56 protein-coding genes (1 of these 56 cut by a window edge) are annotated in these 55,234 nt (G+C 68.1%); 25 read left to right on the top strand and 31 right to left on the bottom strand.

The features are described from left to right. From KB874_RS18330 to KB874_RS18310, 5 genes are all read left to right on the top strand, one after another. A protein-coding gene (locus tag KB874_RS18330) for a cell division ATP-binding protein FtsE (protein ID WP_212538017.1) crosses the window boundary here: on the top strand, positions 1–281 show its end. 397 nt of this gene lie to the left of the window's left edge; only the last 281 of its 678 coding nucleotides appear in the window; its start codon lies off the left edge, out of view; it ends in the stop codon at positions 279–281. Then, positions 278–1,183 (top strand): cell division protein FtsX, encoded by a 906-nt coding sequence (locus tag KB874_RS18325; RefSeq protein WP_346346571.1) that lies wholly within the window; start codon positions 278–280, stop codon positions 1,181–1,183. The genes KB874_RS18330 and KB874_RS18325 overlap by 4 nt, the downstream gene beginning before the upstream one ends. Beyond that, the gene (locus KB874_RS18320) at positions 1,180–1,905 is read left to right on the top strand and encodes a lysophospholipid acyltransferase family protein (RefSeq protein ID WP_212538016.1); all 726 of its coding nucleotides are present in this window, start codon (positions 1,180–1,182) and stop codon (positions 1,903–1,905) included. Before KB874_RS18325 ends, KB874_RS18320 begins: the two co-directional genes overlap by 4 nt. Next, positions 1,892–2,494, top strand: coding sequence for an MSMEG_1061 family FMN-dependent PPOX-type flavoprotein (locus tag KB874_RS18315; RefSeq protein ID WP_212538015.1), 603 nt, complete (start codon positions 1,892–1,894; stop codon positions 2,492–2,494). The genes KB874_RS18320 and KB874_RS18315 overlap by 14 nt, the downstream gene beginning before the upstream one ends. A 134-nt stretch (positions 2,495–2,628) precedes the next feature. Continuing rightward, positions 2,629–4,380 carry a sugar phosphorylase gene (locus KB874_RS18310; RefSeq protein WP_212538014.1) on the top strand — a complete coding sequence of 584 codons (1,752 nt, stop codon included), beginning with the start codon at positions 2,629–2,631 and terminating at the stop codon, positions 4,378–4,380. Here KB874_RS18310 and KB874_RS18305 read toward each other — a convergent pair. Genes KB874_RS18305 through KB874_RS18295 form a run of 3 tightly spaced genes read right to left on the bottom strand, consistent with a single transcriptional unit; the run spans position 4,358 to position 7,252 of the window. Continuing rightward, positions 4,358–5,593 (bottom strand): glycosyltransferase family protein, encoded by a 1,236-nt coding sequence (locus KB874_RS18305; protein WP_212538013.1) that lies wholly within the window; start codon positions 5,591–5,593, stop codon positions 4,358–4,360. The two genes, KB874_RS18310 and KB874_RS18305, sit on opposite strands and share 23 nt — an antisense overlap. A 19-nt stretch (positions 5,594–5,612) precedes the next feature. After that, positions 5,613–6,374, bottom strand: coding sequence for an HAD-IIB family hydrolase (locus KB874_RS18300; RefSeq protein WP_212538012.1), 762 nt, complete (start codon positions 6,372–6,374; stop codon positions 5,613–5,615). Then, entirely contained in the window at positions 6,371–7,252 is an 882-nt protein-coding gene (locus KB874_RS18295) for a polysaccharide deacetylase family protein (RefSeq protein WP_212538011.1), read from the bottom strand. The genes KB874_RS18300 and KB874_RS18295 overlap by 4 nt, the downstream gene beginning before the upstream one ends. 235 nt (positions 7,253–7,487) lie before the next feature. On the opposite strand from KB874_RS18295, the gene KB874_RS18290 reads away from it, so the two are divergent. The 3 genes from KB874_RS18290 to KB874_RS18280 all read left to right on the top strand — a co-directional run bounded on the left by KB874_RS18290 (position 7,488) and on the right by KB874_RS18280 (position 10,473). Next, the gene (locus KB874_RS18290; RefSeq protein WP_212538010.1) at positions 7,488–8,567 is read left to right on the top strand and encodes a TRAP transporter substrate-binding protein; all 1,080 of its coding nucleotides are present in this window, start codon (positions 7,488–7,490) and stop codon (positions 8,565–8,567) included. Positions 8,568–8,644: 77 nt separating this feature from the next. Continuing rightward, positions 8,645–9,154, top strand: coding sequence for a TRAP transporter small permease subunit (locus KB874_RS18285; protein WP_212538009.1), 510 nt, complete (start codon positions 8,645–8,647; stop codon positions 9,152–9,154). Positions 9,155–9,156: 2 nt separating this feature from the next. Further along, entirely contained in the window at positions 9,157–10,473 is a 1,317-nt protein-coding gene (locus KB874_RS18280; RefSeq protein ID WP_212538008.1) for a TRAP transporter large permease, read from the top strand. A gap of 69 nt (positions 10,474–10,542) precedes the next feature. Here KB874_RS18280 and KB874_RS18275 read toward each other — a convergent pair whose 3' ends face one another. From KB874_RS18275 to KB874_RS18260, 4 genes are all read right to left on the bottom strand, one after another. After that, on the bottom strand, positions 10,543–11,196 hold the full coding sequence (locus KB874_RS18275) for a hypothetical protein (RefSeq protein ID WP_212538007.1): 654 nt from the start codon (positions 11,194–11,196) through the stop codon (positions 10,543–10,545). After that, positions 11,193–11,672, bottom strand: coding sequence for a hypothetical protein (locus KB874_RS18270; RefSeq protein WP_212538006.1), 480 nt, complete (start codon positions 11,670–11,672; stop codon positions 11,193–11,195). The genes KB874_RS18275 and KB874_RS18270 overlap by 4 nt, the downstream gene beginning before the upstream one ends. A 165-nt stretch (positions 11,673–11,837) precedes the next feature. Then, entirely contained in the window at positions 11,838–12,785 is a 948-nt protein-coding gene (gene speB / locus KB874_RS18265) for an agmatinase (RefSeq protein ID WP_212538005.1), read from the bottom strand. Further along, positions 12,782–13,408 (bottom strand): TetR/AcrR family transcriptional regulator, encoded by a 627-nt coding sequence (locus KB874_RS18260; RefSeq protein ID WP_212538004.1) that lies wholly within the window; start codon positions 13,406–13,408, stop codon positions 12,782–12,784. The genes speB and KB874_RS18260 overlap by 4 nt, the downstream gene beginning before the upstream one ends. Positions 13,409–13,535: 127 nt before the next feature. On the opposite strand from KB874_RS18260, the gene KB874_RS18255 reads away from it, so the two are divergent. From KB874_RS18255 to KB874_RS18230, 6 genes are read left to right on the top strand one after another with little or no spacing between them, the layout of a single operon-like run. Continuing rightward, complete coding sequence (locus KB874_RS18255) at positions 13,536–14,579, top strand: extracellular solute-binding protein (RefSeq protein WP_212538003.1); 1,044 nt, start codon at positions 13,536–13,538, stop codon at positions 14,577–14,579. Next, positions 14,576–15,421, top strand: coding sequence for an ABC transporter permease (locus KB874_RS18250; protein ID WP_212538002.1), 846 nt, complete (start codon positions 14,576–14,578; stop codon positions 15,419–15,421). Before KB874_RS18255 ends, KB874_RS18250 begins: the two co-directional genes overlap by 4 nt. Continuing rightward, entirely contained in the window at positions 15,418–16,185 is a 768-nt protein-coding gene (locus KB874_RS18245; RefSeq protein WP_212538001.1) for an ABC transporter permease, read from the top strand. Before KB874_RS18250 ends, KB874_RS18245 begins: the two co-directional genes overlap by 4 nt. Further along, complete coding sequence (locus tag KB874_RS18240; RefSeq protein WP_212538000.1) at positions 16,182–17,216, top strand: ABC transporter ATP-binding protein; 1,035 nt, start codon at positions 16,182–16,184, stop codon at positions 17,214–17,216. The genes KB874_RS18245 and KB874_RS18240 overlap by 4 nt, the downstream gene beginning before the upstream one ends. A 2-nt stretch (positions 17,217–17,218) precedes the next feature. Next, positions 17,219–17,947: an MBL fold metallo-hydrolase gene (locus KB874_RS18235; RefSeq protein WP_212537999.1), complete on the top strand. Its 729-nt coding sequence runs from the start codon at positions 17,219–17,221 to the stop codon at positions 17,945–17,947. Between the two features lie 60 nt (positions 17,948–18,007). Next, a complete protein-coding gene (locus KB874_RS18230) occupies positions 18,008–19,456 on the top strand; it encodes an amidase (protein ID WP_212537998.1) in 1,449 nt (482 codons plus the stop codon). Here KB874_RS18230 and KB874_RS18225 read toward each other — a convergent pair. From KB874_RS18225 to KB874_RS23230, 4 genes are all read right to left on the bottom strand, one after another. Then, a complete protein-coding gene (locus tag KB874_RS18225) occupies positions 19,453–21,897 on the bottom strand; it encodes a tetratricopeptide repeat protein (RefSeq protein WP_212537997.1) in 2,445 nt (814 codons plus the stop codon). The two genes, KB874_RS18230 and KB874_RS18225, sit on opposite strands and share 4 nt — an antisense overlap. Beyond that, complete coding sequence (locus KB874_RS18220; RefSeq protein WP_212537996.1) at positions 21,894–23,762, bottom strand: hypothetical protein; 1,869 nt, start codon at positions 23,760–23,762, stop codon at positions 21,894–21,896. The genes KB874_RS18225 and KB874_RS18220 overlap by 4 nt, the downstream gene beginning before the upstream one ends. Positions 23,763–23,996: 234 nt before the next feature. Continuing rightward, entirely contained in the window at positions 23,997–24,398 is a 402-nt protein-coding gene (locus KB874_RS18215; protein ID WP_212537995.1) for a hypothetical protein, read from the bottom strand. Between the two features lie 847 nt (positions 24,399–25,245). Further along, entirely contained in the window at positions 25,246–25,371 is a 126-nt protein-coding gene (locus KB874_RS23230; RefSeq protein ID WP_283055090.1) for a hypothetical protein, read from the bottom strand. Positions 25,372–25,995: 624 nt separating this feature from the next. Between KB874_RS23230 and KB874_RS18210 the strand changes: the two genes are divergently transcribed. After that, complete coding sequence (locus KB874_RS18210; protein ID WP_212537994.1) at positions 25,996–26,337, top strand: SH3 domain-containing protein; 342 nt, start codon at positions 25,996–25,998, stop codon at positions 26,335–26,337. On the opposite strand, the gene KB874_RS18205 is transcribed toward KB874_RS18210, so the two are convergent. From KB874_RS18205 to KB874_RS18145, 13 genes are all read right to left on the bottom strand, one after another. Beyond that, the gene (locus tag KB874_RS18205; protein ID WP_212537993.1) at positions 26,334–27,164 is read right to left on the bottom strand and encodes a F0F1 ATP synthase subunit gamma; all 831 of its coding nucleotides are present in this window, start codon (positions 27,162–27,164) and stop codon (positions 26,334–26,336) included. The genes KB874_RS18210 and KB874_RS18205 overlap by 4 nt on opposite strands. Beyond that, positions 27,161–28,663, bottom strand: coding sequence for a F0F1 ATP synthase subunit alpha (locus KB874_RS18200; protein ID WP_212537992.1), 1,503 nt, complete (start codon positions 28,661–28,663; stop codon positions 27,161–27,163). The genes KB874_RS18205 and KB874_RS18200 overlap by 4 nt, the downstream gene beginning before the upstream one ends. Continuing rightward, complete coding sequence (locus tag KB874_RS18195) at positions 28,644–29,372, bottom strand: F0F1 ATP synthase subunit B family protein (protein ID WP_212537991.1); 729 nt, start codon at positions 29,370–29,372, stop codon at positions 28,644–28,646. The genes KB874_RS18200 and KB874_RS18195 overlap by 20 nt, the downstream gene beginning before the upstream one ends. Continuing rightward, positions 29,369–29,617 carry a F0F1 ATP synthase subunit C gene (locus tag KB874_RS18190; protein ID WP_212537990.1) on the bottom strand — a complete coding sequence of 83 codons (249 nt, stop codon included), beginning with the start codon at positions 29,615–29,617 and terminating at the stop codon, positions 29,369–29,371. The genes KB874_RS18195 and KB874_RS18190 overlap by 4 nt, the downstream gene beginning before the upstream one ends. After that, a complete protein-coding gene (locus tag KB874_RS18185) occupies positions 29,614–30,333 on the bottom strand; it encodes a F0F1 ATP synthase subunit A (protein WP_212538223.1) in 720 nt (239 codons plus the stop codon). The genes KB874_RS18190 and KB874_RS18185 overlap by 4 nt, the downstream gene beginning before the upstream one ends. Further along, the gene (locus tag KB874_RS18180; RefSeq protein ID WP_249200605.1) at positions 30,330–30,596 is read right to left on the bottom strand and encodes an N-ATPase subunit AtpR; all 267 of its coding nucleotides are present in this window, start codon (positions 30,594–30,596) and stop codon (positions 30,330–30,332) included. Before KB874_RS18180 ends, KB874_RS18185 begins: the two co-directional genes overlap by 4 nt. Further along, positions 30,593–30,862 (bottom strand): AtpZ/AtpI family protein, encoded by a 270-nt coding sequence (locus KB874_RS18175; protein ID WP_212537989.1) that lies wholly within the window; start codon positions 30,860–30,862, stop codon positions 30,593–30,595. The genes KB874_RS18180 and KB874_RS18175 overlap by 4 nt, the downstream gene beginning before the upstream one ends. Then, the gene (locus KB874_RS18170; RefSeq protein ID WP_212537988.1) at positions 30,859–31,302 is read right to left on the bottom strand and encodes a F0F1 ATP synthase subunit epsilon; all 444 of its coding nucleotides are present in this window, start codon (positions 31,300–31,302) and stop codon (positions 30,859–30,861) included. Before KB874_RS18170 ends, KB874_RS18175 begins: the two co-directional genes overlap by 4 nt. Beyond that, the gene (gene atpD / locus KB874_RS18165; RefSeq protein WP_346346570.1) at positions 31,299–32,708 is read right to left on the bottom strand and encodes a F0F1 ATP synthase subunit beta; all 1,410 of its coding nucleotides are present in this window, start codon (positions 32,706–32,708) and stop codon (positions 31,299–31,301) included. The genes KB874_RS18170 and atpD overlap by 4 nt, the downstream gene beginning before the upstream one ends. After that, entirely contained in the window at positions 32,705–33,898 is a 1,194-nt protein-coding gene (locus KB874_RS18160) for an acetate/propionate family kinase (RefSeq protein WP_212537987.1), read from the bottom strand. Before KB874_RS18160 ends, atpD begins: the two co-directional genes overlap by 4 nt. Further along, the gene (locus tag KB874_RS18155) at positions 33,891–34,877 is read right to left on the bottom strand and encodes a bifunctional enoyl-CoA hydratase/phosphate acetyltransferase (RefSeq protein ID WP_283055084.1); all 987 of its coding nucleotides are present in this window, start codon (positions 34,875–34,877) and stop codon (positions 33,891–33,893) included. Before KB874_RS18155 ends, KB874_RS18160 begins: the two co-directional genes overlap by 8 nt. A 101-nt stretch (positions 34,878–34,978) precedes the next feature. Beyond that, a complete protein-coding gene (locus tag KB874_RS18150; protein ID WP_212537985.1) occupies positions 34,979–36,346 on the bottom strand; it encodes an MBL fold metallo-hydrolase in 1,368 nt (455 codons plus the stop codon). Positions 36,347–36,362: 16 nt separating this feature from the next. Next, positions 36,363–37,331, bottom strand: a complete 969-nt coding sequence (locus KB874_RS18145; protein ID WP_212537984.1) for an LOG family protein — start codon at positions 37,329–37,331, stop codon at positions 36,363–36,365. A 230-nt stretch (positions 37,332–37,561) separates the two neighbouring features. Between KB874_RS18145 and KB874_RS18140 the strand changes: the two genes are divergently transcribed. The 10 genes from KB874_RS18140 to KB874_RS23225 all read left to right on the top strand — a co-directional run bounded on the left by KB874_RS18140 (position 37,562) and on the right by KB874_RS23225 (position 47,728). Next, positions 37,562–39,121, top strand: a complete 1,560-nt coding sequence (locus tag KB874_RS18140) for a benzoate-CoA ligase family protein (RefSeq protein WP_212537983.1) — start codon at positions 37,562–37,564, stop codon at positions 39,119–39,121. After that, a complete protein-coding gene (locus KB874_RS18135) occupies positions 39,121–39,936 on the top strand; it encodes an alpha/beta fold hydrolase (RefSeq protein WP_212537982.1) in 816 nt (271 codons plus the stop codon). The genes KB874_RS18140 and KB874_RS18135 overlap by 1 nt, the downstream gene beginning before the upstream one ends. After that, positions 39,936–40,352, top strand: a complete 417-nt coding sequence (locus tag KB874_RS18130) for a DUF309 domain-containing protein (protein ID WP_212537981.1) — start codon at positions 39,936–39,938, stop codon at positions 40,350–40,352. Before KB874_RS18135 ends, KB874_RS18130 begins: the two co-directional genes overlap by 1 nt. A gap of 139 nt (positions 40,353–40,491) precedes the next feature. Further along, positions 40,492–42,153: a 2,3-epoxybenzoyl-CoA dihydrolase gene (gene boxC, locus KB874_RS18125; protein ID WP_212537980.1), complete on the top strand. Its 1,662-nt coding sequence runs from the start codon at positions 40,492–40,494 to the stop codon at positions 42,151–42,153. A gap of 51 nt (positions 42,154–42,204) precedes the next feature. After that, a complete protein-coding gene (gene boxB, locus KB874_RS18120; protein ID WP_212537979.1) occupies positions 42,205–43,656 on the top strand; it encodes a benzoyl-CoA 2,3-epoxidase subunit BoxB in 1,452 nt (483 codons plus the stop codon). A 130-nt stretch (positions 43,657–43,786) separates the two neighbouring features. Continuing rightward, positions 43,787–43,954, top strand: a complete 168-nt coding sequence (locus KB874_RS18115; RefSeq protein ID WP_212538249.1) for a hypothetical protein — start codon at positions 43,787–43,789, stop codon at positions 43,952–43,954. A 70-nt stretch (positions 43,955–44,024) separates the two neighbouring features. Further along, on the top strand, positions 44,025–45,206 hold the full coding sequence (gene boxA / locus KB874_RS18110; protein WP_212537978.1) for a benzoyl-CoA 2,3-epoxidase subunit BoxA: 1,182 nt from the start codon (positions 44,025–44,027) through the stop codon (positions 45,204–45,206). 88 nt (positions 45,207–45,294) lie between these two features. Continuing rightward, positions 45,295–45,711 carry an acyl-CoA thioesterase gene (locus KB874_RS18105; RefSeq protein ID WP_212537977.1) on the top strand — a complete coding sequence of 139 codons (417 nt, stop codon included), beginning with the start codon at positions 45,295–45,297 and terminating at the stop codon, positions 45,709–45,711. An 83-nt stretch (positions 45,712–45,794) separates the two neighbouring features. Further along, positions 45,795–46,715 carry a helix-turn-helix transcriptional regulator gene (locus KB874_RS18100; protein WP_212537976.1) on the top strand — a complete coding sequence of 307 codons (921 nt, stop codon included), beginning with the start codon at positions 45,795–45,797 and terminating at the stop codon, positions 46,713–46,715. Beyond that, positions 46,712–47,728: a 3-hydroxyacyl-CoA dehydrogenase family protein gene (locus tag KB874_RS23225; protein ID WP_212537975.1), complete on the top strand. Its 1,017-nt coding sequence runs from the start codon at positions 46,712–46,714 to the stop codon at positions 47,726–47,728. Before KB874_RS18100 ends, KB874_RS23225 begins: the two co-directional genes overlap by 4 nt. On the opposite strand, the gene KB874_RS18090 is transcribed toward KB874_RS23225, so the two are convergent. The 7 genes from KB874_RS18090 to KB874_RS18060 all read right to left on the bottom strand — a co-directional run bounded on the left by KB874_RS18090 (position 47,725) and on the right by KB874_RS18060 (position 55,098). Further along, complete coding sequence (locus KB874_RS18090; RefSeq protein WP_212537974.1) at positions 47,725–49,131, bottom strand: 3'-5' exonuclease; 1,407 nt, start codon at positions 49,129–49,131, stop codon at positions 47,725–47,727. The genes KB874_RS23225 and KB874_RS18090 overlap by 4 nt on opposite strands. Further along, positions 49,128–49,634: a hypothetical protein gene (locus tag KB874_RS18085; RefSeq protein WP_212537973.1), complete on the bottom strand. Its 507-nt coding sequence runs from the start codon at positions 49,632–49,634 to the stop codon at positions 49,128–49,130. The genes KB874_RS18090 and KB874_RS18085 overlap by 4 nt, the downstream gene beginning before the upstream one ends. A gap of 27 nt (positions 49,635–49,661) precedes the next feature. Further along, the gene (locus tag KB874_RS18080; RefSeq protein ID WP_212537972.1) at positions 49,662–51,485 is read right to left on the bottom strand and encodes a DUF294 nucleotidyltransferase-like domain-containing protein; all 1,824 of its coding nucleotides are present in this window, start codon (positions 51,483–51,485) and stop codon (positions 49,662–49,664) included. Positions 51,486–51,494: 9 nt separating this feature from the next. Continuing rightward, positions 51,495–52,046 carry a dihydrofolate reductase family protein gene (locus KB874_RS18075; protein ID WP_212537971.1) on the bottom strand — a complete coding sequence of 184 codons (552 nt, stop codon included), beginning with the start codon at positions 52,044–52,046 and terminating at the stop codon, positions 51,495–51,497. 174 nt (positions 52,047–52,220) lie between these two features. Continuing rightward, positions 52,221–54,005, bottom strand: a complete 1,785-nt coding sequence (locus KB874_RS18070; protein ID WP_212537970.1) for a sodium:solute symporter family protein — start codon at positions 54,003–54,005, stop codon at positions 52,221–52,223. 5 nt (positions 54,006–54,010) lie between these two features. Next, positions 54,011–54,304 (bottom strand): DUF4212 domain-containing protein, encoded by a 294-nt coding sequence (locus KB874_RS18065; protein WP_212537969.1) that lies wholly within the window; start codon positions 54,302–54,304, stop codon positions 54,011–54,013. 110 nt (positions 54,305–54,414) lie between these two features. Continuing rightward, entirely contained in the window at positions 54,415–55,098 is a 684-nt protein-coding gene (locus tag KB874_RS18060) for an adenylate kinase (protein WP_212537968.1), read from the bottom strand. Positions 55,099–55,234 lie beyond the last annotated feature (136 nt).

Raw genomic sequence — 55,234 nt, 5'->3', positions numbered from 1 at the left:
TGCCGCCGGAACTGTCCGGGGGCGAACGCCAGCGCGCGGCGCTGGCCCGCGCGCTGATCCTGTCGCCCGAGGTGATCCTCGCCGACGAGCCCACCGGCAATGTCGACTGGGAGATGTCGCAGCGCCTGCTGCGCCTGCTGATCGAGCTCAACCGCATGGGCAAGACGGTGCTGATCGCGACCCATGACATGGCCCTGATCCGGGCCGCCAAGGCGCAGGTCTCGGCCCGGGTGCTGCGCATCGCCGGCGGCACGCTGCAAACCGCGGGGGCGGAACTGTGAGCGCGCTTCTGATCCGGTTCGGTGGCCTGTTCACCCGCGATGCGGCGGCCGACCGCGTTGTCCCGCCCGAGGGCTTCACTGTGCGGCTGACGGTGTTCACCGCCGCCGCGATGGCCTTTCTGACCGTCTTCGCGCTGGCCCTGTCGCTGGCGGCCGGGCGGCTGGCGACGACCTGGGGGCAGGAACTGGCGCTGGCCTCGACCCTGCGGATCTCGGCCCCCGCCGGCCAGCAGGAGGCCCAGACGGAGGCCGCGCTGCGTGTGCTGTCGCAGACGCCGGGCGTCGCCTCGGCCCGGGCGCTGACGGACGAGGAACAGAAGGCCCTGCTGGAGCCGTGGTTCGGCCCCGGCCTGCCGATCGAGAGCCTGCCGGTGCCCCGCCTGATCGAGATCGTCGAGACCGAGGACGGCTTTGACGGCGAGGGGCTGCGCCTGCGTCTTCAGGCCGAGGTGCCGGGTGCGGTGCTGGACGAGCATACGCGCTGGCGCCGCCCGCTGGTGGCTGCGGCCTCGCGGCTGCGGCTGCTTGGCTGGGTGTCGATCGCGCTGATCGGGGCGGCGACCGGCGCGATGGTGACGCTGGCGGCGAATGCCGCGCTGGCCGCCAACCGGAAGGTGATCGAGGTGCTGCGGCTGGTTGGCGCCACCGACGGCTATATCGCGGGCGCCTTCGTTCGCCGCTTTACCCTGCGCACGTTTACCGGCGCGGCGGCGGGGATGCTGGCGGGGATGCTGGCGATCCTGTTCATGCCCGGCGGCGGCGAGGCCGGCGGTTTCCTGACCGGGCTGCGCTTTCAATCCTGGCACTGGCTGTTGCCGCTGCTGGTCCCGCCGCTGGCGGCGCTGGTGGCCTATGCCGCCACCCGCATCGCCGCCCGCCGCGTCCTGGAGAGCCTGACATGATCCGCTACCTGCGTTCCCTTGTCTTCGTCGTGCAGATGTATCTGGCGCTGGCGGTTCTGGGCATCCTGTTCTTTCCCGCCGCGCTGCTCTCGCCAAAGGCCGCGCGGCTGGCCTGCAAGACCTTCTGCCGCTGGGTGAAATGGACGGCGGGATGGATGGTCGGCCTGCGCAGCGAGGTGCGCGGCCCCATCCCCACCGGCGAGGTCCTGCTGGCGGCCAAGCACCAGTCCTTCCTCGACATCATCCTGATCTTCGAGGCGCTGCCCGCCGGCAAGTTCATCATGAAGCGAGAGTTGCTCTGGACGCCCTTCGTCGGTCTCTATGGCCTGCGCATCGGCTGCGTCCCTGTCGATCGCGGCAAGCGCGGCGCGGCCATCGCCAAGATGCTGAGCGACGTCAAGAAGGGCGCCGCGACGCCGGGCCAGCTGGTGATCTACCCGCAGGGCACGCGCATCGCACCGGGCGTCAAGGCACCCTACAAGGTGGGCACCGCCGCGCTCTATGACCAGATGGGCCAGCCCTGCGTCCCGGCGGCGACGAACGTGGGCGTCTTCTGGCCCCGCAAGGGCATCCTGCGCAAGCCGGGCCTCGCCGTCGTCGAGTTCCTCGAACCGATCGAGCCGGGCCTGTCCAAGACCGCCTTCATGATGAAACTGGAAACCCGGGTCGAGACCGCCTCGAACCGGCTGATGCGCGAGGCGGGCTTCGATGCGCAGGATTGAGACGCTGGACGACCTGCACGCGCATTACGGCGAACCGGTGCCGCTGGCGCTGACCAAGGTGGCGCGGCATCTGACCCCCGCCTATCGCCGCTGGATCGAGCAGGCGCGCTTCTGCATCCTCTCCACCGCCGGCCCCGAGGGCGTGCATGGCAGCCCGCGTGGCGATGTCGAACCGGTGGTGCGCGTGGTTTCCGACACGCGGCTTCTGATGCCGGACTGGCAGGGCAACAACCGGCTCGACTGCCTGCGCGACATCGTGACGGACGGGCGTGCGGCGCTGCTGTTCCTCGTGCCGGGGACCAAGACCACCGTGCGCGTGAACGGCCGCGCCTGGCTGACCGATGACGCGGCCCTGCGCGAGAGTTTCCAGCGCAAGGGGCGGCATCCGGCGACCGTGATCGTCTTTGAACTGGCCGCGGTCTATACCCAATGCGCCAAGGCGCTGATGCGGCCTGCGCTCTGGGAGGGCGACCAGTCCGCCGGTCTGCCCACCATCGGCGAAATCCTGGCCGAGATGACGGACGGGGCCGAGGGCGGCGCCGATTACGACATCGGCTACGAGGACCGTGCGATCCCGCGACTGTGGTAGTGTCGCGGGTGGTTCCGCCCGATTTTCGGGCAAGGCAAACGGAATCGCTGACAATCGTGCCTTGCGGGCTTGGGCTTTGACGATCCCCCGGGGATCATCAGGTCATCCGCAGACAGGAAGGACACCGCATCACCTTGACCCCGGCCAGTTCCAGCTTTGCCCGCCGCCTGACCGACCTTCTGGGGCAGGTCTATCCCGATCATGACGCCAGGATCCTGTTGGAGCGGATCACTGCGGCCTTCTGGCCCGAACACACGCATCGCCGTCGCGTCGGGCGCAAGCCTGGCAACAACATGTGGTCCGAAAAGGACAGCCTGCTGATCACCTACGGCAACTCGATCGAGGATGGCAGTCACAAGCCGCTGGACCTGTTGCACGACTTCCTGATCCGGCACCTGCAGGGCGTGGTGAACGGGGTGCATATCCTGCCCTTCTTCCCCTTCACGTCGGACGACGGGTTCGCGGTGTCGGATTACTATTCCGTCAGCCCGCAACTGGGCGACTGGCCCGACATCCGCCGCATCGCGGGGGATTTCGTTCTGATGTCCGACCTGGTGCTGAACCATGTCTCGAGCCAGGGCGAATGGTTCACCAATTACCTGCAGGGCAAGGCGCCGCATGACGGCTTCTTCTTCGAGGCCGCGCCGGACGACGACCTGGCCCGCGTCGTCCGCCCCCGCACCACGCCGCTCTTGCGCGAGGTGCAGACCAGCCGGGGCACGCGGCATGTCTGGTGCACCTTCAGCCATGACCAGGTCGATCTCGATTTCCGCAACCCCGAGGTCCTGATCGAGATGCTGCGGATCATCCGCCTGCATATCGACAACGGCGTGCGCATCCTGCGGCTGGATGCGGTGGCCTTCGTCTGGAAGGAGATCGGCACCACCTGCATCCACCTGCCGCAGACCCATGCCATCGTGCAGCTTTTGCGTCTGCTCTGCGACTACACGCAGGAACCCGTCGTGCTGCTCACTGAGACCAACGTGCCGCGCACGGAAAACCTCAGCTATTTCGGCAACCGGAACGAGGCGCACGCGGTCTACAACTTTCCGCTGCCGCCGCTGATCCTGCACGCCATGCAGTCGGGCAGCGCGCGGTATCTGAACCGCTGGCAGGCCGCGATGCCGCCGGCACAGCTGGGCTGCGCCTATCTCAACTTCACCGCCAGCCATGACGGCATCGGGATGCGCCCGGCGGAGGGCGTGCTGCCCCCCGAAGAAAAGGCCCGCATGATCGAGACCGTGCGCAGCATCGGCGGGCTGGTTTCCATGCGGGCGCTGCCGGACGGAGGCGAGGAACCATACGAGCTCAACTGCGCCTTCTTCGAAGCGGTGCGCACCACCTTCGATGGCGAGACCGCCTATCACATCGCGCGCTTCATCTGTTCGCAGACCATCGTCATGTCGATGGAGGGCATTCCCGCCTTCTACATCCATTCGCTGCTGGCCACGCCCAACGACCACGAGGCGGTGGCGCGGCGCGGCATGAACCGGGCGATCAACCGCCATCGCTGGCATTATCCCGACCTGCTGGAACGGCTGGCCGATCCGGGTTCGGACCAGTCGCGCGTCCTGTCCGAGATGCGGCGGCGGTTGCGGCTGCGGGCGCGTCAGCCCGCGTTCCACCCCAACGCCACGCAATTCACCCTTCGGCTGGACGAGCGTATCTTCGGCCTCTGGCGGCAGAGCCTGGATCGCAGTCAGTCGATCTTTGCGCTGCACAATGTCTCTGCCGACCGGCTGACGGTCAGCCCGGCCGAGATCAACCTGATCGACGAGGAAACTTGGATCGACGCGCTGACCGGCGAGGTCATCAACACGACCGGCGACGAGATCACGCTGGCGCCCTACCAGTGCCGCTGGATCACGAACGCGCCTCAGGGGTGAATTCGGCGAGGTCCTGTTCGACCGCCGTGCGCAGTTTCGTCAGGAATTCCATGTCCGCCGCGTGCACCCGGTTCCACGTCGGGATGAAAGGCGTCTCGTGCGGGTTTTCCAGGAACAGTTGCCCGGCGCGCAGGATGTTTTCCGAGAACAGCTCGATCGACTGTTCCTCGGCATGGCGGTCGAGGTCGAGGCCGTTCATCTTGGCGTCGTTGTAATACCCTTCCAGCAGGTCGAGGGCTGAGCGGTAGTAGGTCGCCTTCAGCGTGCGGAAGGTGTTCGAGGTGAACACCGTCCCGTCGGCGGCCAGCTTGCGGAAGATTGCCTTGCAGATGTCGGTGGACATGCGGCTGAGCCCGGCGCTGGCATCCTCGGCGGACAGGTCCTGGTGCTTGTGGTCGTAATTGTCGGCGATTTCCACCTGGCAGACCGATTTCGGCGCCATGTTGCGCCAGGCCTCGGACAGAACCCCGATCTCCAGCCCCCAGTCGGACGGAATGCGCAGGTCGGGCAGGGTGGCGGTGCGGATCGCGAATTCGCCCGACAGCGGGTAGCGGAAGCTGCGCAGGTAGTCGATGTAATCGCGGTCGCCGATCACCCGCTTCAGCGCGATCAGCAGGGGCGAGACCAGCAGTCGCGATACGCGCCCGTTCAGCTTGCCGCTGCCGATGCGCGGGTAGAAACCCTTGGCCATCTGGTAGGGAAAGGCGGGGTTCACGACCGGATACACCAGCCGGTCCAGCATCCGCCGGTCATAGGTGACGATGTCGCAATCGTGGATCGCCATCACCGAGCTGTCGGCGCAGGACAGAAGATAGCCGATGCAGGACCAGACGTTCTTGCCCTTGCCCGGTTCCTGCGGGGCGAGGCCGAGGTCTGCCAGCCGCTCCTGCAGGGCCAGCATGCGCGGGCTGTCGTTCCAGATCACCGCCGTCTGTTGCGGCAGGCGGGAAAAGAAGCTGCGGGCGTGGCGGTATTGCGCCTCGTCCGCGCGGTCGAGCCCGACGATGATGCGGTGCAGGTAGGAGACCTTGGAAAGCTCGTCGACGATATGATCCAGCGCCGGGCCTTCCAGTTCGGAATAGAGGCTGGGCAGGATCAACGTGACCTTGCGGCTTTCGGCGTAGACCGAGATTTCGTGTTCCAGGCTTCCGGCGCTGCGGCAGCGCAGGTCGTGCAGCGTGGTGATGTTTCCGTTCTGGTGAAAATCCGCCACGCCGCTGCCCTTCTGCGCCTTATCCGGGGGCTGTGGTCAGCGACAGGATCGCCTCTGCCCAGCCCTCCGGTCCCGGTTTGGTCGTTCTCACGATCCGGCCCCCGGTCTCGTAAGGCAAGGGGGGGATGGGGGGCGCATGGGGATTGGCGATGACGACGCCGAAATCGGCGGCGTCCAGCATCTCGACATCGTTGGGCGCATCGCCAAGCGCGATGGTCCTGCGCGGTTTGAGTGCCGCCACGACCTCGGCCATGGCGTCTGCCTTGGTCCGGCCGAAGGAGAGCGTCAGGAACCGCCCGCCGCGCCTTGCGTGGAGGCCCGCGGCCTCGGCGGCGCGCAGGAAGGCTGGCAGGGCGTCCGCGTCGCCCTGCCAGAGGCCCGGCTCGCTGTGCTGGCGCAGGCGCGCGAGGTGCGCCGCTTCGGGCGCAAGACCGGTCAGCCGCGCCACGCCCGCGTCGTCAAGGTCGCCAAAGCCGATGAACCCCGGCGGCAGGTCGCGCAGGACGGCGCGGATGCGGCGGTAATCGCCGTCCTCTGCGCCCGCATCCTGTTCAGGCCACAGGATACCCGCGCCGTTTTCGACGATGGCGGGCCAGCCGGTGCAGCCGATGTCGGCCTGCAGCGCCCGCAGTTCCGCGCCGGTCTTGCTGCTGGCCAGAACCAGACCCGCGCCGATGTCGCGCAGCCGGTCCAGACCGGGCCGCGCCTCCTGCCAGGAATAATCGTGGTGATCCAGCAGCGTGCCGTCGAGGTCGGAAAAGACCAGCAGCGGCAGGCTCACAGGCCAAGGCTCCGGTAATGGTCGTTGATCGCGCCGGCGGTCGTCCACCAGACCGCCTCGCCGCCGCGCGCCCGCATGTGGCGCAGCGCGCGGTCGAGATGACGCAGCCGGTGCGGATGGCCCATCAGGTAGCCATGCAGCGCGATGCCCATGACCAGAGGGCGGCGCGCGCTTTCCTCAAGCATCAGGTCGAAGGCGTCGATCAGCATGTCACCGAATTCCGCCGCCTCGCGCTTGCGCCCGACGATTTGCGGGATGTCGTTCAGTTCCTGCGGATAGGGGATCGACAGGATGCGGCCGCCGCGCGTCTTCATCCAGACGGGTTGGTCGTCGTGACACCAGTCGAGATGGTATTCGTAACCGGCCTCCTGCAGCAGGTCGGGCGTGACGCGGCTCTGGCTGATCCAGGGGCCCAGCCAGCCCTTGGGCGCGCGCCCCTCGCGTTCGGTCAGGATGCGCGTCGCCTCATCGATCAGCGCCTTTTCCTCGGGCTCGGTCAGCACGCCCTGCCGTTCGGCATTGGTGCAGCCGTGGCCCGCGATTTCGTCGCCTCGCGCGCGCCAGGCCTCGATCAGGCCGGGCGCCTCGTCATAGAGATAGGCATTGGCCAGCACCGTCGCGGGCACACCGACCGAATTGAACAGCTCCAGCATGCGCCAGGCACCGACCCGGTTGCCATAATCGCGCCAGGCATAGTTCAGCACGTCGGGTTGCGGCCCGCCCGGCGCCAATTCCGCGCCCAGCCCCTCGCCAAACGCGAAACATTCGAGGTTCATCCCCAGGTAGACCGCCAGCCGCTTGCCCTCGGGCCAGTCGAAGGACGGGCGCTCGGTGATGGCGGAATAGGTGTAGCGGCCGTGATGCGGCAGTTTGGGCATGGTCCCCTCCGGTATCTTCCCTGCCCAATATGTTGCGTCTTGCGCCGCAGAAGTCCTGCGCAAATTCCGCGCAACTGATAAATCTTTACGCCGAATTTTCGGGCCAAGCCAAAATCCGCCCCCTGTTAGCGCCCAAAATCTGCGGTTCCTTCTCGCCTCCGGTCGCGCAGGTCCTACCCATGCCGCAGTCGCGAAATGATCGCGCGATCACTTGAGCACAACAGAGGGGATGACCATGGACCGCCGCAAATTCATGACCACCGCCGGCGTCGGCGCCGGGGCCGTGCTGGCCGCGCCGCATGTCGCGCGGGCGCAGACGATCAGCTGGAAGATGACCACCGCCTTTCCGCCGGGCCAGCCGTTCTATTCGACCGGGCCGGGCTCGCTGACCGATTTCACCGACCGCGTGCGCGCCATGTCGAGCGGGGCGCTGGATATCCAGGTCTATCATGCGGGCGAGCTTGTGCCGGCCTTCGAGGGATTCGACGCGGTGCGCCAGGGCATTGTCGAGATGAACGGCTGGGTCAGCTATTTCGGCTCGGGCAAGGTGCCGGCCGCGCAGTTCTTCGGCGCCGTGCCCTTCGGCATGTCGACCCAGGGCCAGAATGCGTGGTTCTATGTCGGAGACGGCATGGACCTGTGGAACGAGACGTATGAGCCGTTGGGCGTCGTCGCCATGCCCGTCGGCGCCACCGGCGTGCAGATGACCGGCTGGTTCAACAAGGAGATCAACTCGATCGAGGACATGCAGGGCCTGCGGATGCGCATCCCCGGCCTCGCCGCGCGCGCCTATGCCCGCGTCGGCGTCGACGTGAAACTGCTGCCCGGCGGAGAGATATTCCCGGCGCTCGAGCGCGGCGTGATCGACGCGGCCGAGTGGGTCGGCCCGGCGCAGGACAAGATCCTGGGCCTGAACACCGCCGCGAAATACTACTACACCACCGGTTGGCACGAGCCGACAACCGTCACAGAGCTGGCGATCAACAAGGCCAGGTGGGACAGCCTGGGGTCGGAACTGCAGGCCATCGTGTCGAACGCCGCCGCCGCCTGCAACGTCATATCGCACAGCTGGGCCGAGGCGAACAACGCCGCCGCGCTGAAGGAATTCGCCGAGACCGGAACCGAGCTGCGGGTGCTGCCGACCGACGTGGTCGAGGCGCTGCGCCGCGAGATGGTGCCGGTCTACGACGAACTCGCCAGCCAGGACGCGCAATTCAAGAAGGTGATGGACAACTACTTCGCCTTCAAGGAGCAGCACGACATCTGGGCCGCCGCATCCGAGCAGGTCTGGCATTCGCAGCTGCGCGACGCCTGACGCCACCGCAAGACAAGATGGAACGGGCGGCATCCATGCATGCCGCCCGTTTTCTGCAATTCAGGACGGACAAGAGAATGAAGCAGGCCCTCGCCTTTGCCGACCTCATCGACCGCGTCACGGCCCTTGCCGGCAAGCTCGCCTCGGCGCTCCTGCTGGTTCTGGTCGCGCTGGTCTTCTTCAACGTGTTCGGGCGCTACGTCGTGGGCGCCAGCCCGGTCTGGGCGCAGGAACTGGAATGGCATGTCATGGCACCCATCGCGCTGCTGGGTATCACCGTGCTGATGCTGGAACGCGGCCACGTGCGCGTCGACATGCTGTATGACCGCTTGCCCAAACGCTGGCAGCACGGGCTCGACCTGTTCTCGATGCTGGTGGGCGCGATCATCGCGGTGCTGTTCATCAAGTATTCCTTCGGTTTCGTCGACAGCGCCTGGTCGATCCGCGAAGGCTCTCCCGACCCGGGCGGCCTGCCGGCGCGCTATGTCGTCAAGGCGATGATCCCCGTGGCCTTTGGCCTGTTCGCGCTGCAATGCATCGCCAATGCGATCCGAGAGGCCGCAGCTTTGATGCGGGTGGAGGCCTGATCATGGAGTTTCTCGCGCTTTACATGATCCTCGGCTTCATGTTCGCCCTGCTGATCGGGATGCCGGTGGGCATCGGCATCGCTCTGGCGGGCTTTGCCTTTGGCTGGATGGGCTTCGGGGATTTCCTGTTCAACCTCGTGCCGTCGCGGGTCTATGGCATCGTCACGAAATACGAATTCCTCGCCATTCCGCTGTTCGTCTACATGGGTGTGATGCTGGAGAAATCGCGCGTCGCCGAGGACATGCTCGAGGTGATCGGGCGGCTGTCGGGGCGTCTGAACGGTGGCATGGCGGTGGCGCTGATCCTGGTGGGCGTGCTGATGGGCGCATCGACCGGCATCGTCGGCGCGACGGTGGTCACGCTGACCATGCTGACGCTGCCCGTGCTGCTGAAGCGCAACTATGATGGCGGGCTGGCCTCGGGGGCGATCTGCGCCAGCGGCACCCTGGGTCAGATCATCCCGCCGTCGCTGGTGCTGATCCTGCTGGCGGACATCATGGGCGAAAGCGTGGGCACGCTGTTCGCGGCGGCGATGGTGCCGGGGCTGATGCTGGCGGCGCTGTATATCGCCTTCATCCTGATCCTGGGCAGGCTGCGCCCCGATCTGATGCCGCCCATCCCCGACGACGAACGCGCCGAGATCCAGGGCTGGGCGCTGGCGAAGAAGGCCGTGCTGGCCATTGCGCCGCCGTTGCTGCTGGTGGTGGGGGTGCTGGGCACGATCATCGGCGGGCTGGCCGCACCGACCGAGGCAGCGGGTGTCGGCGCCGCGCTGTCGATCCTGATCGCGGCGCTCTATGGCCGCCTGACGCTGCGCATGATCTGGGATTCGGCACAGGGCGCGCTGCGCATCTCGGCGATGATCTTCTTCATCCTGATCGCGGCGCAGGTCTTCTCGGTGGCGTTTCGCGGCCTGCGCGGCGAAGACCTTGTGCAGGACACGCTGGCGCTGCTGCCGGGGGGCGAGACGGGGGCTCTGCTGTTCCTGATGGTGCTGCTGTTCGTTCTGGGTTTCTTCCTGGAATGGATCGAGATCAGCTATATCGCGCTGCCCTTGCTGCTGCCCTTCTTCGTGGCGCAGGGGACGGACATGGTCTGGCTGGCGGCGCTGATCGCGCTGAACCTTCAGACTTCGTTCCTGACGCCCCCTTTTGGCTGGGCGCTGTTCTTCCTCAAGGGGGCGGCGCCACCCGGCGTGACGACAAGCATGATCTATCGCGGGGTGCTGCCGTTCATCGGGATCCAGATCGTCGCGCTGGTGCTGCTATTCAACTTCCCCGGCATCGCCACATGGCTGCCCGGGGCCATCGGCTGGTAAGACGGGACAGGGCGGTCCTCGGGCCGCCCTTTTCGGATGGGGTATCGGCCGGGAAGCCGCCGCCCGCGATCAATAGCCCATCAGCATGACCGCCAGCGGCACCGGCGACACCGCAAGGACGATGGCCAGAAGCGTCGGGACAGGGGCGAAGATCCCGCTCAACCCGGCGATCAGCATGATGCCGCCGCCGCCGCCGATGACGACATTGCCGGGCAGGTTCACCGCCAGCGCCAGCGCCACGTAGCGGTGCCGCAGCGCCAGTTCCACAATCCGCACCGGCGCCCCTTCGAGCAGCAGGTCCAGCCGCGCGGCGGGTGGCAGGGGTGCTGCCCGCGCCACAAGGTCGGCGGCGCGACGCAGGCGCAGGAACCCCAGCAGCCGCCCCAGTATCGTCATCGGCAACAGCCGGCCCACCGCATAGGACAGCATCATCGCCGCCACTGTCGCCATGTAGACCAGCGGCGCGATCGCGGCGCCGAAGGCGGTCAGCATGGCAATCCCGATTTCGGCCCCCGGCACGAAGGGCAGCGCCAGCAGCCCGATATAGGCCAGCGTTCCCAGCATGATCATCCGGTGAACATGCTGCTCGTTCGACGGCATGACCTCAAGGTTCAGCGCCTCGCGCAGCAGGTGCGAAGCCCAGGTCGCCACGATCACGAAGGCCAGTAGCCCCAGGAACCGAAGGACAAGCGCGAAGGCACCCGGCGATGTCCGGGGCGTCACCCCGAGGCCGCCTGCGGGTGCGGGGTCAGCGAGCCTTCGCCGCTCACGTTGAGCTGCCTTGTCCAATACCAGCGGCGGGTGGTCCACGTGCCTTCGAACCGAACAGTGTCACCCGTCACCGTGCCATACCAGACCACCGTATGCGGCGCGTCCGGGCAACGTGTCGTGGCGGTGAAATGGAGGGTCTCGCCGTCGGTCCAGGTCTGATACCCGGACCAGCCGAAATCGCAGTAGTCCTGGCACATCGCGGACTGGAACCGCCCATCGACGAAATGCAACTCGTCGTTGAGAACGTCGTTCGTCTCGCGGACCTTGTCCGTCGTGTAGAAGACGCGGCCGTCCAGCGCGGACCCCGCCTCCCATGCCTTGTCGGGGATGGCGAGGTCGGGAAGATCCGGCTTCATCGTCGTGACCGTCGCGGCGCCGGCCCCGATCGTCACGGCGCCCACGGCAAAAGCCTGTAGAATGGATGTCATTGGCAATCCCCCTGAAAAGGAAATCCTAGACCGGAACGGCGGTCCTGGGGAGAGGATTTCGGCCGATCGCGCTATCGCGGCCGCTGCCGGGCCGAAGATAGCACGCTTTGGCATGACGCCCGCCGGCGGATTCGGCAATGGGCCCTCCGCCGGCAGGGCCGGAATTCACCCGCGCGTCACGCCGGGCAGGGCGCAGAGCATCTCATACAGAAGGTTCGCCGCGATCAGCGCGGTGTTCCCCGTGGGATCGTAGGGCGGCGAGACCTCGACCAGGTCGCAGCCCACCAGGTTCAGGCCCGCGCAACCGCGCACGATCTCGAGTGCCTGGATGGTGGTCAGGCCGCCCGGCTCCACCGTGCCGGTGCCGGGGGCGAAGCCGGGGTCGAGACTGTCGATGTCGTAGCTCAGGTAGACCGGCGCATCGCCGATCCGGTCGCGGATTTCGGCCATCAGCGGTGTCAGCGACTTGTGCCAGCACTCCTCGGCCTGCACCACGGTCCAGCCCCGCTCACGGCCCCAGTCGAAATCCGCAGGCGCATAGCCGGTGCCGCGCAACCCGATCTGGAATACCTTTTCGTTGATAAGGCAGCCATCCTCCCAGGCACGGCGGAAGGGGCAGCCATGCGCCACCGTCTCGCCGAACATGTGCTCGTTGATGTCGGCATGGGCATCGACATGGATCAGCGCGACCGGGCCGTGGCGCTCCTTGATCGCGCGCAGGATCGGCCAGGTCAGCGTGTGGTCGCCGCCCAGCGTTAGCGGGATCGCGCCGTGCGCCAGGATGCCCCGGTAATGCCCGGTGATGATGTCGACCGACTTCTTGAGGTCGAACGTGTTGATCGGCACGTCGCCGATATCGGCGATTTGCAGGCTGTCGAAGGGCGCGGCGCGGGTCGCCATGTTGTAGGGCCGCAGCATCCGGCTCTCGTCGCGGATCTGGCGCGGGCCAAGCCGCGTGCCGGGCCTGTTCGAGGTGCCGATATCCATCGGGATGCCGACGAAACAGGCGTCCAGCCCCTCGGCCGTTTCCTGCGCGGGCAGGCGCATGAATGTGGCGGGCCCACCGAAACGCGGCATGTCGTTGCCGCCCAAGGGTTGGTTGAAGCGGCTCATGCGGCGCCCTCCGTCGCGATCAGGCAGGCTAGGGGGCGCATTTGGGCGGCAACCCGGTCGCGCAGCGTGTCGAGTGTCATGGAATCGTCCCTCACGAAGTCGATGAACATCTGGTTGAGATTGTTGAAGATCACCTGGCCGATTGTGCCTGCGTCAAGCTCGGCGCGCACCTCGCCCCGTGCCTGCAAGGCTGCGATCAGGGCCGTCACCTGCGCCGCCAGCCGCGCGTCGAGTTCGACATAGCGCTGACCATTGGGCGTGTCGGGCGCCTCGATCGACAGGGCCATGGCGGTGCGCCACATCTCTTTCGACAGGTATTCCAGCGAGTGGTCGTAATAGCCGAAGATCAGCGCCAGCAGCGCCTCGTCGACCCCCTGTGGCGGGTTCGCGACGACGCTCGCACCAGACTCCAGCACCTCTTCGACCTCCATCGCGACGGTGGCGATCAGGATGTCGCCCTTGGTGCGGTAGTAGTTGTAGACCGTCCCGACCGAGACCTGCGCCATCTCGGCCAGGTCCTCGATTCGCACCGCGCGATAACCATCTGCCCGAAATCTGGTCACTGCCGCCCGCAAGATGCGCCTTTCGCGGTCAGCTTTCTGTCTTTCGCGCAATCCCGCCATATCTCACCGCATGCAGCGTTGAAGCCCTGTCGAAAAATAATGTTGACTGCAAACATGAACGGCTTCAACTTTTTTCTGAAGGCGCCGGCGTGACAGGATCGGCGCCCCGACCAAGGGGAGAGATGACATGACCCGACTGCCCGCACTCCTGCTGTGCAGCACCGCCCTGACCGCGACGGCCGCCGCCGCGCAGGAAGAACTCAACGCGCTGGTCTGGTGCGACCACACCGACCCCGCGCTGATCGAGCCCTTCGAGCAGGCGCACAACGTCAAGGTCAACCTGCGCGAATACGAAGGCACGGGCGCCGCACTGGCGCTTCTGGACCAGTCCCGCCCGGGCGACTGGGACGTGCTGGTGATCGACGGGATCGACGTGTTCCGCGCGGTCGAGGCGGGCATCCTCGCGCCGCTGGACGGTGTCTCGACCGAGGATTTCTTTCCCGAGGTCGTCATGGCCGAGAACAACAGCGTCGACGGCGTGATGTATGCCGTGACCGAGAAATTCGGCTACAACACGATCTCCTACAACGCCGACAAGGTCGACCCGGCCGACATGGAAAGCCTCGCCACCGCATGGTCGGACAAGTACCAGGGCCGCATCTCGATCTACGACTATTACCTGCCGGTGATGGGCCTTGCGGCCATCGCGGGCGGCATCCCCACCGCCGAGATCGGCGCGGATGACATGGAGGCCATCGGCGGCACCCTGTCGGCCATGCGCGGCAACGCGGCCTCGGTCGCGGGCGTGGTCGCGGCGCAGACGGCGCTGGCGACGGGCGAGGTGGATATCGTCGTGGGCGGGGGCGAGTGGCTGACCGCCGTCCTGGCGGGCGACCAGCCGAACCTGACCTGGACCATCCCCGCCGAGGGCGCGGTGCGCTGGGCGCAGTCCATCGGCGTCGTTGCCGGCACAGAAAAGCCCGACCTTGCCAAGGAATTCGTGAAATACATCGTCTCGCCCGAGGGGCAGGCACGGCTGGCGACCTCGTCGTGTTTCTGGGGGATGCCGGCCAACGCCAAGGCGGGCGAGTTCCTGACGGACGAGCAGAAGGCCGTCCTGCGCTGGGACAACCAGCCGGATTACCTCGCCCGCACCCAGCTGTATCCCGCGCCCGACGCCGATCTGGATGTCGAGATGCAAGACCTCTGGCTGGAAACGCTGCAACAGTGAGCCGCGACACGGCCCGCGGCTGGGGCTTCGTCGCCCCGGCGCTTCTCTGGACGCTGGCCTTCTTCGTGGTGCCCTTCGTCGTGATGGGCGCCATGAGCCTTGCGACGCTGGAGCGGCGCGAGGTCGTCTGGGGCCTGTCGCTGGCCAATTACGCGGAACTGGCGGAAAAGGCATATCTCTGGCGGGCGGTCCTCGTCTCGCTGGAGATCACGCTGACCGTCACGGTGGTTTCGGTTGTCCTCGCCTATCCTCTGGCCTGGATCATCGCGTTCCGCGTGCCGAAACGCTGGCAGCGGCTGGCGTTGCTGCTGGCCATCCTGCCGTTCTGGACCTCTTACGTGGTGCGCTCCTACGCGTGGCTGCTGGTGCTGGCGAGGGAAGGCGTGGTGAACCAGACCCTGATGAATATCGGCCTGATCGCGGAACCGATCACGCTGGCCAATACCCGGTTCGCCACGATCACCGGCTTCGTGCATTTCTTCGTCATGCTGCTGACGCTGACGATCTACGCCAACCTTGTGCAGCTTTCGCCGAACTACCGCCGCGCGGCGATGGATCTTGGCGCCAACGCCTTTCAGACTTTCCGGCATGTCATCCTGCCGCTGACCCTGCCGGGGATCGTGACGGGCGCCTTCCTGACCTTCGTCCTGTGCATCGGCGACTACGTCACGCCGCAGATCCTGGGCGGCAACACCGAACTGACCGTGCCGCAAGTGATCATGGTGCAGCTGGGTCGCCGTGCGGATTTCCCGCTGGCCGCCGCGCTGGCCATCGTGCTGATGGGGATCGTGACGATGGCCTACCTGGCCTGCGCCCGCTGGTTGAGGCTCGACCGGATATGAGGGCGCTTCCCTGGGCCTACCTGATCGCGGCTTTCGTCTTCATCTACCTGCCGGTGGGTGCGCTGGTGCTGTTCTCGTTTCAGGCGGGAGGCCTGCCCGTGCCGCCCTTCGAGGGGCCATCCCTGCGCTGGTATGCCGAGATCACCGGCGACCGCGACCTGATGGAGGCGCTGGGCAACTCGCTGCTGGTGGCGCTGGGATCGTCTTTCGTCGCCGTCGTGCTGGGCTTCCTTGCCGCCTACGGGCTGGCGCGGCATGTCCTGCCCGGTTCGGCGCTGATCCGTGGCCTGCTGATCGCACCGCTGACGGTCAGCTATCTGATCGTGGGTCTGGGCCTGCTGATCGTGCTGACGCGGACGGGCGTGGGCCTGTCGCTGGTCACGGCGGGGATCGGGCATGTCGTCATCAACCTGCCGCTCGCTTTCGCCATCATCTACGCCAGCATGGGCGCGCAGCAGCAGAACGCCGAACGCGCCGCGCGCGACCTCGGCGCGGGCGAGGCGCAAGTCATCTGGTTGGTGACCGTGCCGATGCTGGCCCCGGCCATCGCGGCGGCCTTCTTCCTGTCCGTCACGCTGAGCTGGGACGAGTTCATCATCGCCTTCCTGCTGACCCGCTTCGACGTGACCCTGCCGGTGGAAATCTGGTCGCTGCTGCGATCCGGCCTGTCGCCGCGCCTCAACGCCATCGGCAGCCTCGTCTTCCTCGTCTCGGTGACGGTCGTGCTCATCCTCGAAATCCTGATCTTCCGGAGAAAGTCATGACCGCGCCGGTGACGCTCAGGGGCCTCAATCACTGGTTCGGCCCGTTCCACGCCCTGCAGGACATCGAGCTGTCCATCGAGGCGGGGGAATACGTGACGCTGCTGGGGCCATCCGGCTGCGGCAAGACCACGCTTTTGTCCGTCCTCGGCGGCTTCATCGAGCCGACCGAAGGCCGAGTCGAGATCGGTGGCCGCGACATGACCCGCGTCGCGCCAGCGAAACGTCCGACCACGACGATGTTCCAGGATTACGCGCTGTTCCCGCACATGACGCTGCGCGACAACGTGGGCTTTGGCCTGCGCATGGCGGGGATGGGGCGGGGCGAGCGACACAGGCGCGCCGAGTCCTTCCTCGACCTCGTCGGGCTGGCGGATGCGGCGGGCAAGCGGCCGCATGAGCTTTCGGGTGGGCAGCGGCAGCGCGTGGCGCTGGCCCGCGCGCTGGCGGTGGAACCGGACGTGTTGCTGCTGGACGAACCGCTGGGCGCGCTGGACCTGAAACTGCGCCGCGCCATGCAGGACGAGTTGAAGGCGATCCAGCGCAAGGTCGGCACCACCTTTGTCCATGTCACCCACGACCAGGAAGAGGCCATGGCCATCGCCGACCGGATCGTGGTGATGAATGCCGGCCGGATCGAGGATCACGGCCCGCCCGCCCGTATCTACCGCGAACCCGCGACGCTGTTCGCCGCCGATTTCATGGGCGAGATGAACCACATTCCCGCCCGTGGCACCGGCACCGCCACCGAAACCCCCTTTGGCTTGCTGGCGCGCGCCGTGCAGGGCAGGGCAGTCGCCTGCATCCGTCCCGAGGCGTTGGGCACGACAGAGGCCGCGCTCTGCATCGGTGCCGCAATCGTGCGCGATGCGGCCTTTTTCGGCACCCATGTGCGCGCGCATCTCGTTCCCGAAAAGGCGCCCGACCTGACCTTGACCGCCCATCTGCCGCCTGCCAGCCTGCCGGCGCCCGGCGAGAGCCTGACGCTCTGGGCAGATCCCGACGCCTTTCGCGTCTATGCACTCGAGGACTGAGGATGGACCGCGCCCGCCCCGAGGACTGGTATCGCATCCGCCGCTTGGGCGACGAGATCACCCTGATCGACGAGCCTTTCATCCACGCATTCTACCGCTGCAACATCTGGCATGTGCGCGGGCGCGACCGCGACATGCTGGTGGACAGCGGAATGGGTGTCGTCAGCCTGCGGGAATGGGTGCCGCTGGTCACGGAACGCGCCCTGACCGCCGTCGCCAGCCACACGCATTTCGACCATATCGGCTGTCACCACGAATTCGAGGACCGCTGCGTGCACCGGCTCGAGGCCGATATCCTCGCCGATCCCACCCGCACCGCCACGCTGGCCGACCCCTATGTCACCGACCAGATATTCGACGCGCTGCCGCCCTTGCCCTATGCCTCGACCACCTACGCGGTGAAATCCGCGCCCGCGACCCGGCTGCTCGAGGATGGCGACGTGATCGACCTGGGCGACCGGCACTTCGAGGTGATCCACACGCCCGGCCATTCCCCCGGTGGCATCGCCCTGTGGGAGGCTGCCACCGGCATCCTGATCTCGGGCGACCTCGTCTATGACGGCGAACTGATCGAGGACACCTATCATTCGAACGCCGCAGATTACGTCGCGTCGATGAAGCGCCTGCTGGAACTGCCCGTGCGCATCGTCCATGCCGGCCATTTCCCCAGCTATGACGCGGAACGCCACCGCGCGATCATTCGCGGCTGGCTGGACGAAAAGGGCGCCTGAGGGCGGCTTGCCAGCCTCTGCATCCCCGGTCTAGGCTGCCGCACAAACCGGGGTGCGATGATGCTGGACGACTTCGATTGCGTGGATGCGACAGAGCTTGCGGCGCGCGTCGCCTCTGGCGCGGTGTCACCCTCCGAACTGCTGGATCACGCGCTGGCGCAGGTCGGGCGCCTGAACCCGCGCCTGAATGCCGTCGTCCTGCCGCAAGTCGATGTCGCCCGTGCCGCCATCGCGCGGGGCCTGCCGCGCGGGCCGTTCAAGGGCGTGCCCTTCCTGCTGAAGGATCTTGGCTGCGAGGCGGTGGACTTCCCGTCTCACAACGGCTCTCGCCTGCTGGCGAACACGCGCTACCCGCGCGACTCGGCGATCTATGACCGGATCCGGGCGACCGGCGTCGTGACCTTCGGGCGCACCACCAGCCCCGAGGGTGGCATCGGCGCCGCGACCGAGGCCGCCGTTTATGGTGGCCCGACGCGCAACCCGTGGAACCTGGACCACACGCCGGGCGGATCGTCGGGCGGGGCGGGGGCGGCGGTGGCGGTGGGGATCGTGCCGTTTGCCCATGGCTCGGACGGTGGCGGATCGGTGCGCATCCCGGCCTCGTGTTGCGGGCTGTTCGGGATGAAGCCCACCCGCGCCCGACTGCCCGATGGCCCCTATGTCGGCGAAGGCTGGGCCGGCATGGCGATCGACGGCTTCCTGACCCGGTCGGTGCGGGACACGGCGGCGATGCTGGATGCCTGCCACGGCGCCGACCCGGGCGCGCCCTATCACGCGCCGCCGCTGCGCGAGGGTCACATGCAGGCGATCAGCCGCCCGCCCCGCCGCCTGCGCGTGATGTTCTGCGATACCAGCTTTACCGGCGCGCCGATCCATCCCGATTGCGCCGCCGCCGTCCATGACGCGGCCCGCCTGCTGGAGGACCTGGGCCACCACGTCACCCCCGGCCTGCCGCGCGCCGACGTGCCCGGCATGATGCGCGCCTGGACCGACATCGTCGCATGCGGCACGGCGCTGGGCATCACCCGGGCGCTGGCCGCCCGCGGCCTGGTGCTGAGCCCCGACGTGGTCGAGGGCGTCGGGCGCAGCGCGCTGGCCCATGCCGGAACCGTCTCGGGGGCGGATTACCTGGCGGCGGTGGGCAAGATCCATGCCTTTGGCCGCGAGATGGCCGGCGTATTCGACCCCGAAGACGGGCAGGGGCCGGACATCATCCTGTCGGCCACGCTGGCCGAACCGCCCGCCCGGATCGGGCGCTTTTCCCACGCGACCGAGGACTACGTGGGATACCGCATGGGGCCGGGGATGATCTTCGACTACTCGCCCTTCTGCGCGGTGTTCAACGCCAGCGGCCAGCCCGCGGCCTCTGTGCCGCTGGGCATGTCGGCTGAGGGTCTGCCCATCGGCATCCACCTCGCTGCGAGGTTCGGCGCGGACGAGGAACTGATCGCGCTCTGCGCTGAGATGGAACGCGCCCGGCCCTGGGCCGGGCGCCGCCCGTCCCTCTAGCCGTTCGGGTTGAACAGCCGTTCCGGCAGGCCATAGGGCGCCAGCCAGTTGTACCAGTAGACATCGGTCGGCCCGATGATGTGGTCCACCGCCTGATAGCCCGATCCCTGCCGCCGCATCAACACCATGACGACATCGCTCATCACGTCTGCGGCCCAGTCGCGGGCATAGGGCGTGGTGCGCCAGTCCAGTTTCGTCCCGTCCGGGCGCAGCGGCTCTGCCTGAAGATAGCACCACGTCCCGTCGCAGTTCAGCACGCTGACAAGGAAGATCACCGGCTGGCCCAGTTCCGCCTGCACCGGAACGCGGGCGGCATCCATCACGGCCTGCCGTTCGGCAGTGCCGCGCGAGGGCGTGTAGTAGCGCGCTGCCGGTTGCGGCGGGGGCGGCGGCGCCATGGTGATGACACCGGGCGAGGGGTCCGGTGCGACGCCGCTGCCGCCCAGCCGCTGGATCTGCAACCGCGCCAGCGACGCGAAGGTGCCGTTGGGCCACTGGTCGAGATAGGCCTGGTACATGGCCGGTTCGTTCGCGCCCTGGATCGACTGCCAGAAGGCAAGCTCCATCTGGGTGTCGTTGACCTGTGGCGCGGGTGGCGGCGCCTCGAGTTCCGCGATGCGGCGGCGGGCCTCGTCGGCGTGCTGGCCCTGCGGCCAGTTTTGCAGGTAGGCGCGGAAATCCGCCGGGTAGGACGATCCCCGGACCGACTGCCAGAAGGCCTGTTCCATCGGGTCGGCCTGTGGCACTGGCGGAACTGGGGCAGGGGCCGTGTCCGTGGGCGCGGCCAGCGAGGTGACGATCGCCTCGGCCACCGGCCCGAAATCCGCCTCTTGTGTCTCGGGGTAGCGGATCAGCACGCTGTGCAGCACGTCCTGCCCGTCGAGGATCGCCTGCCGACGCGTGACGATGCCGCCGTCGCGATACTTGACCGAGAACCAGGTGTCGCCGGTCAGGAACACCTCCATCGCCGCCGTATCGCGCCATTCGGCCGCCTCCGAGGCCATTTCGGCGATGGTCTGGCCCAGCGCGTTGAACCCGCCCCAGACCAGCATCGAGGCCGTGCCGTCCGGGCTGGCAAAGGCACGCCCGTCGTCATTCTCGGGCGGCTGGCCGGTGATCGCGAAATGCGATTGCGGATAGCGCACCGAGGTGCCGAAGCGCGCGTTCTGGTAGACCGTCCAGCCCGAAGCCGCCTCGCCGCCCTGCGCGACCGGCGGGGGCGGTGGCGCGGGCTGAGCCACCACCGGCGCGGCTGGTTCTTCGCCCGGCTGCGGGCAGGGGATGGCATCCGGCGGCAGGGTCAGCGTGACCACGTCCAGCAGGGGCGCGTAATCCGACGTCTCGAGCCATTTCTCGGCGGCATAGGTCTGGATCACGACGGGATCGCCATTCGCGAGGCACAGGTCCAGTCGGTAGACCGTGCGCAGCGCGGGAACCATCGAATAGCCCACCTGCATGTAGGGTTGCCCGGTCAGGCCGGACTTGACGCTGGCCGGCTGGCCCAGGATCTCGCCGCGCGCGTTGTCGGGCGGGTTGGCGAACTCGTCGTCGCCGTCCCAACTGCCGCGCGCGCGATAGCCTGTCTCGAACACGATGCTGGCGCTGTAGACAGGCGAGGTGGCGAAGGCGAGCGCGTCCTGCATGTTGGTCCAGCGTTTCCAGCCGGTTGGCAGCGGCATCGGATAGCCGACGATCCCGTCCAGTCCCGTCTCGGCCTCGGGAGGTGGCGCGGCATCCAGCGTGACCGAGGCCTCGATGATCTCGAGGATCGGCAGGATTTCCTCGCGTGGAAAGTTGATCGCCATCATCATCAGCCCGTCGGCGCCGCCGCGCTCGTTGCGGGCCTCCTTCTGGTATTCCTGGGCGTAGAAATAGAGATCGGGGTGGATCAGTTCGGCCCGCTTGCCGATCAGCCGCGCCCCATCGGCGGCGACCACCGGTTCTGCCTCTGTAACTGTCGGCGTCGCGCCGCCAAGGTCGATGTCCAGTCCCTTGCTGGCATCCTGCGGCAAGTCGCCGATATCCTTCTCGAAGCTGTCGATCTGGCCGGGAACGATATAGTCGATGCCGACCATCGCGGCGCGCATCGCCTGCCGGTCGTAAAGGCCGACCGAAATGGAATCGTCGCTTTCCTCCATCACCTGCCAGTCAGGAGGGGTGGCAAAGGACATGCCCAGCCGGCTGTGGCGCGTCCAGTCTGCGGGAATCTCGACCGGCGGCGCGGCGGCGGGTTGAGGGGCGGCCGGTGGGGCCGTCGCGGTGGCCGGTGCAGGGGCCGCAGCCCAGTCCTCGACCGGGTCGGGGGCGATCTGCGCACCGTCGAGGAATGCCTCCGCCTCGGTTTCGGCATCGCCGGGAATGGCAAAATCGTCGGTCTGCTGCGCCAGTGCGGCGCCCAGCGGCAGCAGCAGCGCGGCGGCGAGTATCCAACGGTTCTTCATTTGTAACCCTCCACCACACCGCGCCGGATGCTTTCCTTCAGGATGTTGCGCAGGATTTCGCCCTGTTCGCCGTCGAGCGGGAAATACTGCATGCGCTCCCCCATCGAGAGCCAGCCGCCCTTGAGCGACAGCGTCGCCTGCGAGGTGCAGGCCGTCTGCCGCCGGGTGCCGTCCGACAGCGCCTCGTCGCGGCGGCGTTCGACGGTGCAGCGCATCTGCGCCAGCGCGTCGCCGGTCAGGAAGCCGCCCGAACAGGCGGTCATGCGGGCGATATCCTCGAAGCGGGGGGCCGAGTAGATCATCGTGGCGCCATCCGCGGCGATCGCCCCGGGCGAGGCGAGGCTCCAGCGCGCCGATCCGCTGTCGAACCGGCCCATCACCGCCGCGCCCATGCCGGACATGGCGAAATGCAGGTCGCCCGAGGCGGTGGGGCCCGCGGCCTGCTCGCTGCGGCTTTCGCCCTGCGGAGGCGTGGTGACGGTGGTGCACCTCTGCCCCGTTTCCTGCCGGTCATAGACCGTGACAAGCGGCGTCACCGGGTCGCCGAAGACAACCGTGGCGCGGTCGTTCGACAGCAGGAAGGGCCGGGTCTGCGCGCCGCCGGGCAGCATCAGCGTGATCTCTTGCGGCATTCCGGCCCGCTTCATCGCGATCTTGGTGATCTCGATCGGCCGTGCTGCGGCGGGATCCCAAGTGCCTTCCCAGCGCCCGCCACTGGGTTTGTCCATGATCATCTGCACCGGCTGTTGCAGTTCATAGGCGCCAATCTCGATGGTCACCCTCTGGTTCAGGATCGGGCGGACCCTGTCGTTGAAATGGCGCACGCGGGCTTCGAGATTGGCCAGCCAGATGCGGTGCGCCACCACAGGAAAGATCTTTTCCCGGAACTGCCTGTAAAGCGCCGTCTTGTGCTCGTCTTCCAGGGCATCGCGGATGCCTTGGGTCAGGCTGGTTCCGCGCCCGATGCCCCAGATGCCTTGACCCACATCCGAGGCGTATTCGTCGAAGCGCGCGCTGCTCCAGAAGCGTGCGACATAGGCATTGACCTCGGTTGTCAGGCGGGTCTCGAATTCCTCTGGCGTCTTAGCCTCGGTCTTGAACTTCGTGATGAGATAGACCCAGTCATGGGCGGTGCGCCCGCCCTCGGACTGGGCATCGATGCGGCGCTGCTGTTCCTCGGGGGATTCGCGCAGCGGGTCGCTGGCCTCGCGGTTCTTCCTGGCCTGCTCTTCGCCGGCGTTCATGTCGTTGTAATAGCTGACATAGGATTGCCGCCAGGCATCGGTGCGCGCCAGCCACGCCGCCTTGCCGAACTCCTGCAAGGCAACGTCGATGGCGAAGGCGGCGATATTACCAACCTGCATCGCCGATGTGCCGAAATAGCCGATTCCGAAACTCAGCATGCCCTTGTAGGCGTTCAGCGCGGCGTCCGTGCTCTTGCCGTCGGCGAGGTCCATGTTGACCTGCCAGATTGCCATGAACAGGCCGAGTCCCGTCATCGCCGTGTTGACGTTGGACAGCCCGCCCATCTCGAGCACGTTCTCGGCAAAGGTCGCCTTGGCGCCGGATATGCCGAAGCCGAGGTTGAACAGCGCCCAGCCTTCCTCCTGCGCGGCCTTCTCGACGGCGGCCTCGTCGCGGGCGACGCCCTGTTCGGCCATCAGGGCCAGCGTCTTGTCCTGCACCATCGTGCGCGAGCGCGCGCTGCGGTCGCGGGCCTCCGGGTTCACGGTGAACTCCACGACCTTCTCGTTGATCGCGCCGCTGTTTTCGGTGCGCATCAGCATGGGTCTGAGCGGTTCGGTCATGCCAGCGGCCGGGGCCAGCGCTGCGATCAGTGCAAGCGCGCGGGGCAGAGGGGACATGGGCTAGCCTTTCGGGTGAGGGGCGTGGCGGCGATCTGAGCACCGGCTTGGGCGCCGCGCCTTGACCCGCATCAAGTGCCGTCCGGCGGCGTCATGCCTGCGATCTCGCAGGACGCCATGATGGCGCGCAGCCGGGCCTCGAACGCGGCCCAGCTTTCGGCGTCGCACTGGATGGCGCGGACCGGCCACCAGCCGCGCGCAAACGGTGCGATTGGGTGGTGCCGTGCCGCCGGGTCAGTCGGCAGATCGTGCGGGACGCAGCCCCGGTTGCCGCCCGTGCAGGGTTGGGTGTCGTCGCAGTCGCAGCGCCCGGGATGATAGCAGATGCCTGTCCCGGAACTCCCGTAGCTTGCGCAGAGACAGTGCACCACGCCCTCTGGCATCTTCAGGCTCAGCGCCTGCATGGTCGCCACTGAGTTTGCTGTGGTTGAGATGCGACAGCCGGTCGATGATCTGGTTGCGCCGCGCGTCCTCGTCCAGCGGCCCCGGCGCCGCGGCGGAGATCCGCACGGTCGGGGGCGGGCCGATCTGGTCCTGCGGGTTCCAGCCCTGGCGCGCGTCCAGCCTGCCCATCTCATGGTCGAACTGTTCGTCTGTCGAGTCGTCTTCGAACCAGCGCTGCAGCAGCTTGTGCACCTCCCGCCGCATCTCTTCCCGGCCCAGGTCCTGCGGCCATTTCCCTTCATGGCGATCATCCGGCGATAGAGGTCGCCGGTCTTGCCGAGGCTAAGGCTTTTCGCCAGGTCCAGCAGGTCCTTCTTTTCCAGCATCCTCACCACCGCTTCGAACTGGCTGGTGATATGCGGCTGGCCTTGGGGCGCCTCGATCGCCAGCGCGCCGGGCACCTAGCGGGCGAAGGCATCGAAACCGCCCACGCGACGCGGACCGGCTCCCACGCGGGCGAGGGCTGGCCATCGAAGAGGCGACGCAAGCGGGACAAGCCCGCAGAAAGGGCCGCGCGATGAGGGCCGGATCGCTGGTATTGGGGCGGCTGGCCCAGGTGGGTCTGCTGCTGGCCCGCGGCATGACATGGGCCGGGAGTTCCGGCCTGGGCCCACTGCGCCTAGGCACCGCCGGGCTGGCGCATCGAAAGCGGCGCGCAAGGTGAGGTCACTTCGGACCATGCCATCGACCCCTGCGGCCAGCCCCTCGACCCGGACTCCGGCCTTGAGCATCGCGCGCAACACGCCGTCCATCTGCGGAAAGGCGTCGAGCTGCAGGCGGATCCCGTCTCCGCCATGCAGCGCGATCACCGCCGCATGGCTTTCCCGGTCGCCATGCGCAACACGATACCCGAGCTGCGCACACCGCCGAAGGCCGCCAGCGCCGCGGGGACCCCGCGGCAGCCCGCGTTCCTCGGGCCAGTCCGATGCGATGGCGTCAAAGGGCAGGTGTGTGGTTCCGTACAGGTCGACTGCATCGCGATGCAGCACGACCCAGCCGCATTGATACCGCTTGGCGACCCAGGCGATGACCAGTGCGATCAGGCCCGGCGGCCAGAGGAACAGCATAAGCCCCAGGATGCGCCCAGCCAGCTCTCGCACGCGGCGATGACGAAGGGACGGGCGAGGAAGGGCAGCGGCAGGATCAACGTGACGAGGTGGGGCATCCAGACCGAGGGCATCCTCTCGGCGCAAAAGGTGCCCTTCGGCAGGCGCGGTCGCGGCAGCAGGGCATAAGCGCAAGCCCCATCGCAGCGCAGACAGCGGCCCGTCCGGGCCGGCCATGACCCAGCCAGAGAATGGCCGCAGGATGCAGCAGCAATGTGGGCCCGGCGGAACAGCTCTCGCCAGGCGTCGGTTGCCAGCCCCGGCATGATCGTCTTTCCACGCTGTGGCCGACAACTCGGCACGCGGCCCGAACCCCCGGCCTTTACAAAGATTCAGTGCCGTCGCGTCCGTGTGTTCAGGCAGCGCGAAACGATGCCGTTCGGAGAGTCCCTGGCGGTCCCGCGCGCCCTGAACGCCGTCATGCCGCTGGCTTGCGCCGCGCTGCCCGCCAGTGCCGACCGGGTGACCAGCCTGAACCCACACGGCGACATTTGCCTGTCTCTGCGGAACGCGCACGGAATTTGCCGAGATCTTGCGCATGGGGCCGGAAACCGCTGTCGTCGTGCCGGCGGGGCAGGGCCAGTGGCGTAAGGTTCGCCTGGACAGTTGGTTGCGCTGATGCGACATACCACGCGCCCACTGGCACGCGCCCTGTCGTCACACCGTTGCAGGCGTTCGGCACCGTGTCGGGCCTGTCCGCAGCCGGGTCGACCCTGTCACAGCAGCCCGGCCCGGGAACGGATCACGCGGTGCGCTGCGGCCTGCCGAAGGGCCTGCGGCTGGAGATCACCGGCCAGAGCGGGGACTGGCTGGCCACGGTGACGGCGTTGGGACAGGCGGGGTTCGTGCACCGCGACCACGCCACGCCCGACCCGGTCCGCGCCGCGCCGAGGCCCGCGCCCTCCACGCTCGCCCCGGCGTCGCCGGTTGCGGTGTCGCCATCCGCCCCGGCCCCGAAGCTGGAGCGGAAAGTCGCGGTGTCGCTGCATCTTGCCGTCACACCTGACCTGAGCCTTCGGGTCTAGCCCGGCGGATCGGCCTGCCCGGTCATCGACAATTCGATCAATTCGGTCGTCATCGCCTCCTGCCGTGCCTGCTGGAAGCGCTGGCGCAGTTCGGCCCGCCGCGTGCGCAGGTTGCCGTCGGCGCGGGCCATCGCCTCAACCCTTGCCATATTCTCGGCCCGCAGCCCCTCCATCAGGGCGCGCGCCACGGCCGAGAACAGCGTCTCCTGCAACAGGCCCGCGACCAGCGCCTCATGCGGCAACGTGGTCAGCGGCGGGTCGGCGAGGGGCACCGGCGCGGCGGCGTCGTCGCGCGCGGGCGGCCAGATGCGCCGGACCTGGACCGGTTGTCCGGGCTGGTCGCCGCCGCACAGCGCGATGATCGGCCCGGGATGGGTCTGTGCCGCGTCGACGATCCGGTCGGTAATCCGGCTGGCAAGGCGCGGCACCCCGGCGGGCGTGGCCGGCAGGTCCTCGGCCAGGACGATGTCGAGCCCGGCCTCGGACAGCATGGCCTGCGTGCGCGCACCGATGACGATGAACCCCGCCCCCAGCGCCGCCTGGTCCATCCCCGCCTGCGCCAGGCGCTGCGGATAGGCGCCGCAGAATCCCTGCGCCGCGCCGATCAACAGGACGATACCGGCGCCGGGCGCGGCCGTTTGCGCAGGCGGCGCGGCGAGGCGCAGCATCGCCTGCCGGATCTGCGCTTCAAAGGCGGACATGGCGGCCAGCGCACCCTGCGCAGCGGTCACATGCCCCGAGGCGATGGCCCGCAGCGCGCCCACCACCTCGCCGATCTCGTCCACCGCCACAAGCTGGCGGGCGATATCCTCCAGCCGGTCGGTCATGGCTGGCCCAGGGCGCTGCGCACCAGGGCCACCGCCGCCGCGCGCAGGGCGTCGTCCAGCGGTCCGCTGACACTGGCCAGCGACGCCAGCGCCGGGTCGGCGGCGATCAGCCCGGGCAGCCGTGCCTTGAGGGCGGGCAGGGCGGCCGGGTCGGCCGCGTCCAGCAAGCCGGCCTCCAATGCGGCCAGCAGCGCAACCTGCGCGGCCAGCGGCAGCGGCGCGAAGCGATCCTGCGCCAGCAGCGCGGCGATCCGCTCTCCCCGCACCCGCCGTGCCGCCGTCGCGGCATCGCCGAAGCCGCCGAAGCGCGAGAACATCCGCATCTCGAGAAATTGCGCGTAGTCCAGCCGCAACCGACCGGCCACGGCCTTCAGCGTGGCGGGCTGTGCCTTGCCGCCGACGCGGCTGACCGACAGGCCGATATCGACCGCCGGGCGCTGGTTCGCGGCGAAAAGCGCAGCCGAGGTCACGATCTGTCCGTCCGCGATCGAGATCAGGTTGGTCGGGATATAGGCCGATAGGTTTCCGGCCTCGATCTCGGCGATGGGCAGGGCGGTGATCGCGCCGCCGCCCTGCTGCACCGACAGCTTGCCCGCCCGTTCCAGCAGCCGCGCATGCAGGAAGAAGATGTCGCCGGGATAGGCCTCGCGCCCCGGCGGCTGGCGCGCCAGCAGCGCCAGTTCGCGGTGGGTGGCCGCGTGACGGGTCAGGTCGTCATGCACGATCAGCACCTTTTGCCCGGCATCGCGGAAATGCTCGGCGATGCTGGTGGCCGAGAAGGGCGCCAGCCAGCGCAGGCCCGGCGCGCTGGCGGGTTCGGCCACGACAAAGATGCAGCGTGCCATGTCGCCATGCCTGCGCACCGCCTCGATCACCCGGCGCACCGCCGCCATGCGCTGACCGATGGCGACATAGACGCAGACCGTGCCGGCGCGCGACTGGTGGATCAGCGCATCCACTGCCAGGGCCGTCTTGCCGGTCTGCCGCTCGCCCACGATCAGTTCGCGCTGGCCGTGGCCGATGGCGAACATGGAATCGACCACGAGCACCCCGGTCTCCATCGGTTCCGAGACGAAATCGCGGTCGATGATCGCGGGCGCTGGGCGCTCGGCGGGCAGGTGCGCCTCGGCCTCGGGCGGGGGCAAATCGTCCAGCGGGCGCCCCAGCGGGTCGACGATCCGGCCCAGCAGGGCATCGCCCACCGGCACCGAGAGCACCGCGCCGCCGCGTTGCACACTTGCCCCGGCAGAGATGCCCGTGGCGGCGTCCAGAAAAGCCGCGTGCAGCGTATCCTCCTCGAGTGACAGGACAAAGCCGCGCAGGCCGCCGGGAAATCGCAGGGTTTCCATCAGCCCGGCGCCGGGCAGGCCAGCAACCTGCGCCAGCCCGTCGGCGATGGCGGTAACGGTGCCGCGCTCTTGCGCCTCGGGGCCAAGCCGGGCCGAGGCGATGCGCGCCCGGAGCGCATCGAGCGGCGCGTCAGCGGGTCTGTCGGCCATCGTCCAGCGCCTCTGCAATGGTCTGGATGTCGTGGCGGAGCGAGTTCAGCACCGCGCCGCTGTCGGATTGCAGCTCGATCCCCGCGACCAGCGACGGGTCGGCGACCAGGGGCGCGTCGATCCCGAGTGGCGCCAGCGCCGCCGAGACGGTGCCGCGCTCCGCGTCGGAGGGCTCGTGTGGCAGGACGATGCGCAGATTCGGCGCCGCCAGCAGCGCCGCGCGTTCGACGGGGTCCATCGCCGTGATCGCCTGCGCCAGTCTTGCCGCATAACCGTCCAGTCCGTCAGGTTGCGCCGACAGCGCCCGCGTGACGATGGCCAGCGCAAGGTCGCAGGCGGCGCGGGTCTGCGCCCGGGCCGAGGCCGCCGCCTCGCTAGCAAGCGCCGTGCGCCCCTCGGCGATGATCTGCGCGGCCTCGGCACGGGCCTGCTCCAGCAGGTCGACGCGCGCCTTGGCCGCCTCGGCCTGCGCCTTGTCCAGTAGCGCTTGCCGGGCGGTGGCGCTGGCCTCTGCCTCGGCCCGGGCGGCGGCCTGCGCGGCCTCCGCCTCGGCCCGGGCGCGGGTCGCCGCCTCGACCGCCGCCGCGCTTTCGGCCTGCCGCCGGGCGATGATCGCGGCCACCGGGCGGAACAGGAAATGCCGCAGCAGGGCCAGCAGGATCAGGACGTTGACCAGTTGCAGCGCGAAGGTGGCCCAGTCGAAACTCATTGCACGAAGGGATTTGCAAAGAGCAGCAGCAGCGCCACGACCAGGCAGTAGATCGCCATCGTCTCGATCATCGCGAGGCCTACGAAAAGCGTGCGAGAGATCGAGCCCGCCGCCTCTGGCTGGCGGGCGATGGCGTCGAGCGCGGCGGCGACGGCGCGCCCTTCGGCCAGCGCGGGGCCGATGGCGCCAAGGCCAACGGCGAAGGCGGCCGAGATGATGCTGATGATCTCGATGAGGTCGGTCATGCGGATTCCCTTGTATCGCTTGAACTGTCGGGGTTGTCCGGCGGCTCGCCGCTTTCGCCGGTGACGGCGGACCCGATGAAGACCAGCGCCAGCGTGGCAAAGATGTAGGCCTGCACCGCGCCGGTCAGCAGGTCCAGCGCCATCAGCGGGATCGGCACCAGCAGGCCCGCCAAGGACAGGACGATGCCGATCACGAAAACGCCGCTGAGCACGTTGCCGAACAGGCGCACCATCAGCGAGAAATGCCGCGTGACCTGCTCCACCAGGTTGAGCGGGATCATCACCCAGCTGGGCCGGGCGAAACTGGCCAGCCAGCCGCCCAGCCCCTGCGAGCGGATGCCCCAGTAGATCCCGGCGGCAAAGACCAGCGCGGCCAGTGCCGCGTCGGTTTCCAGATGCGCGGTCGGCGGCTCGACCCCCGGCACGAGCGACGACCAGTTCGCCGCCAGCACGAAGACCAGCAGCGTGCCGATCAGCGCGCGAAAGCGGGCGGGATCGCCGGGGATCGTGGCGCGGATCTCGGACTCCAGCGTGCCGACCAGCAGTTCCAGCACGGCCTGCGCCCGGCCCGGCGCGGCGCTGTCCATCCGGCGCGTGACGAGCCACGCGGCCAGCGTCAGCGCGGCCATCACGCCCCATGTCGTGACCACCGTCCAGCTGACGACAAGCGGGCCCAGTGCAAAGGCCGGAGCAGAGGCAAAGGGCGTCTCCATCAGCGGAGCCTCCGCAGCAACAGGGCGCGGCCCGCCAGGATGCCCGCCGCCCCCGCCAGCAGAACCGCTGCGCCAAACTGCGCGGCGATCCACAGGAAGGGCACCAGCAGCGCGAAACGCGCCAGTTGCAGCGGCACCGCGACCATGCGCCCCGCGACCAGCAGCGCGATCAGCCGCGCCAGCGTGGCAAAATGGAACAGGCCAAGCGCCAGCCCCGCCAGCAGCGCTGTCGCGGCCTGCGCCCCCAGGATCATCCCCGCGCTCATTGCTCGTGCATCCAGCGCAGCGCCAGCCATAGGCCCAGCGCCGCACCACCCAGCAGCAGCGCCGCCGAAAAGGTGATGCCGGTGCCCAGCCAGCGGTCCAGCCAGGACCCGGCATAGGTTCCCAGCAGGATCGGGATGACGATCATCCAGCCCAGGACGCCGATCTGCCCGAACCGCCGCGCCAGCGAGGGTTCGGGATCGGCGCGGCCCGCGCGCTCGCGGTCATGTGCCTTGCGCGCGGCATCCTCGGTGCGGCCGTCGTTCATCGTGCGGTCTCCTCGTCCAGCCAGTCGGGCGCTTCGCCCGGCGCAAGTTCCTGCATGAAGCGCCGGATCGCGCGGGCATGCAGGCGGGCGGACTGCGCGCGGTCGCGGCGGTGCTCGTCGGTCAGGGTGTGGCGCGCCTCGGCCACCTGCGCCTGAAGCGCGGGCAGGTCGTCGCCCGGCACCGCGTCGCGGCAGGCCACCTGAACGGTATCGCCACCGCTGACGGCCAGGACGCCGCCCCGCACCACGCAATACCGCCAGGGGCCTTGGGCGCAACGCCAGCGCAGCACGCCAGCCTCGATCACGGTGACGAAATCCGCATGTCCCGGCAAGATGCCGAACCCGCCCGTTGCATCCTCTCCGCGCAGCGAGGCGATGGACTCCTCTTGCAGGACGACGCGCAGCGGGGTGGCGATGGTGAGAGCCAAGATGCCGGTCATGCCGCCCCCTGTGTGCCCGCGCGCAGGCGGGCCTCTGCCTCGGCCAGCGTGCCGATCATGTAGAAACAGGACTCGCCCCAGTCGTCGCATTGCCCGTCGATGATCGCCCGGCAGCCCGCCACCGTGTCGGCGGTGGGCACGCTGCGCCCCTCCATCCCGGTAAAGGGTGCGGCGACGAAGAAGGGTTGCGTGAGGAACCGTTGCAGGCGGCGGGCGCGCCCCACCAGCCTTTGTTCCTCGCGGCCCAGTTCCTCGACCCCCAGAAGGGCGATCACGTCGCGCAACTCGGCGTAATGCTCCATCAATTGCCGGACGTCGCTGGCGGTGCGCACGTGCTCGGCGCCCACCACGCCCGCATCCAGCATGACCGAAGTCGTGGCCAGCGGGTCGATGGCGGGATAGATGCCCTGTGCGGCCAGTTCGCGCGACAGGACCACGGTGCTGTCCATGTGCAGGCCGATGGCCGAGACGGCGGGATCGGTGAAATCGTCGGCCGGCACATAGACAGCCTCGATCGCCGTGACCGAGGCGCGCGGGCCAGAGGCGATGCGCTCCTGCAATTCGGCCACCTCGGTGTCCAGCGTCGGCTGATACCCCACCCGCGAGGGCATTCGCCCCAGCAGGCCCGAGACCTCGGCCCCCGCCTGCACGAAGCGGAACACGTTGTCCATCAGCAGCAGCACGTTGCGCCCCTGTTCGTCGCGGATGTGCTCGGCCATGGTCAGGGCGGTCAGCGGCACCCGCCAGCGCGCTCCGGGCGGCTCGTTCATCTGGCCAAAGACCAGGACGGTGCGGTCGAGCACGCCGTAGTTGCGCATGTCATGCAGCATCTCGTGCCCCTCGCGGGACCGTTCGCCGATCCCGGCAAAGACCGAGACGCCGTCGTAGCCCGTGACCATGGCGTGGATCAGCTCCGTGACCAGCACGGTCTTGCCCACGCCCGCGCCGCCGAACATCGCCGCCTTGCCGCCCTGCACCAGCGGCGCCAGCAGGTCGAGACTCTTGATGCCGGTCGAGAACAGGCTGATCGCCGCGCGATGGCCGCTGAGCGGCGGCGCCGTGCGGTGGATCGGCCGTACGGGCGTCGCTTCGGGCAGCGGCGGGCCGCCATCTTTGGTGCGACCCAGTACGTCCAGCATCCGCCCCAGCACCGCGTCGCCCACCGGCACCGCCAGCGGCGCACCGGTCAGCGCGGCGCGCATCAGGCGCGACAGACCCTGCGTGGGTTCCAGCGCGATGGCGCGAAAGCGGTGGGCGTCGAGATGGGCCTGCACCTCGCAGGTGATGCCAAGGCCGCCGGGATCGGCGATCACAGCCTCGCGGATCGCGGGCAGCGGGCCGTCGCAGGCCAGGTCGATGACCGGTCCGCGCACCGCGACGATGCGGGCCTCGGCGGCGCGCGTCACGAGACCGCCCCCGACTGCGGACCCTTTGCCAGCCGCGCGGTCTGCCCGGCGATCACCTGTTCCTCGTCGGTGGGGATGACCAGCGCGGTCACGGTGCTTTCGGGGGTGTTGATCCGGGGCGCGTGCGCGGCGTTCGCCGACGCGTCCAGCGCAAGGCCAAGCCAGCCGCAGCGCGCCGCGATCCGCGCCCGGATCGGGGCCGAGCGTTCGCCGATCCCGGCGGTAAAGACCAGCGCGTCGAGACCGCCGAGCGCGGCGGTCAGGCGGCCGATCTCGGTCGCGGCAGTGTAGGTAAACAGGTCGATCGCCTCGGCGGCGCGCGGGTCGTCGCTGGCCAGCAGGTCCCGCATGTCGGCGCTGATCCCCGAGACGCCTTTCAGCCCGCTGTCGTGATACAGCATCCGTTCCAGCGCATCGACAGACAGGCCCTGCGTCCGCAGCAACCACAGCATCAGCCCGGCATCCACCTCGCCGGGGCGGGTCGCCATCATCAGTCCGGAGAGCGGGGTGAAGCCCATCGTCGTCGCGATGCTGACCCCGCCGCGCAATGCGCAAAGGCTGGCGCCGCTGCCCAGGTGGCAGACGATTGTGCGCCCCTCGGCGGCGCGCGCGTCGATCCGGGGCAGGCACCCGGCAATGTATTGGTAGCTGAGACCGTGAAAGCCATAGCGCCGCGCGCCGGCCTCTGTCAGGGCGCGGGGCAGGGCATAGGCGCGCGCCTCGGGCGGCATGGTCCGGTGAAAGGCCGTGTCATAGCAGACGACCTGCGGCACCTCGGGATGCGAGGCGGCCAGCGCCTCGATCGGGGCGAGGTTGCGCGGCAGGTGCAGCGGCGCCAGCGGCACCAGCGCGCGCAGCGAGTCCAGCAGCGCGGGCGTGACGAGGGCGGGGCCGTCGTGATCCTGGCCGCCCACCGCCACGCGATGCCCGATGGCCGCCAGCGGCCCGCCCGGCGCATGGGCGGCGAGCCAGTCGATCAGGCGGGCGACAGGGGGCGGACCCTGGGAGGTGTCGCCCCAGTCCGCGACGGTGGCCTCGGTCCCGCCCTCTGCCTTCGCGGTCAGCGTCGCCTCGCGGCCGATCCCCTCCAGCTCGGCCCGGAACAAGCGGCGCAGGTCGGGGCCGAACAGCGCCGCCTTGATGCTGGACGAGCCCGCGTTGAGGACAAGGATCGTGCCGCCCTCAGACATGATGCGCCCCCGCCGCAGGCAGGCCGCCGGGCCTGGCCCGACGGTCATGCGCCAGCAGCACCGCCACTGCGCAGGAGGCAAGCCGCGACTTGGCGCTGTCGGCGCGGCTGGTCAGCACGATGGGCACCCGCGCGCCCAGCACGATCCCCGCCGCCTCGGCATCGGCGAGGTATTCCAGCTGCTTGGCCAGCATGTTTCCGGATTCGAGGTCGGGCACCACCAGGATGTCGGCCCGGCCAGCGACCGGTGAGCTGATGCGCTTGATCCGCGCCGCCTTCAGGCTGACTGCATTGTCGAAGGCCAGGGGCCCGTCCAGCACGCCGCCGGTGATCTGCCCCCGGTCGGCCATCTTGCACAGCGCGGCGGCGTCGATGGTCGAGCGGATCTTGGGCGTGACCGTCTCGACCGCCGACAGGATCGCGACGCGCGGGTTCGGCAGGCCCAGCACATGCGCGAGGTCGATGGCGTTCTGCACGATGTCCGCCTTTTCCATCAGGTCGGGATAGATGTTGATCGCCGCGTCGGTGATCATCAGCACCCGGGGATAGGAGGGCACGTCCAGCACGAAGACATGGCTGATGCGTCGGTGCGTCTTGAGGCCGGTCGCGTCGTCGAGCACTGCGCGCATGAACTGGTCGGTATGCAGGCTGCCCTTCATCAGCATCTCGGCCCGGCCCGTCGCGCAGAGCGCTACGGCGGTCGCGGCGGCTTGAGCTTCGTCAGCGGCGTCGACGATCTCGGCGCCCTTGAGGTCCAGGTCGAGTCCCCGCGCCAGCGCGCAGATCTCGCGCCGGGGGCCGATCAGGATCGGGCGGATCAGCTGTTCCCCGAGCGCCTGCATCGCGCCTTGCAGGGCGACATCGCTCAGCGGCCAGACCACGGCGGTGTCGACCAGGTCCAGCGCCTTGGGCTTGGCGAGAATGTCGGAGAAGACCTTGTGATGGCGGGTCATGGCTTCCTTTCGGTGGCGCGGGGACATTGCCGCATGCGCGGCGCGGCGGGACAATGTGGCACCTTTTCGCATTCGGTTGCCCGCATCCTTCGACAGAATGGCCGGGGGATCAATCGCCGGCGGCCGGATCAGAGCGTGTAGGCATCGTGCAGGCCCGGCAACTCTATCTTTCCGGGCAGGGCGCGGGCCAGCGCGGTGCGGCTGTCGTCCTCGCCATGCACCAGGAAGGTGCGCTGCGGTTTGCCGCTGCGATTGTGCCAGTCGACCAGGTCGGACTGGCCGGCATGGGCGGAAAAGCCATTGATCGTGTGGATCTTCGCCCGCACCGGGATCTCGCGCCCGAACAGCTTTACCGTCCTGGCCCCGTCGATGATGATGCGCGCCAGCGTCCCTTCGGCGGCGAAGCCAACGAAGATCACGCTGTTGTCGGCATGTGGCAGGTTGTGGCGCAGGTGGTGGCGTACGCGCCCGCCAGTGCACATGCCCGACCCCGCCATGATGACCGCGCCGCCGCGCAGGCGGTTGATCTCCATCGACTCGGATGCGTCGCGGGTGAACTCCAGCTCCGGCAGGTCGAACGGGTCACGCCCGCCGCGCAGCATTGCCGCCAGTTCCGGTTTCAGGGCGTCGGGATGCTGCTTGAACAGTTTCGTGGCTGAGATCGCCATGGGCGAGTCGAGGAACACCCGCAACCCCTTGGGGAACTCTCCCTTCTGAAGCCCTTCGCGCAGGTAGAACAGCAGCTCCTGCGCCCGTTCCAGCGCGAAGGTCGGGATCACCACGTTGCCGCCGCGTCCCCAGGCCTCGGCCACCGCGTCGTGGAATTCCGTGACCGAGGCGCCGAGAGAGCGGTGGTCGCGGTCGCCATAGGTGCTTTCCATCACCACGAAGTCGGCGCCGCCGGGCGGGACGGGCGAGTTCAGCAGCGGCCTTTCCCGCGGGCCGATATCGCCCGAGAACAGGATGCGGCGGCTCTGGCCATCCTCTGTCACGTCCAGCGCGATGCTGGCCGAGCCCAGGATATGGCCCGCATCGTGGAAGGTGGCGGTGATGCCGCGGCCCAGGTCCAGCGGCTGTTCGTATTCGGCGACGCGGCCGAACAGGTCCATCGCGGTCAGCGCGTCGAGCGTGTCGTATAGCGGCGCCTTCTGCTTGCCGTGGCGGCGGGCGCGGCGGGCCTCTTCCTCGTGCAGGTGGGCGGAATCGAGCATCACGAGACGCGCGAGGTCGCGCGTCGCGGCGGTGCAGATGATCTCTCCGTCGAAACCGCGATCGACCAGCAACGGGATGCGCCCGCAATGGTCGAGATGCGCATGGGTCAGCAGCAGCACGTCCACCGTGGCGGGATCGAAGCCGAAAGGCGCGGAATTGTCCTCGTCCAGTTCGTGCCCGCCCTGGAACAGGCCGCAATCCACCAGGATCGTGCGCCCGTTGGCCTTCAGCATGTGGCAAGAGCCGGTGACGCCCCCGGCCGCGCCGTGAAAGGATAGCTTCATCGCATCGCTCCTTCTGTCAACGTGTCAGCGCGGTTCCGGCGCGCTCGTGCCAGCGCAGGATGTCCGACCAGATTTCCCCGGCGGTTTCGGCATACCAGAACAGCGCGCGGTCCTCGGGGTCGATCACGCCCTCTTCGACCAGGAAATCCGGATCGAAGGCGCGCCGCCAGTAGGCCTCGCCTACCAGGATCACCGGCACCGGCGCGATCTTGCGCGTCTGGATCAGCGTCAGCGTCTCGAACAACTCGTCCATCGTGCCGTATCCACCGGGAAACACCACCAACGCCCGCGCCCGCAGCAGGAAATGCATCTTGCGCACGGCGAAATAGTGAAAGCGGAAACACAGACCCGGCGTCAGGTAGGGGTTGGGGAACTGTTCGTGCGGCAGGGTGATGTTCAGCCCAACGGTCCGCGCGCCCGCGTCATGCGCGCCGCGGTTCGCGGCCTCCATCAGGCCGGGGCCGCCGCCGGTCAGCACCACCATCCGCTTGCCATGCACGTCCTCGGCCTCTCCCACCAGCCGCCCGAAGTCTCGGGCGATGTCGTAGTAGCGGCTTTTCTCGGCGACGCGCCGGGCGATGCGCAGCGCCTGCGCGGTCTCGGCGCAGCCGGGATCGGCCTTGGCCTGTGCCTCGAGGTCGGCCACGCGGCGGTGCGCCTCGGCGGTTTCGGACACGCGGGTGCTGCCGAAGACGACGATCGTGTGGGCGATGCCATGCCGGTCGAGCAGTTCCTCTGCCTTGTCGAAGTCCAGTTGCAGGCGCAGCCCGCGGTTCGAGTCCTTTTGCAGGAAGGCGATGTCGCGGTCCGCCTCGCGGTATTCCGGGCTGGCCAGGATCGCCTCGACCAGGGCGCTGGCCTGAGGGTCCACGCTATCGGGCTTGGGCGTCTCGCCCGGCAGCGGGCAATGGCGTGAGACCGGGTGCGGCGGGTCCGGCTTTGCCGTGTCGGGCGCTGGACCCTCGGGCTGGATCGGGGTCGACATGTGGACCTCCGTGCATGGCTTGCCGCCAGTTGAGCGAAAGCGCCGACGCGGGTCAAGCGGCAGAGTTCCGCATGGAGTATGCACTATTTTGCAAATCCGGTTGCGCGAAGGTTTCCTGCGTGCATTATAAGACATAAGCGACTCTGCGTTGCAGAGCCGTCCGCCTGGCCGGGGAGGGCCGGGCGTCACAGGAGACAGGGCGCCAAGCCCCGCCCTGAGGGAGGATGCGCATGACCGGGAACCGCAACGCGGCGTTGCATTTCGTCGACCGCCACGTCGACGAGGGGCGCGGCGACAAGGTGGCCTTTCGCGAGGCTGCCGGACAGCGCCGCAGCCTGACCTACGGCGCCCTGGCCCGGCGCAGTGACCTGGTGGCGGGCGCGCTGGCCCGCGCCGACATCCGCCCCGAGGAACGCGCCGCCTGCATCCTGCTGGACCAGGTCGAATACCCCGAGATCTTCTGGGGCGCGCTCAAGGCCGGGGTGGTGCCTGTGGCGCTCAACACGCTTCTGTCGACGCCGATCTATGACTTCATCCTGCGCGACAGCCGCGCGACCTGCCTGTTCGTGTCGGCGGAATTGCTGGACGTGGTGATGCCCGCCGCGCGCGGCGTGGACAGCATCCGGCAAGTCATTGTCATCGGCGGCGCCGCGCCCGAGGGCGCCATCGCCTACGAGGATTTCCTGCAAGGGGCCAAGCCCGGCCCCACCCGTGTCGTCAGCGACGACGAATGCGCCTTCTGGCTCTATTCGTCGGGCTCGACGGGCCAACCCAAGGGTGTGCGGCACGTGCATGGCGCGTTGAAGGCCACGGCAGACACCTACGGCGCGCAGGTGCTGGGCATCCGCGAGGATGATACCGTTTTCTCGGTGGCCAAGATCTTCTTTGCCTATGGCCTTGGCAACGCAATGACCTTTCCCATGTCGGTGGGCGCGACGACCGTCCTGTTCAATGGCCGCCCGACGCCGCAGGTCGTGACCGAGATCCTCGCGCAGGAACGCCCGACGATCTTCTGCGGGGTGCCCACGCTGTACGCCGCCACCGTGCACCACCTGGAAAAGACCGGCGTGCCGGCAGGCGACCTGCGCCTTTGCATCTCGGCGGGCGAGGCGCTGCCCGGGGAAATCGGCAACCGCTGGCGCGACCTCTGGGGCGTGGACATTCTCGACGGGGTGGGCAGCACCGAGATGCTGCACATCTTCCTGTCGAACCGCCCCGGCGACGTGGTTTATGGCACCTCGGGCCTGCCGGTTCCGGGATACGAGTTGCGCTGCGTGAATGAGGACGGGCAGGAAATCGTGCCCGGCGAGGTCGGCGAGTTGCTGGTGCGCGGCGCCTCGGCCGCCGAGGGCTACTGGAACAAGCGCGACAAGAGCCGCGCGACCTTCGAGGGCGAGTGGACCCGGACGGGCGACAAGTACGAGGTCACACCCGAGGGGCGCTTTGTCTACTGCGGGCGGACCGACGACATGTTCAAGGTCTCGGGCATCTGGGTCAGCCCGTTCGAGGTGGAACAGGCGCTGATCGCCCATCCCGGCGTGCTGGAGGCCGCGGTGGTCCCGCAGCGCGATGAGGACGGACTGGAAAAACCCAAGGCCTTCGTCGTGCTCAAGGACGGCGTCGATGCCGCCGCCACGGTCGACGCGCTCAAGGACTTCGTCAAGGCGCGGGTGGGGGCCTGGAAGTATCCCCGCTGGGTCGAGGTTGTCCCCGACCTGCCCAAGACCGCGACCGGCAAGATCCAGCGATTCAAGCTGCGCGAGTCCGCACCGGAAAAGGAGCACGCCTGATGGACTGGAGTGCAGGACAAGGCCGTCTGATCGCAGGCGGCAAGGCGCTGGAATGGCGCAGCTTCGGCCCCGCGCCCGAGGACGCGCCCTCCATCGTAATGCTGCACGAGGGGCTGGGCTGCGTGGCATTGTGGCGCGACTTTCCCGAAAGGGTGGCGCAGGCGACGGGCTGGGGCATGTTCGTTTATTCCCGTGCCGGATACGGCCAGTCCGACCCGGCCGACCTGCCGCGCCCTCTGGATTACATGACGCGCGAGGCGGTCGAGGTTCTGCCGCAGGTGCTGGACGGCATCGGCTTTCGCCGGGGCATCCTGATGGGCCATTCCGATGGGGCAACCATCGCCGCGATCTACGCGGGTTCCGTTGAGGATTTCCGCGTGCGGGGCCTGATCCTGATGGCGCCGCATTTCTTCACCGAGGAGATGGGCCTGGCCGAGATCGCCCTTGCCAAGACGGCGTTCGAGACGGGGGGCCTGCGCGACCGTATGGCGCGCTATCACGCCGATCCCGACAACGCCTTTCGCGGCTGGAACGACGCGTGGCTGGATCCGGAGTTCAAGGCCTGGGACGTGTCCGAGGTGATCGATTACATCCGTGTGCCCACGCTGGCGATCCAGGGTGCCAAAGATCAGTATGGCACGCTTCTCCAGATCGAGGAGATCGCCGACCGCTCCTATGCGCCGGTGGACGTGCTGGTGCCCGAAGGCGCACGCCACGCGCCGCACCTCGACGCCTCCGAGGCCGTGCTGGCCGAGGTGGCCGGGTTCTGCGCCCGGCTGGAACGGATCGAGAAGGCAACGCCGGACGCCGCCTGATGACCGGCTGGCGCCCGGATTGGGCCTATGTGCCGGGCCGCACGCCGCGCCATGCGGAGGGCCTGTTCGATCCGCTCAAGGGGATCGCGGACCCGCTGGAGGCCTCGCCCGCGTGGGTGGCGGGGCTCGCGTTCTTCGGCGACGGGTTCTTCTGGGAAGCGCACGAGGTCTGGGAGGCGATCTGGCTGGCGGCATCGCCAAACGGGGCGGAGCGGTGCCTGGTTCGGGGGCTGATCCAGACAGCCAACGCGCGGTTGAAACGGGCGATGGACCGGCCGCAGGCTGCGGTCCGGCTCGAGGCCATCGCCGGCGCCGAGATCGCCGAGGCTTTCATCCGCAGCGGTGGCGCGCCGGTGATGGGCTGGTCTGCTGAGGAGGTCGCGCTTTTGCTGGCAAATGAGCACTATAATGCATAATTTTCGAGGTACGATTGTCGATGAGCGATGCTGCAGCGAGATGAACGGGCAAATTAGGTGGCGCGATCCCGCCGGATGGCTGTTGTGATATGAGAGAAATGCACTATAGTGCAATCACTCGGAACGGAGAGGCGCGGCCATGACCAAGCGAATCGACTTTCAGGTGGACCCGTCCGCCTACCGCCACTGGCGGGTCGAATACGACGGTCCGGTGGCCAACCTGTTCATGGACGTGGACGAAGATGGCGGCCTGTTCGACGGCTATCAGCTGAAACTCAACAGCTACGACCTGGGCGTGGATATCGAGCTGGCCGACATCGTGCAGCGGATGCGTTTCGAGCATCCCGAGGTGAAGGTCGTGGTGATGCGCTCGGCCAAGGACCGGGTGTTCTGCGCCGGCGCCAACATACGCATGCTGGGTGGCGCCAAGCACGCCCACAAGGTCAATTTCTGCAAGTTCACCAACGAGACGCGCAATACGTTCGAAGCGGCTGAGGTGGACTCGGGCCAGAAATACATCGCCGCGATCAAGGGGGCCTGCGCGGGGGGCGGCTATGAACTGGCGCTGGCCTGCAACCACATCATGCTGACCGACGACTCGTCCTCCAGCGTGGCGCTGCCCGAGGTGCCGCTGCTGGCGGTGCTGCCCGGAACCGGCGGGCTGACCCGCGTCACCGACAAGCGCAAGGTGCGCCGTGACCTCGCGGACGTGTTCTGCTCGACCGAAGAGGGCGTGCGGGGCAAGCGCGCGCAGGAGTGGAAGCTGGTGGACGAGGTGATCCCGAATTCGAAATTCGACGAGACGGTGGATGCCCGCGCCCGCGACTTCGCGGCGTCCTCGACGAAACCGGACGTGGACAAGGGCATCGTGCTGACCGCGCTCGACCGGACGTTCCATGAGGATGGCTCTGTCACTTATTCCACGGTCGAGGTGCAGGCCGACCGCAAGGGCCGGACCGCGAGCATAACGATCCACGGCCCCGAGGGCGACCCGCCTGCCGACATTGCGGCCTTCACGGCCGAAGGCGACCAGGCGTGGATGCTGCGGGCGGCGCGGGAACTGGACGACGCGATCCTGCACCTGCGGCTGAACGAGCCGGAACTGGGCCTGATGGTGTTCAAGACGCAGGGCGACCCGGAAACCCTGCTGGCGCACGAGGCGCTGCTGATGGCCAACCGCGACCACTGGCTGGCGGGCGAGGTGCTGCAATACTGGAAGCGCGTGCTCAAGCGGATCGACGTGACATCGCGCAGCATGGTGGCCTTGGTCGAGCACGGGTCCTGTTTCGCGGGCATCCTGGCCGAGATACTATGGGCGGTGGACCGCAGCTACATGATGGAAGACGAGTTCGAGGGCGACAACCGGCCGATGGCCACGGTCACGCTGTCGGATGCCAATTTCGGCCCGATGCCGATGGCCAACGGGCTGACGCGCCTGCAGACGCGTTTCCTCGGCGACGACGCAGCGCTGGCGGGGGCCGAAGCGTCGAAGGGCGAGGCGCTGGAGGCCGAAGCGGCCGACGAGGCTGGTCTCGTGACCATGATCCTCGACGACATCGACTGGGAGGACGAGATCCGTATCTTCCTCGAGGAGCGCGCGAGCTTCAGCCCCGACGCGATGACGGGGATGGAGGCGAACCTGCGCTTTGCCGGGCCCGAGACGATGGAGACGCGGATCTTCGGCCGGCTGACCGCCTGGCAGAACTGGATCTTCACCCGCCCCAATGCCGTCGGCGAGGCGGGCGCGCTGCAACGCTACGGCACCGGCCAGCGTGGCGAATTCAACATGGAACGTGTGTGACAAACGTGGCGGCGCCCCTCGGGGTGCGTCATCCGTCGAGGGAGAAAACCGATGCTCGACCTGATCAATGTCAGCTATGACACCCAGATCCCCAACAACGTGGGCCTGTCCTCGGACAAGAAGGTGCTCAAGGCGCTGGAGCGCTGGCATCCCGGCTACATCAACTGGTGGAACGACCTGATCCCGCAGAACTTCCAGGAGTCGATGGTCTACCTGCGCACCGCCGTCTCGGTGGACCCGAAGGGCTGGGCCAAGTTCGACTACGTGAAGATGCCGGAGTATCGCTGGGGCGTGCTGCTGGCGCCGCAGGTCGAGGACCGGCGCATTCCCTGCGGCGAACATGCGGGCGAACTGGCCTGGCAGGAGGTTCCCGGCGAATACCGCAACCTGATGAAGCGCCTGATCGTGATCCAGGGTGACACGGAACCGGGCAGCGTGGAACAGCAGCGGTACCTCGGCCTGACCGCGCCGTCGCTCTACGACATGCGCAACCTGTTCCAGGTGAACGTCGAAGAGGGCCGCCACCTCTGGGCGATGGTCTATTTGCTGTTCAAGTATTTCGGCAAGGACGGCCGCGAAGAAGCGGACGACCTGCTGCGCCGGTCCTCGGGATCGGAAGAGGCGCCGCGCATGCTGGGCGCCTTCAACGAAGAGACGCCGGACTGGCTGTCCTTCTTCATGTTCACCTATTTCACCGACCGCGACGGCAAGATGCAGCTTGAGTCGCTGGCACAGTCGGGCTTCGATCCCCTCAGCCGCACCTGCCGCTTCATGCTGACCGAGGAAGCGCACCACATGTTCGTGGGCGAGACCGGCGTGGGCCGCACCATCCAGGCAACTTGTGAAGCGATGGTCAAGGCGGGCATTTCCGATCCCTACGACACCGACAAGGTCCGCAGCCTGGGCGTGATCGACCTGCCGACGATCCAGAAGAAGCTGAACCTGCATTACACGCTGTCGCTCGACCTCTTCGGGCAGGAGGTGTCGACCAACGCCGCCAATGCCTTCAACGCGGGCATCAAGGGCCGCTACATGGAGACGCGGATCCAGGACGACCACCGCCTGACCGGCGACACCTACAAGGTGCTGGATATCGTGGACGGCGTGCTGGTGGAACGCGATGTGCCGGCGCTGACCGCGATCAACATGCGCCTGCGTGACGATTACATCCGCGATGCGAGCGGCGGTGTGGGCCGCTGGAACAAGATCATCGAGAAGGCAGGGATCGAGTTCGAGTTGAAGCTGCCGCACCAGGCCTTCAACCGCAAGATCGGCGTCTTTGCCGGCAAGGATTTCGACCCCGAGGGCAACCTTGTTACCGGCGACGAGTATGACCGTGGTCTGCCGCACTGGCTGCCCACCCATGGCGACGGTGATTTCATCCAGTCGCTTATGAAACCCTGCTACGAGCCCGGGAAATACGCCAGCTGGATCGCCCCGCCCAAGGTCGGGATCGACAACAAGCCGGGCGATTTCGAATACGTCAAGCTGCACATGGCCTGACCCCGGGCCTGACTCCGACCCGGGCCGCTGCCATGTGCGCGGCGGCCCGAAACTTGATCTGGAACAAGGTGGGACGGTCCGGAACGGCTATCCTGCGGCATCGGCCTCTCCACGCGAACAGGGAGCACCCATGATGAAGACCGACCGCCTGATCGGCCATGCCCCGCGCACCCGCGCGCTGGGCGAGGACATTGTCGCCATCCAGGGGCCGTGCATCGGCTGCAAGGGCTGCACCGGTCTCTGCGCGGCGCTGATCGAGGCACTGTCGGTGCCCGACGCGATCCTGCGCCGGGCCTGAACCACCTCCGTTCCAGGACGAACGTGACACGCGTGACCGGTGCGAAAGCACCGGACTGGAAGGAGACGCCATGACCGCCCCGGTGAAACAGCACCTGATCGACCCGGAAATCTGCATCCGTTGCTATACCTGCGAGATGACCTGCCCGATCGGGGCGATCCAGCATGACGACACCAACGTCGTGGTCGATCCCGAAACCTGCAATTCCTGCATGGACTGCATCCCGGTCTGCCCGACCGGCTCGATCGACGAATGGCGCGTGGTGACCACGCCCTATTCGCTGGACGAGCAATACGGCTGGGACGAACTGCCCCCGCAGGAGGATCTGGGCGAGGCCTCGGCCGGAGGGATCGAGGCGCTGGACGAGGCGATGGCCGCCCTGCTGGCCGAGGCGCATGCGGGCGCCGGCGGCAAGTCGCGGGCGCCGGCGAGCGCGGCCAAGCCCTCGGTCAACCTCTATACGCTGGGCAAGCCCGCGACGGCGAAGGTGCAAGGCAATTACCGGCTGACCGACGATCCGGAGCACGACGTGCGCCACATCATCCTCGATTTCGGCGCCCTGCCGATGCCGGTTCTGGAGGGTCAGTCCATCGGGATCATCCCGCCGGGCGAGGACGCCGAGGGCAATCCGCATCTGCCTAGGCTCTATTCCGTGTCTTCGCCCCGCGACGGCGAGCGGCCGGGCTACAACAACGTCTCGCTGACGGTCAAACGCGAGGGGGGGGGCCTTTGCTCCAATTTCGTCTGCGACCTCAAGCCCGGCGACACGGTGCAGGTCACCGGCCCCTTCGGCGCAACCTTCCTGCTGCCCGACGATGCGCAGGCGCGGCTGCTGATGATCTGCACCGGCACCGGATCGGCGCCGATGCGCGCCTTCACCATGCGCCGCAACCGCACGGTTGGCGGCCGGTCGGGCGGGATGGTGATGTTCTTCGGTGCGCGGACCCCTGAAAGCCTGCCCTATTTCGGCCCATTGAAGAAGGTGCCGTCGGACCTGCTGGAAAAGCACCTGGTCTATTCGCGGGTGGGGGAGGCCAAGGAATACGTCCAGGACCGGATGATGGCCGAGGAAGAGCGGGTGGCCGAACTGCTGTCCGATCCCCGGACGCATGTCTATGTCTGCGGCCTGCGCGGCATGGAGGATGGCGTCGAGCGCGCCTTTACCAGCGTCGCCGAGTCGATGGGACAGTCCTGGGTGGCGCTGCGCGACGTGATGCGGGACGAGGGGCGCTATCACGTCGAGACCTACTAGGGCGCCAGTCGGGGCATGGGGGCTCTGCCCCCGTTGCGTTCCGCGACTCCCCCGCGATACTTGAGGTCAGTGGAAACGAGGGGCAGGGATGAGCGGCGACGGGTTCGTGCATGAAATCCGGGTGACATGGGGCGATTGCGATCCCGCGAAGATCGTCTACACGGCGCGCATCCCGTGGTTCGCGCTGGATGCCATCAACGCCTGGTGGGAGCATCACCTGGGAGAGGGCTGGTACCAGCTGGAACTTGATCGAGGGCTGGGAACGCCCTTTGTCAACATGACCCTCGACTTCCGCGCGCCGATCACGCCGCGTCATCGCCTGCTGTGCGCGGTGCGGCCGGTGCGGCTGGGCGAGACCTCGATCTCGTTCGAGGTGCTTGGCCGGCAGGACCGGGTCCTGTGTTTCGAGGGTCGGTTCACCTGCGTCTTCGTCGTGGCGCAGGATTTCCGGAAATGCGCCCCGCCGGACGACATCCGGGACATCGTTGTGCCTCTTCTGCCGTGAGGATGCGGAAAACCGCATTGCGGGGCGTGACCTGCCTGAAATTTCGCCTAGACTATGCACTATAGTTCATAAACGGTGCAGGCATGGCAGAGATCACCACATTCGACGGGCGGGTTGCACCGGCCACCAGCGCCGCGCTGATCGACCAGGCGGTGGCGGCGTTGATGGCGCGCGTGGGCGAGCGGGTGCGCTACGCGCGCGAGCGGCGCGGCATTCCGCGCCGGGTGCTGTCGGAGATGTCGGGCGTCTCGCCGCGTTACCTGGCGCAGATCGAGAGTGGAGAAGGCAATATCTCGATCGGATTATTGATGCGCGTGGCGATGGCGCTGGACTACCGGATCGAGTGGTTGCTGGGCGAGGACGACCCGTGGCGGTCCGAGGTGCTGCGCGTGGCCGAGGGGTTCCGGTCGGCGGATGCCGAGACGCGCGCCGCCGTTCTGCGGGCCTTGTCGCGCGAGACGCCGGAAAGCCTGCGGGCGCAGCGCGTCTGCCTGGTGGGGCTGCGCGGCGCGGGCAAGTCGACGCTGGGGCGGCTGGCGGGGGCGGCGCTGGACGTGCCTTTTGTCGAGTTGAACCGCGAGATCGAGACGACAGGGGGTATGCCGGTCGAGGAGATCATGGCGCTGTATGGCCAGGAAGGCTATCGCAAGCTGGAATCCGATGCGCTGGACCGGGTGATTGCCACGCATGACCGGATGATCCTGGCCGTGGCAGGCGGGATCGTGGCGGAACCCGCCACCTACAACCGGCTGCTGTCGCGCTTTCATACGATCTGGATCAAGGCCACCGCCCCGGAGCACATGGAGCGGGTCCGCGCGCAGGGCGACGAGCGGCCAATGGCCGGTAATCCCGAAGCGATGGCGCAGTTGCGCTCGATCCTGACCAGCCGCGAGGCACTGTATGAGCAGGCCCATGCGCAGCTGGACACGTCGGGCGAGACGGTCGAGACTTCGCTGGAGGCGCTGCTGCGTCTGATCGGGGCGCGTGGCTTTCTCGGGTCATGAGCGTCTGGGCCTGGCCCGGCATCTCTGTTCCAACGCTGCCGGTCGCGCCTGTCGCGGACGCGGCTTCGGTTCCCGCGAGGGTCGCCGTGGCCGGCGGTGAGGCGCTGGGCCTTGCACTGCGGATCGCGCGGGCAGGACTGGCCGTGGATCTGGTCGAGGCGGACGCGGTGGATGCGGCGCGGGTGGCGGACATGGCGCAGCATGCTGCGCTGCCTGCCCTGACAGTCGGCGTCGACAGGGGCGTGCTGGGTGAGGCGGCGCTCGTGCTGGCGGCGCCGGGCTGGGAGGAGGCTTTGCCCGCAGGTGCGGTGCGGCTGGGCGCGGCGTTCACGATCTGCGGCGGCGTGGCCGAACTCTTCGGTGCGCCGGAGGCCGCGCGGGCGCTGGCATTGCACCTGGGTTTCCGGCCGGTCGACGCGCCGCCCGGTGGGCTGGCCGGTCCGATGGCCGACGCGATGGATGGCGCGGCCGAGGCGCTGGCGCTGTCCGGTGCCGTGCCCTGGGAACTCGACGAGGCGCTGGTGGCGGCGGGGTTCGCCGCCGGTCCGTTCGAGCGGCAGGACGAGGACGGGGTGGATACCTGCCTCGCAAGGCGCCGGGCGCGGCTGCAGGCGATGGCGCCTGTGGTGCCGCGCATGGTCGCCGAGGGGCGGCTGGGCCGCAAGGGCGGCGTCGGCTGGTATCGCTATCCCGGTGGGGGCGGGCGGGTTGTCGATCCGCTGATCGAGGACTTGGTCCGGGAAGAGGCCTGGTTCGCCGGGGTTTCACAGCGATCCATCCCGGCAGACGAGGCTTTGGGCCGCGTGACGCTGGCGCTGATGGAGCAGGCGGCCACTTGCGCGCTGGACGGCGCCGATCCGCAGGTGTTGGACCGGGTGGCGGTCTTGGGCATTGGTTATCCGGCGCGCCTTGGCGGGCCGCTGGCGCAGGCGGTGGCGCTGGGCGCTTCACTTGGCCCGGCGATGCAGGCGGCGGGCCTGCGGGCGCTGCCGCGCTGGCTGGCGCGGGCCTAATTCATGTCCTTCAGCAGGCGGCCATGCTTGCGGGTTTCCTCCAGCAGCTGGCCGAAGGTCCGGACGCCTTGCGCCTCGAGCATCGGCAGCATCCGCAGCAGCACCTCGGCGGTGGCGCGGGCGTCGCCCATCGCGGTGTGACGCAACTCCGGCGGGATGGTGACGCCCAGCCGCAGGCAGAGCGCGTCCAGCGTATGCGTCTCGGTCGTGCCGAACAGCACCGCCGAGACCAGCACCGTGTCGAGGATCGGGTGGTCCCATTGCCGCTGCATCCGCGCGCCGTGGCGGCGCAGGAACGCCATGTCGAACGGTGCGTTATGGGCCACGATGACCGAGCCGCGGGCGAAATCGTGCAGCTTGCGGCCAGCCGCCACGATGTCGGGCTTGCCCGCCACCATCGCGTCGCTGACATGGTGCACGGCGGTCGAGGCAGGCGGGATCGGGCGGCCGGGATCCACCAGCTGGTCGATCGTCTCGCCGGGCACGAGGCGGCTGTTGACGATGCGCACCGCGCCGATTTGCACGATCTCGTCCTTGTGCGGCAAGAGGCCCGTCGTCTCGGTGTCGAAGACGGTAAAGACCAGCTGGCGCAGGGGTGTCTCTTCGACCGCCTCGGGCACGCTCTGGCCCATCAGGTCGAAGTCGAAGACCAGCGGGCGGGCGGCATCGGGCGCCATCTCGACATGGGCGGCGTCGATCACCATCAGCGTCGCGCCGCCATCGAGCGGCCGCAGGCGGATGTCGTAGGTCTGCCGGCCATCCTGTCCGCGCAGGATCGCGCTGACTTCCTTGCCCTTCTTTGCCAGCCGCTGCCGGGCCGAGGACAAGTCGCCCGCATCGAAATACTCGGACAGGGCTGCGCCCAGGCGCGGTACGCCCTGCTGGGCCAGCACCTCGGCGGCCTGTCCGTCATAGAGCACGATGCGCCCCTGCGCATCGGCCAGCAGGGTGGCGACGGGGATCTCGGTCAGCAACGCGGTGAGGCGGGCCTTTTCCGCTTCGATCCGGGCGGTTTCCGAGGCGAGGCGCTGCGCCCCCTGCATCGCGCTGTCCGACAGGGCGCTGGCCACGGCCCGGGCGGCGGGGGCGAGGTCGCCGAGATAGCGCGCGCTGTGCAGGTCAAGATCCTGCCCGGCGCCGGCATGGGCGCGGGCGCGCAGGCTGGTGGCAAGCCGCTGGATCGGCTTGGCCACGTTCTCGTCGAAGAGGAACCAGATGGCGGTGGTCAGCCCGACCAGCCCGAAGAGGGACAGCGTGCCGGCAAAGACGAAGCCGGTGGCGGGGTCGGTCTCTTGCGCGCGGGCGTGCCCGGCGTAAAGCGCGCCCAGCACGATCGACACGCCACCCGCCGCCAGCAGCACGAAGAAGAGGAACACGCGCAGGCGCAGGCTGAGCCGGGTCATGACGCGGGCGCCCCGCAGACGGTGGTCACCACCGCATCATCGGGCGGCACGTCGCGCCAGACGGGGGGAGAGCCGTCGCCCAGCGCGGGGTCGGCGCGGCGCCGGGTCGGGCAGTCGACGAGGATCTGCACCGCCTGTACCGCCTTCCAGCGGCCGAAGAAATAGACATCGGCCATCACCAGCCCGTCCTGCGCGCTGTTGGGCCTGAGGTTGTCCATGTCGACGGCGGAAAAGCGTTCGGTGACCGGAAAGACATAGCTCCAGGGCCGCCACGCGGCCGAAGTCTGCACCGTCTGGGCCACCTGCACGCCCTCGGGTAGGGCATCGACGGTTCGCCCATACCAGTTGTATTCGCTGCTGATCGTGGTGCCCAGCATGGCCGCGCCCGCGCCGATCGGGACCAGCCAGCGGGGCAGCCGCCCGCCCGTGAGGCGGTTCAGCAGCATGACCGCGCCCGCGCCGGCGAAACCGGCAATGAACACGGCGATCAGTTCCAGAAACATCGCTCCTCCCTTGCGCGTCTTTCGCGCTTATCCCAGCGCCCCCTTGCCGTGTCCCAGCGCCGATTGCAGCGACTTGATCACGACGAAGGCGTCGCGCAAATGACTTCGCTCAAAATCCGACAGGCTGGAGGGCGACAGGTAGTTGTCCGGTCGTCCTCCGGCCCGGATCTGGTCCGCCTGGTGATTGAGCCGCGTCTCGGCGATCAGGTCGTAGGCGTCCATCAGGTCCTGCCCGCCCGACTGGCTGAGCACGCCCGCCGCCTGCGCCGCCTCCAGCCGCGCCCGGGTGTTGACCGGCGTCAGCCTGCCTTGCAGCGCATAGACCCGGCCCAGGTCGACCACCGGCACGACGCCGTTATGCTTCATGTCCAGAGTGTTCTTGTGCTCGCCCGACCGGATCGTGGCAAAGCCGCGCAACAGCCCCAGCGGCGGCGTGTGCTTGAGCGCGTTCGAGATCATGTGCGCCACGAAGATCGAGTTCTTCGAGGCCGCTGCCAGGGTGCCCGCCTGGAGGTCGGCGAACAGGCGCTCGGCGCCGCCGATGGGGCGTAGGTCGAACATGACGCTGGCCAGCATCTGCGCCTCGGGCGAGGGCTTGGCGATCCAGTTGGCGAAATAGCCGCGCCAGACCCGCAGCGGCTGGCACCAGCGCGGGTTGGTGGCCATCATCTCGCCGGGGCAATGGATGTAACCGCAGGCATCCAGCCCGTCGCAGACGAACTTGGCCAACTCGGCGAAATAGCCCATCTGCGCCTCGGTCACGGCATCGTCGAGGATCAGGCAATTGTCCTGATCCGAAACGCCGGTCTGTTCCTGCCGCCCCTGCGAGCCGCAGGCGAGCCAGAGGTAGGGCACGGGCGGCGCGCCGAGCTTGCGTTCCGCCAGCGCCAGCAGGCGGCGGGTGGCGGCGTCGGCGATGTCGGTGATGAGGCGCGTGACCACCTCGTGCCGGTTGCCGCCCGCCACCAGTTGCACCAGCAATTGCGGGATGCGGGCGGTGACGCGGGCCATTTCCAGCGCGTCGGCAGCGGTCGCGATGTCGCGCACCAGTTCGGCCGAGGTCGTCGCCTGGAAGCGGGTCAGGTCGGTCTGGGTGACGATGCCCACCAGCTTGCCGCCCTCGGTGACGGGGACATGGCCGATGCGCCGCTCCATCATCATGTGCAGCACGTCTGAGCCGATCGCCGAAGGCGGCAGGGTCTGCGGCCCCTCGGTCATCACGGCGCGGACGGGCGTCGTGGCGGGCAGGGCGCCTGCGACCACCTTGGCCGAGAGGTCGCGGATCGTCAGGATCCCGCGCAGCGCCTCGCCCTCGGTCACGCAGATCGAGCTGACATGCTTGGCCGCCATCGCCTTTGCGGCTTCCTGCACGGTGGCGTCGGGTGCGCAGGTCAGGGGTGCGGCGGTCATCAGCGTCTCGACCCGGCTGGTGGCCAGGTCGGCGCGTTTCGGCTTGGCCGGGCGCTGACGGTCGAAGAAGCGTTTGACCTGCGGTTCGGTCTCTGCAAGTCGCAGGAAATCGGCGCGCGGCAGGACCAGCAGGGCCGAGTCTTCCAGCGTGCGGGCCGAGGTAACGGCCAGCCCGTCGCGCGCAAGCCCCCGTTCCCCGAAGGAATTGCGCGGCCCTAGGATCGACAGTTGCGCGCCGTTGCCGTCGCGCACCTCGACGCTGCCGGAATGGATCAGGTAGAGCCCGTCCAGCGGCTCTCCCAGCGTATAGATGTCCTCGCCCGCGGCCAGCTCCATCGGGCGGAAGCGCGGCAGCAAGTCGTCCAGCGCCTCCTCGGCCAGGCTGTCATAGGGATGCACGGAGCGCAGGAAACGGTGCAGGGCGGCGCGGTCGAGCGGCATGGGATGTCCTTACTCTCGCAGGCGGTAGGTGGTGGAAACCAGGCCAGACCTGAAGGCGCGCGTCTCGATCAGGTCGAAATCCACGTCCTCTTCCAGCAGGCCGAACAGCGGCACGCCGCCGCCAAGCAGGACGGGCGCGCGGGTGATGGTCATCTCGTGGATCAGCCCGGCCCGCAGGAAGGACTGGATCAACTTGCCGCCATCGACATAGACAGTGCTCCAACCTTCCTCTTGCAACGCCTCCATCAGGCGCAGCGGCGTGGCGCGGGTGATGCGGACGCGCTCTGCCAGGCTGTCCGGCAGCAAGGCGGGATCGAGGCTCTGGCTGACGACCACGACGGGCTTGTCATAGGGCCAGTCCGGCAGGTCGCGGACCCGCTCGAAAGAGCGGCGGCCCATCACCACCCCGTCCATCCGCGCGATGAAGGCGTCATAGCCGTGGTCCTCGTCCTCCACCGGCTGTTTCATCAGCCAGTCGAGCCCGTCGTCATCGCGTGCGATGAACCCGTCGAGACTGGTAGCGATGAAGACATGGCCTGTGATGCGCGGGGTGTCGGTCATCGGGATCCTCGGTATAGGGCGTCGCGGTCAGGCTTGCCATAGTCGGCGGGCGCAGGAAAGGGCAGGGGGCAAGGCGACGCGGTTCCGGACGCGCGCTGTCGCACATGGGACGCCTTGTCAAAAACAAACGGGCCGCCCTTTCAGGCGGCCCGTCCATGATGTCACGCGACGCGATCAGTGGTCCACGGCGGTGCCGGCACCGCGCGGGATGCGCACCGATTCCACCAGTTCCTCGATCTCGCGCGGGATCGGCGCAGTCATCTTGGACACGATAAAGGCCACCGTGAAGTTGAGCGCCGCACCCACGGCACCAAAGCTCGTCGACTTGATGCTGCCCAGAAGCGGGTCAGCGTCGGTGAAGCTGTTGGTGTCGGGGACAAAGAACCAACCCTTGTGCAGGAAGATGTAGACCAGCGTCACCACCAGGCCGGTCAGCATGCCCGCCACGGCGCCCTTGCTGTTCACCTTGGTGAAGATGCCCATCATCAGCGCCGGGAAGATCGTCGCCGCCGCAAGGCCGAAGGCCAGTGCCACGGTCTGCGCCGCGAAGCCCGGAGGGTTGAGACCCAGCCAGGTGGCCACGGCGATCGAGACGGCCATGGCGATCCGGGCCGAGAGCAGTTCGGTCTTTTCCGACATGTTCGGCGTCAGCTGACCCTTCAGCAGGTCGTGGCTGACGGCCGAGGAGATGGCCAGCAGCAGACCGGCGGCGGTCGACAGCGCGGCGGCAAGGCCACCGGCGGCGACAAGACCGATCACCCAGCTGGGCAGGTTCGCGATTTCCGGGTTCGCCAGAACCAGGATGTCGTTGTTGAAGTTGGTCAGCTCGTTCGCCGAACCCCAGCCCGCGGCTTCGGCCTTGGCCACCGCATCGGGGTTCTTGTCGTTGAAGTAGGCGATCTTGCCGTCACCGTTCTTGTCTTCCCAGCCCAGCAGGCCGGTCTTCTGCCAGGTCGCCATCCAGTCGTAGCGCGGGTCGTTCTCGATCTGCTCGAGGCTCACCGGTTCGGACTGTGCGCCGTTCGGCCAGAACATGTCGGTGATGTTCAGGCGGGCCATCGCGCCCACGGCCGGGGCCGTCAGGTAGAGCAGCGCGATGAAGACCAGTGCCCAGCCGGCGGACCAACGGGCGTCGGACACCTTGGGCACGGTAAAGAACCGCATGATGACGTGCGGCAGACCGGCGGTGCCGATCATCAGCGACAGGGTGAAGAGCACCATGTTGAACGTGTCGCCGTTATGCGTCGTGTACTCGTTGAAGCCGAGGTCACGCAGCAGGGCATCAAGCGTCGCCAGCAGCGGCTCGCCCGTGGCCTGGTGGTCGCCGAACAGGCCGAGGCCCGGGATCGGGTTTCCGGTCAGCTGCAGCGAGATGAAGACCGCCGGGATCGTGTAGGCGGTGATCAGCACGACGTACTGCGCCACCTGCGTGTAGGTCACGCCCTTCATGCCGCCGAACACGGCGTAGGCGAACACGATCACCGCGCCGATCAGCAGGCCGGTGGTCGAGCTGACCTCGAGGAAGCGGCCAAAGGCCACGCCCACGCCGGTCATCTGGCCGATCACGTAGGTCACGGAGGCGATGATCAGGCAGATCACGGCCACCAGGCGCGCGGTCGGGCTGTAGAAACGGTCGCCGATGAATTCGGACACCGTGTACTTGCCGAACTTGCGCAGGTAGGGCGCAAGCAGCAGCGCCAGCAGCACATAGCCGCCGGTCCAGCCCATCAGGAAGGTCGAGTTGTCATAGCCGGTGAAGGCGATGAGGCCGGCCATCGAGATGAAGGACGCGGCCGACATCCAGTCGGCTGCGGTCGCCATGCCGTTGGTGACCGGGTGCACGCCGCGGCCTGCGGCGTAGAATTCCGACGTGGAACCGGCGCGGGCCCAGATCGCGATGCCGATGTAGAGCGCGAACGACGCGCCCACGAACAGCAGGTTGATGGTAAACTGATCCATGTCCCTTATTCCTCGTCCACGCCGAATTCTTTATCCAGCTTGTTCATCCGCCAGGCGTAGAAGAAGATCAGCGCCAGGAAGACGATGATCGATCCCTGCTGGGCGAACCAGAAGCCCAGGTCGGTGCCGCCGACCGCGATGCCCGACAGCATCGGGCGCAGCAGGATGCCGAAGCCGAAACTGACCAGCGCCCAGATCACCAGGCTGATGAGAATGATGCGCACGTTCGCTGCCCAGTAGGCCTTGTCGTCCTTCTGGGTCGCGGCGTGTCGCGCGGTTTGTGATAGTTGATCCGCCATGGCGGTCCTCCTCTTCCTCCATTGACGCAACTCCGCTCACAACCCTCGCGGGGTGGAATTGCGCGTCCTGTTCATTCCCTGGAGTTGCAGGGAACATCCCGACACGGCCCTCAGCGGGCCGTTGCCATTCTCACGATCGCCGCCAACCCTGCGGCGATGTCCTCGATGCTCCCCATGGCGTCGATGCGCGACAACGCGCCCGACTGCTCGTAGTAAGCGATAAGAGGTGCGGTCTGTGCATGATATGCATCAAGGCGCGACGCCACGGTTTCGGCGTTGTCGTCGGCACGGCGGTTGAACACCGCGCCGTGGCACTTGTCGCAGACACCGGCCTTGGCGGGCATCTTGAAACTGTCGTGCCAGCCTTCGCCGCAACCGGCGCAGGTATAGCGGCCGGCGATGCGCTCGACCATGGCGGCGTCGTCGACGTCGAGGCTGATGGCCGCGTCGATCTTCTGCCCGGTCTCGGCCAGCAGCGCGTCCAGCGCCTTGGCCTGCACCGCGGTGCGCGGAAACCCGTCCAGGATCACGCCGCGGGCGCAATCCGGCTCGGCCAGGCGGTCGCGCAGGATGGCGATGACGATGTCGTCGCTGACGAGTTCGCCGGCCTCCATCACGGCCTTGGCCTTGCGCCCGGCCTCGGTGCCCGCCGCGACGGCGGCGCGCAGCAGGTCGCCGGTGGAGAGCTGGACGAGGCCGAAAGCGTCTTCCAGCATCCGCGCCTGGGTGCCCTTGCCGGCGCCCGGCGGGCCCAGCAGGATCAGGACGGGGGCGGTGGTCATGGAGTCCTTCATGATCTCACCCCTTGTTCATTCTGTTTTCGATGAGGTCGTCGACGACGGCTGGGTCTGCGAGGGTTGAAGTGTCGCCGAGGGCGCCGAAGTCGTTTTCGGCGATCTTGCGCAGGATGCGGCGCATGATCTTGCCCGA

The sequence above is a fragment of the Thetidibacter halocola genome (genome assembly GCF_018224955.1).
Classification (GTDB): domain Bacteria; phylum Pseudomonadota; class Alphaproteobacteria; order Rhodobacterales; family Rhodobacteraceae; genus Thetidibacter; species Thetidibacter halocola.
Note: the sequence above shows the minus strand (reverse complement) of the source record. Positions and strands in the feature narration are given on the sequence as shown.

What these genes read in the sequence shown, in the direction of transcription:
- KB874_RS18225 (WP_212537997.1), bottom strand. Translation starts at nt 21,897, where the DNA reads ATGAAGAACCGTTGGATACTCGCCGCCGCGCTGCTGCTGCCGCTGGGC.
- KB874_RS18280 (WP_212538008.1), top strand. Translation starts at nt 9,157, where the DNA reads ATGGAGTTTCTCGCGCTTTACATGATCCTCGGCTTCATGTTCGCCCTG.
- KB874_RS18230 (WP_212537998.1), top strand. Translation starts at nt 18,008, where the DNA reads ATGCTGGACGACTTCGATTGCGTGGATGCGACAGAGCTTGCGGCGCGC.
- KB874_RS18190 (WP_212537990.1), bottom strand. Translation starts at nt 29,617, where the DNA reads ATGACCGACCTCATCGAGATCATCAGCATCATCTCGGCCGCCTTCGCC.
- KB874_RS18135 (WP_212537982.1), top strand. Translation starts at nt 39,121, where the DNA reads ATGGACTGGAGTGCAGGACAAGGCCGTCTGATCGCAGGCGGCAAGGCG.
- KB874_RS18090 (WP_212537974.1), bottom strand. Translation starts at nt 49,131, where the DNA reads ATGACCCGGCTCAGCCTGCGCCTGCGCGTGTTCCTCTTCTTCGTGCTG.
- KB874_RS18140 (WP_212537983.1), top strand. Translation starts at nt 37,562, where the DNA reads ATGACCGGGAACCGCAACGCGGCGTTGCATTTCGTCGACCGCCACGTC.
- KB874_RS18285 (WP_212538009.1), top strand. Translation starts at nt 8,645, where the DNA reads ATGAAGCAGGCCCTCGCCTTTGCCGACCTCATCGACCGCGTCACGGCC.
- KB874_RS18070 (WP_212537970.1), bottom strand. Translation starts at nt 54,005, where the DNA reads ATGGATCAGTTTACCATCAACCTGCTGTTCGTGGGCGCGTCGTTCGCG.
- KB874_RS18195 (WP_212537991.1), bottom strand. Translation starts at nt 29,372, where the DNA reads ATGAGTTTCGACTGGGCCACCTTCGCGCTGCAACTGGTCAACGTCCTG.
- KB874_RS18180 (WP_249200605.1), bottom strand. Translation starts at nt 30,596, where the DNA reads ATGAGCGCGGGGATGATCCTGGGGGCGCAGGCCGCGACAGCGCTGCTG.
- KB874_RS18255 (WP_212538003.1), top strand. Translation starts at nt 13,536, where the DNA reads ATGACCCGACTGCCCGCACTCCTGCTGTGCAGCACCGCCCTGACCGCG.
- KB874_RS18245 (WP_212538001.1), top strand. Translation starts at nt 15,418, where the DNA reads ATGAGGGCGCTTCCCTGGGCCTACCTGATCGCGGCTTTCGTCTTCATC.
- KB874_RS18065 (WP_212537969.1), bottom strand. Translation starts at nt 54,304, where the DNA reads ATGGCGGATCAACTATCACAAACCGCGCGACACGCCGCGACCCAGAAG.
- boxA (WP_212537978.1), top strand. Translation starts at nt 44,025, where the DNA reads ATGACCGCCCCGGTGAAACAGCACCTGATCGACCCGGAAATCTGCATC.
- KB874_RS18260 (WP_212538004.1), bottom strand. Translation starts at nt 13,408, where the DNA reads ATGGCGGGATTGCGCGAAAGACAGAAAGCTGACCGCGAAAGGCGCATC.
- KB874_RS18205 (WP_212537993.1), bottom strand. Translation starts at nt 27,164, where the DNA reads ATGACCGACCGGCTGGAGGATATCGCCCGCCAGCTTGTGGCGGTGGAC.
- KB874_RS18200 (WP_212537992.1), bottom strand. Translation starts at nt 28,663, where the DNA reads ATGGCCGACAGACCCGCTGACGCGCCGCTCGATGCGCTCCGGGCGCGC.
- KB874_RS18220 (WP_212537996.1), bottom strand. Translation starts at nt 23,762, where the DNA reads ATGTCCCCTCTGCCCCGCGCGCTTGCACTGATCGCAGCGCTGGCCCCG.
- KB874_RS18155 (WP_283055084.1), bottom strand. Translation starts at nt 34,877, where the DNA reads ATGTCCCCGCGCCACCGAAAGGAAGCCATGACCCGCCATCACAAGGTC.
- KB874_RS18290 (WP_212538010.1), top strand. Translation starts at nt 7,488, where the DNA reads ATGGACCGCCGCAAATTCATGACCACCGCCGGCGTCGGCGCCGGGGCC.
- speB (WP_212538005.1), bottom strand. Translation starts at nt 12,785, where the DNA reads ATGAGCCGCTTCAACCAACCCTTGGGCGGCAACGACATGCCGCGTTTC.
- boxC (WP_212537980.1), top strand. Translation starts at nt 40,492, where the DNA reads ATGACCAAGCGAATCGACTTTCAGGTGGACCCGTCCGCCTACCGCCAC.
- boxB (WP_212537979.1), top strand. Translation starts at nt 42,205, where the DNA reads ATGCTCGACCTGATCAATGTCAGCTATGACACCCAGATCCCCAACAAC.
- KB874_RS18160 (WP_212537987.1), bottom strand. Translation starts at nt 33,898, where the DNA reads ATGTCTGAGGGCGGCACGATCCTTGTCCTCAACGCGGGCTCGTCCAGC.
- KB874_RS18270 (WP_212538006.1), bottom strand. Translation starts at nt 11,672, where the DNA reads ATGACATCCATTCTACAGGCTTTTGCCGTGGGCGCCGTGACGATCGGG.
- KB874_RS18175 (WP_212537989.1), bottom strand. Translation starts at nt 30,862, where the DNA reads ATGAACGACGGCCGCACCGAGGATGCCGCGCGCAAGGCACATGACCGC.
- KB874_RS18080 (WP_212537972.1), bottom strand. Translation starts at nt 51,485, where the DNA reads ATGCCGCTCGACCGCGCCGCCCTGCACCGTTTCCTGCGCTCCGTGCAT.
- KB874_RS18100 (WP_212537976.1), top strand. Translation starts at nt 45,795, where the DNA reads ATGGCAGAGATCACCACATTCGACGGGCGGGTTGCACCGGCCACCAGC.
- KB874_RS18145 (WP_212537984.1), bottom strand. Translation starts at nt 37,331, where the DNA reads ATGTCGACCCCGATCCAGCCCGAGGGTCCAGCGCCCGACACGGCAAAG.
- KB874_RS18320 (WP_212538016.1), top strand. Translation starts at nt 1,180, where the DNA reads ATGATCCGCTACCTGCGTTCCCTTGTCTTCGTCGTGCAGATGTATCTG.
- KB874_RS23230 (WP_283055090.1), bottom strand. Translation starts at nt 25,371, where the DNA reads ATGCCCCACCTCGTCACGTTGATCCTGCCGCTGCCCTTCCTCGCCCGT.
- KB874_RS18130 (WP_212537981.1), top strand. Translation starts at nt 39,936, where the DNA reads ATGACCGGCTGGCGCCCGGATTGGGCCTATGTGCCGGGCCGCACGCCG.
- KB874_RS23225 (WP_212537975.1), top strand. Translation starts at nt 46,712, where the DNA reads ATGAGCGTCTGGGCCTGGCCCGGCATCTCTGTTCCAACGCTGCCGGTC.
- KB874_RS18105 (WP_212537977.1), top strand. Translation starts at nt 45,295, where the DNA reads ATGAGCGGCGACGGGTTCGTGCATGAAATCCGGGTGACATGGGGCGAT.
- KB874_RS18150 (WP_212537985.1), bottom strand. Translation starts at nt 36,346, where the DNA reads ATGAAGCTATCCTTTCACGGCGCGGCCGGGGGCGTCACCGGCTCTTGC.
- KB874_RS18075 (WP_212537971.1), bottom strand. Translation starts at nt 52,046, where the DNA reads ATGACCGACACCCCGCGCATCACAGGCCATGTCTTCATCGCTACCAGT.
- KB874_RS18060 (WP_212537968.1), bottom strand. Translation starts at nt 55,098, where the DNA reads ATGAAGGACTCCATGACCACCGCCCCCGTCCTGATCCTGCTGGGCCCG.
- KB874_RS18085 (WP_212537973.1), bottom strand. Translation starts at nt 49,634, where the DNA reads ATGTTTCTGGAACTGATCGCCGTGTTCATTGCCGGTTTCGCCGGCGCG.
- KB874_RS18115 (WP_212538249.1), top strand. Translation starts at nt 43,787, where the DNA reads ATGATGAAGACCGACCGCCTGATCGGCCATGCCCCGCGCACCCGCGCG.
- KB874_RS18240 (WP_212538000.1), top strand. Translation starts at nt 16,182, where the DNA reads ATGACCGCGCCGGTGACGCTCAGGGGCCTCAATCACTGGTTCGGCCCG.
- KB874_RS18315 (WP_212538015.1), top strand. Translation starts at nt 1,892, where the DNA reads ATGCGCAGGATTGAGACGCTGGACGACCTGCACGCGCATTACGGCGAA.
- KB874_RS18235 (WP_212537999.1), top strand. Translation starts at nt 17,219, where the DNA reads ATGGACCGCGCCCGCCCCGAGGACTGGTATCGCATCCGCCGCTTGGGC.
- KB874_RS18170 (WP_212537988.1), bottom strand. Translation starts at nt 31,302, where the DNA reads ATGACCGGCATCTTGGCTCTCACCATCGCCACCCCGCTGCGCGTCGTC.
- KB874_RS18295 (WP_212538011.1), bottom strand. Translation starts at nt 7,252, where the DNA reads ATGCCCAAACTGCCGCATCACGGCCGCTACACCTATTCCGCCATCACC.